49 protein-coding genes and 2 pseudogenes (1 of these 51 running past the window's edge) are annotated in these 57,671 nt (G+C 56.9%); 28 read left to right on the top strand and 23 right to left on the bottom strand.

Translation table 11 applies throughout. The features are described from left to right. The 3 genes from B3729_RS24535 to B3729_RS24525 all read left to right on the top strand — a co-directional run. A protein-coding gene (locus B3729_RS24535; RefSeq protein WP_286789244.1) for a DMT family transporter crosses the window boundary here: on the top strand, positions 1-848 show its 3' portion. The gene continues 106 nt to the left of window position 1, outside the view; the window shows 848 of its 954 coding nt (coding positions 107-954); its start codon lies beyond the left edge, outside the window; it ends in the stop codon at positions 846-848. Between the two features lie 322 nt (positions 849-1,170). Continuing rightward, positions 1,171-1,308: a hypothetical protein gene (locus tag B3729_RS24530; RefSeq protein WP_286789243.1), complete on the top strand. Its 138-nt coding sequence runs from the start codon at positions 1,171-1,173 to the stop codon at positions 1,306-1,308. Between the two features lie 127 nt (positions 1,309-1,435). Then, entirely contained in the window at positions 1,436-1,891 is a 456-nt protein-coding gene (locus tag B3729_RS24525) for an Lrp/AsnC family transcriptional regulator (protein WP_026003906.1), read from the top strand. Between the two features lie 23 nt (positions 1,892-1,914). Here B3729_RS24525 and B3729_RS24520 read toward each other — a convergent pair whose 3' ends face one another. Next, the gene (locus B3729_RS24520; RefSeq protein ID WP_286789242.1) at positions 1,915-2,988 is read right to left on the bottom strand and encodes a saccharopine dehydrogenase family protein; all 1,074 of its coding nucleotides are present in this window, start codon (positions 2,986-2,988) and stop codon (positions 1,915-1,917) included. A gap of 263 nt (positions 2,989-3,251) precedes the next feature. Here B3729_RS24520 and B3729_RS24515 point away from each other — a divergent pair, with 263 nt between their 5' ends. Next, positions 3,252-4,415, top strand: a complete 1,164-nt coding sequence (locus tag B3729_RS24515; protein WP_312124541.1) for an acyl-CoA dehydrogenase family protein — start codon at positions 3,252-3,254, stop codon at positions 4,413-4,415. A gap of 9 nt (positions 4,416-4,424) precedes the next feature. Then, positions 4,425-7,280, top strand: a complete 2,856-nt coding sequence (locus tag B3729_RS24510) for a response regulator (protein WP_286789240.1) — start codon at positions 4,425-4,427, stop codon at positions 7,278-7,280. Positions 7,281-7,358: 78 nt separating this feature from the next. Here the strand turns inward: B3729_RS24510 and B3729_RS24505 are convergent. Continuing rightward, positions 7,359-7,820, bottom strand: a pseudogene (locus B3729_RS24505) (histidine phosphatase family protein). A gap of 333 nt (positions 7,821-8,153) precedes the next feature. On the opposite strand from B3729_RS24505, the gene B3729_RS24500 reads away from it, so the two are divergent. Next, positions 8,154-8,423 (top strand): hypothetical protein, encoded by a 270-nt coding sequence (locus B3729_RS24500; RefSeq protein WP_010796046.1) that lies wholly within the window; start codon positions 8,154-8,156, stop codon positions 8,421-8,423. Positions 8,424-8,469: 46 nt separating this feature from the next. Here B3729_RS24500 and B3729_RS24495 read toward each other — a convergent pair whose 3' ends face one another. Next, a complete protein-coding gene (locus tag B3729_RS24495; protein ID WP_286789239.1) occupies positions 8,470-9,780 on the bottom strand; it encodes a PQQ-dependent sugar dehydrogenase in 1,311 nt (436 codons plus the stop codon). 82 nt (positions 9,781-9,862) lie between these two features. After that, complete coding sequence (locus tag B3729_RS24490) at positions 9,863-12,037, bottom strand: malate synthase G (RefSeq protein ID WP_286789238.1); 2,175 nt, start codon at positions 12,035-12,037, stop codon at positions 9,863-9,865. A 184-nt stretch (positions 12,038-12,221) separates the two neighbouring features. Here B3729_RS24490 and B3729_RS24485 point away from each other — a divergent pair, with 184 nt between their 5' ends. Continuing rightward, complete coding sequence (locus B3729_RS24485; RefSeq protein ID WP_286789237.1) at positions 12,222-12,773, top strand: glycine cleavage system protein R; 552 nt, start codon at positions 12,222-12,224, stop codon at positions 12,771-12,773. Here B3729_RS24485 and rarD read toward each other — a convergent pair. Continuing rightward, complete coding sequence (rarD, locus tag B3729_RS24480; protein ID WP_010796042.1) at positions 12,746-13,648, bottom strand: EamA family transporter RarD; 903 nt, start codon at positions 13,646-13,648, stop codon at positions 12,746-12,748. The genes B3729_RS24485 and rarD overlap by 28 nt on opposite strands. A 259-nt stretch (positions 13,649-13,907) precedes the next feature. Here rarD and B3729_RS24475 point away from each other — a divergent pair, with 259 nt between their 5' ends. Then, positions 13,908-15,935 (top strand): methyl-accepting chemotaxis protein, encoded by a 2,028-nt coding sequence (locus B3729_RS24475; protein ID WP_286789236.1) that lies wholly within the window; start codon positions 13,908-13,910, stop codon positions 15,933-15,935. Positions 15,936-15,985: 50 nt separating this feature from the next. Here B3729_RS24475 and B3729_RS24470 read toward each other — a convergent pair whose 3' ends face one another. The 8 genes from B3729_RS24470 to B3729_RS24435 form a co-directional block, all read right to left on the bottom strand. Beyond that, complete coding sequence (locus tag B3729_RS24470; RefSeq protein WP_122041437.1) at positions 15,986-16,960, bottom strand: serine/threonine protein kinase; 975 nt, start codon at positions 16,958-16,960, stop codon at positions 15,986-15,988. Positions 16,961-17,168: 208 nt separating this feature from the next. Further along, positions 17,169-19,064, bottom strand: a complete 1,896-nt coding sequence (locus B3729_RS24465) for a PhoX family protein (protein WP_286789235.1) — start codon at positions 19,062-19,064, stop codon at positions 17,169-17,171. Between the two features lie 138 nt (positions 19,065-19,202). After that, entirely contained in the window at positions 19,203-21,155 is a 1,953-nt protein-coding gene (locus tag B3729_RS24460; protein ID WP_286789234.1) for a PhoX family protein, read from the bottom strand. 262 nt (positions 21,156-21,417) lie between these two features. Then, positions 21,418-22,119: a molybdate ABC transporter permease subunit gene (modB, locus tag B3729_RS24455; RefSeq protein WP_122041440.1), complete on the bottom strand. Its 702-nt coding sequence runs from the start codon at positions 22,117-22,119 to the stop codon at positions 21,418-21,420. Beyond that, positions 22,106-22,855: a molybdate ABC transporter substrate-binding protein gene (gene modA, locus B3729_RS24450; protein ID WP_286789233.1), complete on the bottom strand. Its 750-nt coding sequence runs from the start codon at positions 22,853-22,855 to the stop codon at positions 22,106-22,108. The genes modB and modA overlap by 14 nt, the downstream gene beginning before the upstream one ends. Before the next feature lie 14 nt (positions 22,856-22,869). Continuing rightward, complete coding sequence (locus tag B3729_RS24445; RefSeq protein ID WP_286789232.1) at positions 22,870-23,592, bottom strand: TOBE domain-containing protein; 723 nt, start codon at positions 23,590-23,592, stop codon at positions 22,870-22,872. 103 nt (positions 23,593-23,695) lie between these two features. After that, complete coding sequence (locus tag B3729_RS24440) at positions 23,696-24,433, bottom strand: ComF family protein (RefSeq protein ID WP_286789231.1); 738 nt, start codon at positions 24,431-24,433, stop codon at positions 23,696-23,698. A gap of 63 nt (positions 24,434-24,496) precedes the next feature. Further along, positions 24,497-24,790 carry a hypothetical protein gene (locus B3729_RS24435; RefSeq protein WP_010796033.1) on the bottom strand — a complete coding sequence of 98 codons (294 nt, stop codon included), beginning with the start codon at positions 24,788-24,790 and terminating at the stop codon, positions 24,497-24,499. 276 nt (positions 24,791-25,066) lie between these two features. On the opposite strand from B3729_RS24435, the gene bioB reads away from it, so the two are divergent. The 8 genes from bioB to B3729_RS24395 all read left to right on the top strand — a co-directional run bounded on the left by bioB (position 25,067) and on the right by B3729_RS24395 (position 33,063). Further along, complete coding sequence (bioB, locus tag B3729_RS24430; RefSeq protein WP_010796032.1) at positions 25,067-26,116, top strand: biotin synthase BioB; 1,050 nt, start codon at positions 25,067-25,069, stop codon at positions 26,114-26,116. 2 nt (positions 26,117-26,118) lie between these two features. Then, the gene (gene bioF, locus B3729_RS24425; protein ID WP_286789230.1) at positions 26,119-27,294 is read left to right on the top strand and encodes an 8-amino-7-oxononanoate synthase; all 1,176 of its coding nucleotides are present in this window, start codon (positions 26,119-26,121) and stop codon (positions 27,292-27,294) included. Then, positions 27,287-28,012 carry an alpha/beta fold hydrolase gene (locus tag B3729_RS24420; RefSeq protein WP_010796030.1) on the top strand — a complete coding sequence of 242 codons (726 nt, stop codon included), beginning with the start codon at positions 27,287-27,289 and terminating at the stop codon, positions 28,010-28,012. Before bioF ends, B3729_RS24420 begins: the two co-directional genes overlap by 8 nt. Next, positions 28,005-28,820, top strand: a complete 816-nt coding sequence (gene bioC / locus B3729_RS24415; RefSeq protein WP_286789229.1) for a malonyl-ACP O-methyltransferase BioC — start codon at positions 28,005-28,007, stop codon at positions 28,818-28,820. Before B3729_RS24420 ends, bioC begins: the two co-directional genes overlap by 8 nt. A 4-nt stretch (positions 28,821-28,824) precedes the next feature. Then, positions 28,825-29,505 (top strand): dethiobiotin synthase, encoded by a 681-nt coding sequence (gene bioD, locus B3729_RS24410; RefSeq protein ID WP_286789228.1) that lies wholly within the window; start codon positions 28,825-28,827, stop codon positions 29,503-29,505. Positions 29,506-29,873: 368 nt separating this feature from the next. Further along, positions 29,874-30,641, top strand: coding sequence for a hypothetical protein (locus B3729_RS24405; protein WP_286789227.1), 768 nt, complete (start codon positions 29,874-29,876; stop codon positions 30,639-30,641). 125 nt (positions 30,642-30,766) lie between these two features. Then, positions 30,767-31,051: a hypothetical protein gene (locus B3729_RS24400; protein WP_010796026.1), complete on the top strand. Its 285-nt coding sequence runs from the start codon at positions 30,767-30,769 to the stop codon at positions 31,049-31,051. Between the two features lie 206 nt (positions 31,052-31,257). Continuing rightward, positions 31,258-33,063 carry a phenylacyl-CoA dehydrogenase gene (locus tag B3729_RS24395; protein ID WP_286789226.1) on the top strand — a complete coding sequence of 602 codons (1,806 nt, stop codon included), beginning with the start codon at positions 31,258-31,260 and terminating at the stop codon, positions 33,061-33,063. An 81-nt stretch (positions 33,064-33,144) separates the two neighbouring features. Here the strand turns inward: B3729_RS24395 and B3729_RS24390 are convergent, their stop codons facing one another. Genes B3729_RS24390 through B3729_RS24375 form a run of 4 tightly spaced genes read right to left on the bottom strand, consistent with a single transcriptional unit; the run spans position 33,145 to position 37,949 of the window. Beyond that, positions 33,145-34,044: an HlyD family secretion protein gene (locus B3729_RS24390; RefSeq protein WP_286789225.1), complete on the bottom strand. Its 900-nt coding sequence runs from the start codon at positions 34,042-34,044 to the stop codon at positions 33,145-33,147. Between the two features lie 12 nt (positions 34,045-34,056). After that, the gene (locus B3729_RS24385; protein ID WP_010796023.1) at positions 34,057-34,257 is read right to left on the bottom strand and encodes a DUF1656 domain-containing protein; all 201 of its coding nucleotides are present in this window, start codon (positions 34,255-34,257) and stop codon (positions 34,057-34,059) included. Next, positions 34,247-36,439, bottom strand: a complete 2,193-nt coding sequence (locus B3729_RS24380) for an FUSC family protein (RefSeq protein WP_286789224.1) — start codon at positions 36,437-36,439, stop codon at positions 34,247-34,249. Before B3729_RS24380 ends, B3729_RS24385 begins: the two co-directional genes overlap by 11 nt. Before the next feature lie 7 nt (positions 36,440-36,446). Continuing rightward, entirely contained in the window at positions 36,447-37,949 is a 1,503-nt protein-coding gene (locus B3729_RS24375) for an efflux transporter outer membrane subunit (protein ID WP_286789223.1), read from the bottom strand. A 169-nt stretch (positions 37,950-38,118) separates the two neighbouring features. Between B3729_RS24375 and B3729_RS24370 the strand changes: the two genes are divergently transcribed. The 3 genes and pseudogenes from B3729_RS24370 to B3729_RS24360 all read left to right on the top strand — a co-directional run bounded on the left by B3729_RS24370 (position 38,119) and on the right by B3729_RS24360 (position 40,453). Further along, positions 38,119-39,093 carry a LysR family transcriptional regulator gene (locus tag B3729_RS24370; protein WP_010796020.1) on the top strand — a complete coding sequence of 325 codons (975 nt, stop codon included), beginning with the start codon at positions 38,119-38,121 and terminating at the stop codon, positions 39,091-39,093. Positions 39,094-39,244: 151 nt separating this feature from the next. Beyond that, a pseudogene (locus B3729_RS24365) lies at positions 39,245-40,117 on the top strand (DMT family transporter); the annotation flags it as partial. A 36-nt stretch (positions 40,118-40,153) separates the two neighbouring features. Further along, positions 40,154-40,453 carry a DUF2218 domain-containing protein gene (locus tag B3729_RS24360; RefSeq protein ID WP_232235460.1) on the top strand — a complete coding sequence of 100 codons (300 nt, stop codon included), beginning with the start codon at positions 40,154-40,156 and terminating at the stop codon, positions 40,451-40,453. Positions 40,454-40,623: 170 nt separating this feature from the next. On the opposite strand, the gene ubiA is transcribed toward B3729_RS24360, so the two are convergent. From ubiA to B3729_RS24345, 3 genes are read right to left on the bottom strand one after another with little or no spacing between them, the layout of a single operon-like run. Then, positions 40,624-41,568: a 4-hydroxybenzoate octaprenyltransferase gene (gene ubiA, locus B3729_RS24355; protein WP_019366668.1), complete on the bottom strand. Its 945-nt coding sequence runs from the start codon at positions 41,566-41,568 to the stop codon at positions 40,624-40,626. A 57-nt stretch (positions 41,569-41,625) separates the two neighbouring features. After that, positions 41,626-42,168 (bottom strand): chorismate--pyruvate lyase family protein, encoded by a 543-nt coding sequence (locus tag B3729_RS24350; RefSeq protein ID WP_150348555.1) that lies wholly within the window; start codon positions 42,166-42,168, stop codon positions 41,626-41,628. A 45-nt stretch (positions 42,169-42,213) separates the two neighbouring features. Beyond that, positions 42,214-43,167 carry a LysR family transcriptional regulator gene (locus B3729_RS24345; RefSeq protein ID WP_019366666.1) on the bottom strand — a complete coding sequence of 318 codons (954 nt, stop codon included), beginning with the start codon at positions 43,165-43,167 and terminating at the stop codon, positions 42,214-42,216. 233 nt (positions 43,168-43,400) lie between these two features. Between B3729_RS24345 and B3729_RS24340 the strand changes: the two genes are divergently transcribed. From B3729_RS24340 to aldA, 9 genes are all read left to right on the top strand, one after another. Next, positions 43,401-44,324 (top strand): amidohydrolase family protein, encoded by a 924-nt coding sequence (locus B3729_RS24340; protein ID WP_286789222.1) that lies wholly within the window; start codon positions 43,401-43,403, stop codon positions 44,322-44,324. 266 nt (positions 44,325-44,590) lie between these two features. After that, positions 44,591-45,931, top strand: a complete 1,341-nt coding sequence (locus B3729_RS24335) for an MFS transporter (protein WP_286789221.1) — start codon at positions 44,591-44,593, stop codon at positions 45,929-45,931. Beyond that, positions 45,912-47,096 (top strand): L-rhamnonate dehydratase, encoded by a 1,185-nt coding sequence (gene rhmD / locus B3729_RS24330; RefSeq protein WP_019366663.1) that lies wholly within the window; start codon positions 45,912-45,914, stop codon positions 47,094-47,096. Before B3729_RS24335 ends, rhmD begins: the two co-directional genes overlap by 20 nt. Positions 47,097-47,147: 51 nt before the next feature. Then, complete coding sequence (rhaM, locus tag B3729_RS24325; protein WP_286789220.1) at positions 47,148-47,474, top strand: L-rhamnose mutarotase; 327 nt, start codon at positions 47,148-47,150, stop codon at positions 47,472-47,474. After that, positions 47,474-48,532, top strand: a complete 1,059-nt coding sequence (gene rhaT, locus B3729_RS24320) for an L-rhamnose/proton symporter RhaT (protein ID WP_286789219.1) — start codon at positions 47,474-47,476, stop codon at positions 48,530-48,532. Before rhaM ends, rhaT begins: the two co-directional genes overlap by 1 nt. 42 nt (positions 48,533-48,574) lie before the next feature. Continuing rightward, positions 48,575-49,345 (top strand): SDR family NAD(P)-dependent oxidoreductase, encoded by a 771-nt coding sequence (locus tag B3729_RS24315; RefSeq protein WP_286789218.1) that lies wholly within the window; start codon positions 48,575-48,577, stop codon positions 49,343-49,345. Between the two features lie 59 nt (positions 49,346-49,404). Beyond that, the gene (locus tag B3729_RS24310; RefSeq protein WP_286789217.1) at positions 49,405-50,787 is read left to right on the top strand and encodes an MFS transporter; all 1,383 of its coding nucleotides are present in this window, start codon (positions 49,405-49,407) and stop codon (positions 50,785-50,787) included. Positions 50,788-50,818: 31 nt separating this feature from the next. Then, entirely contained in the window at positions 50,819-51,619 is an 801-nt protein-coding gene (locus tag B3729_RS24305; RefSeq protein ID WP_286789216.1) for an HpcH/HpaI aldolase family protein, read from the top strand. Between the two features lie 17 nt (positions 51,620-51,636). After that, on the top strand, positions 51,637-53,064 hold the full coding sequence (gene aldA / locus B3729_RS24300; protein WP_286789215.1) for an aldehyde dehydrogenase: 1,428 nt from the start codon (positions 51,637-51,639) through the stop codon (positions 53,062-53,064). Positions 53,065-53,401: 337 nt separating this feature from the next. On the opposite strand, the gene B3729_RS24295 is transcribed toward aldA, so the two are convergent. From B3729_RS24295 to B3729_RS24285, 3 genes are all read right to left on the bottom strand, one after another. Beyond that, the gene (locus B3729_RS24295) at positions 53,402-54,178 is read right to left on the bottom strand and encodes a PoNe immunity protein domain-containing protein (RefSeq protein WP_286789214.1); all 777 of its coding nucleotides are present in this window, start codon (positions 54,176-54,178) and stop codon (positions 53,402-53,404) included. Positions 54,179-54,644: 466 nt separating this feature from the next. Next, on the bottom strand, positions 54,645-56,786 hold the full coding sequence (locus B3729_RS24290) for a lipase family protein (RefSeq protein WP_286789213.1): 2,142 nt from the start codon (positions 56,784-56,786) through the stop codon (positions 54,645-54,647). A 4-nt stretch (positions 56,787-56,790) separates the two neighbouring features. Next, on the bottom strand, positions 56,791-57,618 hold the full coding sequence (locus tag B3729_RS24285; protein ID WP_286789212.1) for a hypothetical protein: 828 nt from the start codon (positions 57,616-57,618) through the stop codon (positions 56,791-56,793). Between the last annotated feature and the right edge of the window lie 53 nt (positions 57,619-57,671).

Genomic DNA, 57,671 nt, shown 5'->3' with positions numbered 1-57,671 from the left:
ATCTGTCGGCTGGGGTGCCGCCGCTGGCATCTGCCGGCCTGCGCTTTCTGCTGGCCAGCCTCACCCTGGTGCTTGTGCTGGCAGTCACCCGACGCCTGTTTGTCAGGCTCAGCGTGAAACAGGTGATTCATCTTTTCTGGCTCGGGTTCTTTGGCATCTTCACGTACAACCTGTGTTTTTTTTACGGGTTGCACCTGATCAGCGCCTCACAGGCCTCACTGATTGTGGCACTGAATCCAGCCATGATTGCGTTGACGACCTTCTTTGTTGATCGCGAGCGGCTGGGGCTGGTCAAAACCGGTGGCATTGCGGCCTGCATCCTGGGCGCCGCAACGGTCATCGTCAGCAAAGACGCCTCGGTGCTTGAAGCCGCAGGCGGTAGCTGGTTGGGTAATCTTGTGATCTTTGGCTGTGTGGTCAGCTGGGTGATCTACAGCGTGTTTTCGCGGCCTCTGGTTCGCGAGATCGGCCCGCTGCATACCGTGACCTTCTCGGTGTTGTGCGGGACGGTACTGCTGCTATGTGTGTCGATCGGCACGGGTGATCTGAACTGGGGCGTTGTTGCCAGCCTGACCAAGGCTCAGTGCTTCAGCCTGGCTTATCTGGGCGTGATTGGCTCGGCGTTGGCGTATATCTGGTACTACGACGGCATCAAGCGGATCGGGGCTACCCAGTCGGGTGTCTTCATCGCCCTGAATCCGGTGTCCGCTGTCCTGATGGGCGTGGTGATTCTGGGCGAGCAGCTCACACCGCTGATGGTGGTAGGCGGAGGTTTGGTTCTGCTGGGTATCTATTACTGCAACAAGCCCACCAAGGTCATTTCTCTCGGCGTAAGCCGTACCGCGTGATCCGGCGCGCTTAACGAGCGCAGGTAGAGAGCTCCACCTCTGACCTGCGCTCAGTCCGGACGTTGGGTAGCCAAGGAAGGCTGCCATTTTTTAAATGCATAGCTGCATGTATCTGGTGCGGTGTTGCCTACCCCTGGCGCATGTCTGCATCCCTCCTTTACGGTATTTTTCACCTTTCTGGCACCAGCCTTGTTCGTGCCCCTGCGTGGTAAGTCGACTAGGACGTGCCTGAGGTCATGGGCATCCCGGTCATTGTCGCCAAGAGCTAAGAGGATGACTAAGCCGTTTGCACCCGAAGCCGTTTTAATCATTGGCGGTCCCTGTGGGGACTGAGCTGGTTGTCTTGCCGGTGCTCTGGCGGCAGCGCGGCGCTGGTAGCGGCGGCTCGCGTAGTGATGTGGTTCTACCTGGCACCGGCCTGGGCATCTGGGTGATCGTCTATTGCTGGGCGAGCCGCTGACAACCATTCGGTGGCCGGGTCGCGAAGAGGCGCAGAGTATAAGACCGGGGTTAAGCGGAGCCGGGCATTGACGCTGGCTGCAGAGCCTCCTAGGCTCCGCTTTTCCGAACCCTGGCGCGTGTTCTTCATGTATCCGAAAGTCGATGCTACCGATTGGCAACTGATCCGTCTGCTTCAGGCCAACGCCCGCGAGTCTACGGCCACGCTGGCCCGCAAGCTCAATCTGGCGAGGACGACAGTGGTTTCACGGCTGGCCCGGCTAGAGCGCGAGGGTGTAATCGCAGGCTATGGCGTACGTCTGGGTGCTTCGGTGGAGGCGGGCGCAGTCAGGGCTTATTGCAGTATTAGCGTGTTGCCAAGAAGCGCAGCGCAGGTGATCAAGGCTCTGGCGTCGATGCCGGAAGTAGAAGAGGTATCAGCAGTAAGCGGTGCGTTCGATTATCTTGCGTTCATCTGCTGCGAGCGGCATGAGCAGCTCGATGAATTGCTTGATCGAATCGGCGCCATCGATGGGGTCAAGCAAACCCAGACATCGATCATCCTGACCCGCAAGATTGACCGCCGCAGTGAGCCGTCCCGGTAGCTGACGGCTCACGACGCGTAGCCTTATGCCGGTTCGCCGTAAACGCGGCCGAACCGGTTGTTCAGAAAGACGTTCAGATCAATCTCTTCCTGGCGGATAAAGCCTGACTGCGGCAGTTTCTTCTCACGGAAAAGATCCAGTGCGGTACAGATACCGGCCGCTGTGGTGATCTGAATGGCACTGGTCAGCTTGCCTCGCTGTTCGGCCGCAAAGATCTTGCGGCTGAACACCTCCTGCACCAGCTTGCCATCACGCAGGCCGTTTACGGTCACGAAGACCAGTACCACGTCCTGCATCGTCGTGGGCACCGAGTCGCGCATGATGCGTTTCAGCGTTTCCTGATCACCTGCCAGACGCAGCTCTTCGAGCAGGAACTTCATCAGGTCACGATGCCCTGGATAGCGGACGGTTTTGTAATCCAGGGTTTCGACGCGACCACTCCAGGTTTCACATAAGGTGCCCAGGCCGCCCGAGGTGTTGAAGGCCTCGTATTCCACGCCGTCCAGCGAGAAATGCTCCAAGCCTTCCAGTGGCTGCACAAGATTCAGCGTGCCATGACGAACCGCCTCACAGGAGTGGCAGTATTCGTTGATCAGCCCGTCCACGCTCCAGGTCAGGTTGTACTTGAGTGAGTTGGTGGGAAACTCGGGCAATGCACCTACGCGCATCTTCACCTCGCGCACGCTGTCGAAGCGCGACGCCAGGGTATGCGCTGCAATGCCGATAAAGCCAGGAGCCAGGCCACACTGCGGCATGAAGGCCGTGGATGAGTCCTCTGCCAGATCACGGATCGTCTTGGTAGCATGGACGTCTTCGGTCAGGTCAAAATAATGGGTGCCTGTGGCCTTGGCGGCACGGGCTACCGGAATGGCCATGTGGTAGGGCAGGGCGTTGAGTACCGCGTCGCTGCCTTCAAGTACCTGCTCCAGGTCATTGCCGTCCGGACTCACTTCCCGTGTCTCGATGCCCAGCGCGGCCAGCCGCGCCAGAGCGTTGGGATCACGGTCAGCCACAATCACCCGGTAATCCCCGGAGTCCTGCAGCAGTTGACTGATGGTGTAGCCGATATGGCCAGCTCCGAGAAGCGTGATGTTCATGACCATTCCTTGTTGTTGTGTGGAGATGGCATCAGCTTAGGGAGGCGCGCTGTTAGTCATAAGGCGCAAAGCGTCTTTTATGAAGGGGCTTTTTCGTCGTTTCGACGAAATGGATAACGAAGCGTCTGTTTTCAAGCATAAGAGGGGTCAGGGTGGCCACTGGGGCACTATCTCATCACTTATTACTCAGTATGAAGTAGTGATCGCTGAGGCTTGAATTCAGGCATGATGGCTACTTGTCTCTTTTAAAGGTGATACAAGCGATGGATTATCATTTGTCGTCTAAGCTCACCGCCCTGAAATCAACCGTTGAAGAGGTTGTTGATCAGGCTATTGCTCCGCTTGCGAGTCAGGTGGACCAGAATTGCTTATGGCCTGCTCATTCGATAGAGGCCTTGTCCGAAGCAGGCCTCATGGGCCTCCAGGTTCCTGTGGCCCAGGGTGGCCACGGTCAGGGGCTCCTGGCCTTAAGCGTGATTACCGAAACCATTGGTAAGGCGTGTCCTTCTTCTGCGCTTTGTTTTGGTATGCACTGTGTCGGGACCGCTGTCATTGCGGCCAAAGCCACTTCATATCAGAAAGAGCATTATCTGGAGGCGATTGCTGCCGGTCGTCACCTCACAACCTTAGCGCTTTCTGAAAGTGGCTCAGGCGCTCATTTTTATCTGCCTGCAACTCAGATCGCCACGGTTGGCGATGAGTTTGTTGTGAATGGCATTAAGCAGTTTGTCACCAATGGTGGTCATGCTGATTCGTACGTAGTTTCTACAGTGGCAAGCGAGGAAGATAACGAGGAAGGCGATTTCAGCTGTTTGATTGTGGACAGCACTGCGCAAGGCCTGGAGTGGCAGGAGCCCTGGAACGGTTTTGGAATGCGTGGCAATTCTTCTCGAGCGTTAGGGTTGAACAACGTGCGTGTGCCTGCCAAAAATCTTCTGGGTGAGCCAGGTGATCAGGTGTGGTACGTCTTCGAAGTGGTTGCCCCGTTTTTTCTGATGGCCATGGCGGGTACCTATCTGGGTATCGCTCAATCCGCATTGGATGCTACCGGTGAGCATTTGCGTACGCGCAGTTATGCGCATTCGGGTGAAACGCTGCGGGATATCGAAACCTTGCAGACCCGTTATGGCAGCATGTGGATCGCTTTGGAAAAGACCCGATCACTGGTTCGCGAGGCGGCCCGATTAGGCGATCTGGGAGACCCGAATGCCCTGCCTTTCATCCTGGCCTGCAAGGCGGATGCAGGTGATACCGCTGTTATGCTGGCTAACGAAGCGATGACCATCTGCGGCGGCGCGGCTTATCGGGAGAACAGCCGAGTGTCTCAGATGCTCCGTGACGCCCGCGCCAGCCATGTCATGTCACCCACGACGGATCTTTTGAAATTATGGACGGGCAGAAGTCTGCTCGGTCTTCCCTTGCTTTGAGTACCTGTTGTGATATTTCAGACCGCTGTCATCATTGCGCCAGACGAACCCCGTGCTGGTAATGAGTTGTCCATGCTTGGCGCGGCGCTCCAATCGCAGGCATTAGACGTTCGTTACTGCCTGGATACAGACGTTTCAAACGGGCTTATCGCAAGCGATGAGCCCGCTGTTGTCATTCTCATGCCGTCGCTCGTTAAACCGGCTGCAGTGGCCAAGGCAGTGAGAGCTGTCTGGTCTCAGTGCGAGCTGATTTTTGTTCGTGCACCTGAACAAGGTGATGCGTTTAGGAAAAACCTGGGGCTGGCACCCATGCTGGGATCACACTGGTCCATTGCCGAGCTGGTTCCAGGGACGCTTGCCCTTCAGGCCGCCCAGGCCGCCAGTCGAGCGCGGCGTCGAATCAAGCTGCGTACTACTCTGGATCAGGCCAATGTCAGCTTAAGTGCTACGCGATCCGTAGACGATCATGAGTATCGTCGCCTGCGAGCTGCTGATTATTACCTGGCTAATTTCATCAATGCGGCGCAGGAAGCCATCATCGGTGTCGATGTGCGGCTGGATGTACTGTATTGGAGCGCAGGTGCTGAAGAGCTGTTTGGTCTGAGTGCCGACGAGACGGTAGGCCGTAATATCCGAGCTCTGCCATTTTGGGCACCCGTATTGGACGAGTCAGTTGAGCAGGTGATGGCGGGCAAAAAGATGCATGTGATCGAGTATCACTGCATGGTATGTGATGCCGAAGTCGTTCTTGAGGTGATGCTTTCAGGTGTTCGTGATGAATCAGGTACGCTGATTGGCGTATCAGTAACCATTCGCGATGTTTCGGCACTGGTCGCTGAGCGACTGGCCCATGAGGAATTTGGACGCGTCATCCGGCAGGAACGGCAGCATTTACAACAGCTGTTCGAACAGGCGCCGGGGTTTGTAATAGTCACCCAAGGCCCGCAGCATCTGGTTGAACTGGCTAACCGGGCTTTTTATCAACTGGTTGGTCATCGCGATATCATCGGCAAACCCGCTTCGGAGGCATTTCCTCGACTCAAGGATCAAGCCCTCTTGGAGTGGCTGGATCGGGTGTATTCCACCAAGCGGCCCCACACGGGGCGTAGCATGGCGGTCTATGTGCAACGTGTGCCGGATGCACCGGCAGAAACACGTTACATCGATTTTGTTTTCCAGCCGGTCATTGCTGAGAATGGGCTGGTAAGCGGCATCTTCTTCCAAGGACATGACGTTACGGCTCAAAAGCTCGCCCAGGAGGAATTGCAACGTTCCCGGGAAAACCTGCAGATGCTGGTAGAGGAGCGTACCCGGGAACTGGAGCGGAGCCAGCTGGCGCTGCATCAATCCCAGAAGCTTGAGGCGATCGGCAAGCTGACCGGCGGCGTTGCCCATGACTTCAATAACGTCCTTCAGATTATCGAAGGCAATCTTGAGCTATTAAGACCCGCATTAGGAAACAGTAGCAGCGGCATGGCCAAGCTGGATGCAGCCGTAGCGGCCGTTAGTCGTGGCGCAAAACTATCCTCGCAGCTATTGGCCTTCGCACGTCGACAGCCACTAAAGCCTGTTCCGACCAATCTGAGCCGCTTGCTGCACAGCATGGACGACCTGCTTCGCCGCGCCCTGGGAGAGAGCGTTCAGATTGAGACAATCATTGCGGGCGGTTTGTGGACGACCATGGTCGACCCTAATCAGCTGGAAAATGTCATTCTCAATCTAGCCATTAATGCCCGTGACGCCATGCAAGGCGATGGCAGGCTTACTCTCGAACTCAGTAATGCCATGCTGGATGACCATTACGCCCAGTCACAGGCTGACGTTGCGCCAGGGCAGTACGTCATGCTGGCGGTATCCGATACGGGATCAGGCATGTCGCCTGATGTGATGGAGCATGCCTTCGAGCCTTTCTTCACGACCAAACCTGAGGGCCAGGGAACCGGACTGGGCTTGAGTATGGCGTATGGCTTTGCCAAGCAGAGTGGTGGTCATATCCGCATTTACAGCGAGCTGGGCAGTGGCACGACAATCAAGCTATACCTGCCCCGGACTCATGAGATCGAGATTGCTTCGCCTGCAGCGGTTGGCGGCACGGTTATCGGCGGCGATGAAACGATTCTGGTGGTTGAGGACGATCTGGCTGTTCAAGCCACGGTCATCGACCTGCTAAGCGGGCTTGGCTACAAGGTACTACGCGCCAATGATGCACAAAGTGCGCTCAGCATCTTGCAGAGCGGGCTGCATATCGATCTGCTGTTTACCGATGTTGTAATGCCAGGTCCTCTGCGCAGCCCTGAGCTTGCACGTCAGGCCAAGCAGTTGTTGCCTGACATTGCCGTGCTGTTTACGTCAGGCTACACCCAGAACGCCATCGTTCACGGAGGGCGGCTTGATCCCGGTGTCGAGCTGTTGAGCAAACCCTATCGGCTGCATGATCTGGCACGCAAGATTAGACAGCTACTGGCCAGCCATAAGCCGGTACGGATAGATGATAACGTTCTGGTGCCTGCGCCTATCGAAAAAGCTGTCGGTACACAGCAGGTTTTGATACTGGACGACCAGACCGACCTGCTTTCCATGACCTGTGAGATGGTCGAAATGCTGGGATACACCGCCAAAGGTTGTGAAACTGCTGAAAAAGCACTTGAGGTCTTGGGACGATTGAGGTTTGACATCCTGCTGGCAGACGTCAACTTGCCGGGTATGTCTGGAATCGATCTTGCGTATGAAGCTGTACGCCAGCAACCTGGGCTGCGAGTCATTTTCATGTCAGGGGAAGGGACTGTATCCGCAAACATACAATCAATGTCATTGCCTAAACCCTTCAACCTGCAGCAATTAGAGGAGGCATTAGGGGCTTCCTGATAAGTACAAGCCGCTCTTGGGGTTCATGCAAGGCTGCTTTCGCCTGTAGCGCTTTATGCAAAAGGGCAGCAGTGAACACTAATCCTGCGAGGCCCTGGCAGGCAGCATATAGGACGAGGCGCTCCAATATTTATTCCCATGGCGCGTCTCGCTCTTCCAGCCGTGAGCGAGTAATTACCTGGCAGTAAGGCGGTTCATGATGCCATGACCCAGCAACAGTACCATCCCTTCTTCAGCCAGCGAGATGAGTCGCTGAGCAGCTCGCTGGGCCCGCTCGCGTGCTTTTGAAAACGACTCGACGCCACGTGAATAACCGCAGAGCCAAAGCATTCGAAAAACAAACGCTCACGTAAGCGGAGAAAGCCTGGGGCCAGGCCAGTGCAGGAAAGGAAGCTCCGCTTCGCTAAATAGCGTATCGGTTTGAAAGGGTTTCAACCCTAGCCTGTCGAGTGAAGTCAGTGCCCTGGGCATTGTGCTGCTGATGATATATTTCGCCTGAGCTGTCAGCTCACGCGTTGTTGGCGGAGCAGGATCATCCATGACCTCGGACAGGTTGTAATCACTGATCTAACGGTGCATATCAGAGGGCGAGACTTTGCCTGGACATGGTTTCAATGTTGGCTGTCCATGTCGCATAAGTATGATCTTCATCCCTGTCTTCCTGAAACTGTAGCCAGACTCTATTGATGAGCAAGCGATTAGCGCTTGAGTGACAACGCAGAGGATAGTGGGCGCCTTTGGAGTGCGCTCCGTTTCATGTTTCAGCTACGTGACGGTAAAGCCTGTTCAGACGTGCCGACCATAGCACAAGGGACAGGTTTGGAAGACGTTATGCTGGCTCGTGAAATCGACGCCTAGCATAAGGAATTGCCCATGAAATGCCCGCATTGCTCCGCCTCCATCAGTTTCTTCTCACCTGCAATCTTGGGGCCTGCCAAGCCCGGCGGTGCTCGGTATTGCAAGGCATGCCGTAACGCCTTCAAGATCACCAGAGGCTTCGGCCCAGGGCTTCTGATTGCCTTGGCGGTTGCTGTGGCAGGCTTTTTCCTGTTGCGCCCTATTCCTACAATAGGGCCTGTCCTATGGGGCGTGGTGACAACCGCTGCGGTTTTTATAGCCATTGCCCGTTTAGAAAAGCATTAAGGCAAGTGCCTGGGCTGCTTAGAGCAGCCCAAGCACGGTGGCCTACTTACTTGGCCGCGGTTACTCGCCAGATGACGTTACCCACATCATCCGCAACCAGCAGATCACCCTGCTTGTCATTGATGACCCCAACCGGACGGCCCTGAGCTTCTTCCTTCTGGTTCAGGAAGCCGGTCAGTACATCCTGGGGTGCGCCGTTGGGCTTACCGTCCTGGAAGGGGATGAAGACCACCTTGTAGCCGCTCTTGGGTTTGCGGTTCCAGGAGCCGTGCTGGCCGATGAACATCCCATAACGGTACTGCTCCGGCAAAGCATCGCCCTTGGAGAAGGTCAGGCCCAGCGAGGCGGTGTGGGTGCCAAGGGCATAGTCAGGCACGATGGCTTTGGCGACCAGGTCCGGGCGCTGCGGTTTGATGCGCTCGTCCACATGCTGGCCGTAATAACTGTAGGGCCAGCCATAGAAACCGCCGTCCTGAACCGAGGTGGCATAGTCAGGTACGAGGTCACTGCCAATCTCGTCACGCTCGTTTACTGTTGTCCAGAGCTTGCCGGTTTGCGGCTCCCAATCCATACCATTGGGATTACGCAGACCTGTGCCGTACAGCCGCATTTTGCTGGTGGCGCGGTCCAGCTCCCAGATGGCCGCACGGCCTTCCTCGATGTCCATGCCGTTCTCACCGACGTTGCTGTTGGAGCCAACCGTGATGTACAGCTTGCTGCCATCCCGGCTTGCAATCACGTTTTTGGTCCAGTGATGGTTAATGCCGGCAGGCAGGTCGACCACCTTGGTGCCTTTGTCCTGGATAGTCGTATCGCCTTCCTTATAAGGGAAGCGCACCAGTGCATCGGCATTAGCCACGTAGAAGTCATTGCCGACCAGGGTCATGCCAAAGGGCGAGTGCAGGCCCTCCAGAAAGGTCGTTCGGGTTTCGGCCACGCCATCGTGGTCAGCATCGCGCAGCAGGGTGATGCGGTTAGCGCTGGGCACGCCGGCTCCGGCCTTGCTCATCATCATGCCCTGGACCTGCTTGCGGATATTGAAGCCCGCCGGCTCTTGTGTGGGCTTGTTCGATTCGGCGACCAGAACGTCACCGTTTGGCAATACATAGATCCAGCGGGGATGATCAAGGCCGGTGGCAAAGGCGTTGACTTGAAGACCCTGGGCAGCAGCGGGTTTACCGCCTTCCGGCCAGCCGGTGGCGGGCGCTACGTTGACCAGAGGGATAAGGCTGGTCTTGGGCTCGGGAAGTTGCGGCTTGGGGCCATAGGCGGCATCTGGGCCAAGCTTGGACGGCTCGCCACATCCGGCCAGGGCAATAGCAAGCGCTGAAGCGTACAGGGGACGAAGATTGGTCATGGGTAACGCCTTTTATATAGTTGGTGATGCGTTCCATAGGTCCCGTCAGCCGCTACTGCAAAGGCGTATCAGCGAGACCTGTTCATTGCCTCCGCGCCTTGGCCTCACGACGTCTACGATGGAGGATCGGCTCGGTATAGCCGCTGGGCTGCTTCGCTCCCTCCAGAACGAGGTCCAAGGCAGCCCGAAAAGCGATATTGCTATCGAAATCAGGCTCCATGGCGCGGTAATGGGGATCGCCTGCATTTTGCTGATCCACCACTAGAGCCATGCGACGGAAAGCTTCGATCGTTTGTTCCCTATTAATCACACCATGATGTAACCAATTCGCAAGCAATTGGCTCGAAATACGCAGTGTGGCACGGTCTTCCATGAGTCCCACATCATCGAGGTCCGGCACCTTGGAGCAGCCGATCCCCTGATCAATCCACCGCACCACATAGCCCAGGATGCTCTGGACATTACTGTCCAGCTCTTCCTGGATCTCTTCGGCGTTGAGTTCGGCGACATCAACCAGCGGAATGCTCAATAGATCCTCTCGTGCGGCCGGCGCACGCTTGGCCAACTCGACCTGCCGTGCCGCCACATCGACCTGATGGTAGTGGATGGCGTGAAGCGTAGCGGCCGTAGGCGAGGGTACCCAAGCCGTACTGGCCCCGCTCTGGGGGTGGGCGATTTTTTGTTCGAGCATGGCGGCCATCATGTCCGGCATGGCCCACATGCCCTTGCCAATCTGCGCACGGCCACGCAGACCGCAGGCCAGCCCGACGTCCACATTGTTGTCCTCGTAAGCTCTGAACCAGGTGGCACGCTTCATGAGAGCCTTGCGGATAAGAGGGCCGGCCTCCATCGAGGTATGGATCTCATCGCCGGTGCGATCAAGAAAGCCGGTGTTGATAAACACGATCCGTTCCTTCACCGCAGAAATACAGGCCTTGAGGTTGACGCTGGTCCGCCGCTCCTCGTCCATGATACCGATCTTGAGCGTATGGCGCGGTAGGCCAAGGAGATCCTCGACCTGCCCGAACAGCGCGCCGGTAAAGGCTACCTCTTCCGGGCCGTGCAGCTTGGGCTTGACGATATACACCGAGCCCGTGCGCGAGTTGGGGCGCGGCGTGTTGCCGTTCAGGTTGTGCAGGGCGCACAGGCTGGTAAAGACGGCGTCCAGTATGCCTTCGGGAACCTCGTTGCCGTCGCGGTCCAGGATGGCGTCTGTCGTCATCAAAAGGCCGACATTGCGGACAAACAGCAGTGAACGGCCCGGCAGGACTAACTCGCTGCCGTCAGCAGCGATGTAGGGCCGATCCGGGTTCATGATCCGGGTAAAGGCCTTGTCGTTCTTGGTGATGTCTTGGGAGAGGTCACCTTTCATCAAGCCCAGCCAGTTGCGGTAGACCTGTACCTTGTCTTCGGCGTCTACCGCTGCGACAGAGTCTTCGCAGTCCATGATGGTCGTCAGGGCCGATTCGAGCAGAATATCGCTCACGCCTGCCGCATCGGCGTGGCCGATCGGGTTGTTGCGGTCAATCTGGATTTCGATATGCAGCCCATGGTGCCTGAGCAGAATGGCCTCCGGCTGCGAAGCCTGCCCGCGATAGCCGACAAAGGCGTCCGGCTCGGCCAAGCAAACGTAGCGACTGTCGCCAATCTCGGCCATGAGTTCGCCACGCTGGACACTGTAGCCTCTGACATTGCCATGGGAGTATTCGGCAAGCGGCACGGCTTCGTCGAGAAAGCCCCGGGCATAGGCCACAACCTTTTCGCCCCGGAGCGGGTTATAGCTATCGCAGATTTCAACCGTGCTGTCTTCAGGGATCGCGTCACTGCCATAGAGCGCATCGTATAGCGAACCCCAGCGTGCGTTGGCGGCATTGAGCGCAAAGCGGGCATTCGTGACCGGCACGACCAGTTGCGGCCCGGCGAGCTGGGCAATTTCCGGGTCGACATTAGCTGTCGTGACGCTGACCTCGTCCGGCTCGGGGAGCAGGTAGCCGATCTCTTCAAGAAAGGTGCGGTAGGCGTGTGCATCGTGTGGCTGTCCGGCATGCGCCAGATGCCATTGATCGATACGGGCCTGGAGCTGGCTGCGGGTTTCCAGAAGCGCTCGATTCCGCGGGGCGAACTCATCCAGCAGCCTTTCCAGACCATGCCAGAAATGGTCCATATCGATGCCTGTGCCTGGAATCGCCTGAGTCTTCACAAACTCATGAAGCACGGCGGCTATCTGCAGGCCGCCGATGGTTTTTCTTCTACTCATTGTTCGCCTCGCTTGGCTGCACGACGCGCCGACATTCGGTGGCTATCTGGCCATGTGACTAGGCCTCGCTGGAAAAGTGTCTGCCACAGGCAAAACGATGGCAGGTCCGTTCATGAAAAGTGGGTCGGCAAGGTTGGCTGGCTGTTCTACGCTGGAAAGATGATCAACCAAAAGGAGCGCTATCGTGGATGTTCTGGTCCTTACCATCATTGCCCCGGATCAGCCGGGTCTGGTCGAGCAGCTGGCCGACTGTGTTGCCGAGCGGGGCGGCAATTGGCTGGAAAGCCGCATGTCACGCATGGCAGGTCAGTTCGCCGGAATCCTGAGCGTCAGTGTCGCGCCGGAACAGCGCGACGCCCTGGTTGCCCAGCTGAAAGGGTTGGATGTGAGGGGCATGCGTGTGCTGGTAGCGGAAAGCCGGGTAGAGCAGGCACCCAAGCCTCAGCTCATCCAGCTGGATCTGCTGGGCAATGACCGTCCCGGGATCGTTCGGGACATTACCCGTCAACTCACCCGGTTAGGCGTTAATGTCGAGCGGCTCAGTACCGATGTGCGGGCGGCGCCGATGAGCAGCGAACAGTTGTTCCACACCACGGCGCTGCTGGCCCTGCCGCCCGCCCTTGAGCTGGATACGCTCCGCCAGAGTCTGGAGACCCTGGCGGACGATTTGATGGTCGAACTGGTTGTCTACCGCGACAACCACGACGGTCAGGTGCGGGCAGCAGGCGCTGCGTAACGGCGCAGGGAGCGCCAGGCGTCAAAGCTGAACACGGCAAGGCCTGCCCAGATACACAGGAAGGCGGCCATCCGCTCCATAGGGAAGGGCTCGTGGAACAGGAAGACTGCCTGTATCAGTACCAGCGTAGGGGCCAGGTACTGCAGGAAGCCCAATGTCGAATAGGGCAGTTTGCGCGCCGCTGCGTTGAAGCAGAGCAGGGGAACCAGCGTAACGGGGCCGGACAGGATCAGTACGATGGCCATCGGTGATTGCCAGAGTGCCGGTTCCAGGCTGACCTGCTGGGTCAACAGGGGGAGTGCAATCGCAGCCAGCGGGACCAACAGCCAGGTTTCGACCACCATGCCTGGTAGGGCAGCCACCTGGGTGCCCTTGCGCACCAGTCCGTAGAAAGCAAAGCTGAAGGCCAGCACCAGGGATACCCAGGGCAGCTGGCCAAGCGTCCAGATCTGCTGGGCAACGCCTAGGGCAGCCATTCCCACGGCCAGCCACTGCAGGGGCCTTAACCGTTCGCCCAGCACCACCATGCCCAACAGCACATTGATGAGCGGGTTGATGTAATACCCAAGGCTGGCTTCGATTACATGGTTACTGTTGACCGCCCAGATGTAGGTCAGCCAGTTGCCGCCCACCAGCAGGCCACTCAGCCACAACCGGGCAATGCGGGAGGGATTGGCACGCAAATCGCGCCACCAGCCCTGATGTTTCCAGATCAGAAGCAGCAAGACCCCGATCAGGGCCGACCAGAAGATACGCTGGATCAGGATCTCGACGGGAGGAATGTTGGCAAGCAGTTTGAAGTACAGCGGGAATAGTCCCCAGAGCGCATAGGCGGTAAGGCCTAGTACGTAACCCTGGCGCGGGGATGTGGACATAACACATATCTACTTTTTATGGAGAAACCTTGAATCATAACTGGTGTTCAGGAAAAAGCTTGCAACACTCCATAGGCCTTATACGTAATTGCTATGACAAATGGCCTTCAGTTACTCCAGGGCAGGTCGAAATCCTGTTCAGCTTCTAAATACTTATTGCTGCAGGGATGGCAAACCAAACACAGACGACTGTTTCCCTCGGCGCTAGGTTTGGGCTTGTCCATCTGGCCAACTACTGTTGTATCAGGTAGCCCTTACGATGAATCTATTCTCCCGTTTCAAGCCCGCTAGCGCCCAGTCTGGAGGTGTTCTCAGCGTGCTCAGCTCTTCTGGGAAGATCCAGCAGGATCTGAGAGCACTTCGCTTTGAGCCGACCTACATCGCTGGGTTCGTATCTCCCCATGTTGATCTGGACCGTATAGCTCGTGCAGTGGCGGAGCGTTTTCCGCAGGCTGCCATCACCTTGTGTACAACGTCCGGTGAGCTGTGCAGCCAGAATAATCAGCTTTATTGCGCCACTGGCAATCAGTGGGATCGTGTGGTTCTGCAGCTGTTTGATGCCAGCATCATCGCCTCGGCCGAAACCGTTTATGTGCCGTTGGAAAGCCAGGACATCCGTGCCCGAGGGCCACGTATGTCCATGCAACAGCGAATCGCCAAGCTGATCGAGTCGATTAAGCGGCTGCGTGTCAACACGACTATCGACCATCGCGATACCTTGGCTTACGTCACGTTTGACGGCCTGTCGGCATCCGAATCGTTCTTCATGGAAGCCCTTTACGAGTCGGGCCGTTTTCCCTGCCTGTTCGTAGGCGGCTCTGCTGGTGGCAAGACCGACTTTGTGAAGACTTTGATCCATGACGGCAAGCGCAGCTACGAAAACCACGTACAGATCGTATTTCTGAAATGCGCCCGTAATGCCCGCTTCGGTGTGTTCAAAAGCCAGAACTTCGAGCCGACATCAGTTAGCCTGAGCGTGCTCACTGCGTCGCTGGAAGAGCGTTACATCAGTCAGGTGATCGACTCCAAGGGCAATATCCGCTCGATGGTGGCCGCCCTGTGCGAATCGCTGAACTGCGAGCCCAAGGACCTGGAAAAGCGTCTGGCCAATTACTCGTTTGCTATCCGTGTGGGTGAGGAGCTGTTTGTTCGCTCCATTGCCCAGATCGATTATGACAAGGAGCGTATCCACCTTTTCTGTGACGTGGCGCCGGGCGAAGAGCTGGTGATGGTCAAGCGTACGCCTATTCTTGAGGCCACCCGTAAAGACCTTCAACGTTTCCTGCAAGGCAAGTCCGGCAAACCGGTAGGAGGGCTACTCAACGACTGCATTCTGCGTCGCTTGAACAATGGCAACGACCTGAGCCGCATGAACGAAGCGTTTGATGATATTCCTGTGGTGGGCTTTTCTACCTTTGGCGAGATTCTGGGGCTTAACCTGAACCAGACGCTGACGGCGGTATTTTTCTTCCGTACACCGGAAGGGGCGCCGTTCCGTGATGAATACATCGATAACTTCACGGCGCATTATGGCGAGTTCAAGGCCTTTTTCCTGCGTCGGCAGATCAAGAAGCTGGCGGGCTTGAGCCAGGTTGTGGTCAAGCAGATCGATGAGTTCAAGCGCAAGAACTTTGCCAGCTACATCGACAGCAACGGCCTGGATGACCACATCAAACCGGTTTTCCGTGGTCTTGAAGACTTGGGTGCAGTGTTGCATCAGGCGGATCAGAACCAGGAGCAAATTGCTCAGCAGTTAAATCATTATGCCGGTGAATTGCACGTATCGATGGATGATCTTAGCTCAACCATCAATCAGCAGGGCAGTGTGATCGATCAGGCGGGTGGCACCGTCAAGAGTCTGTCCAGTCAGGCTGAAAGTGTGGTGCGCAGTGCTAATGATTTGGCGCAGTCGAGCCTGAAGATCCAGTCCATTGTGCAGATGATTCAGCAGATCGCCGGGCAGACCAACCTGCTGGCACTCAATGCTGCCATCGAAGCTGCTCGTGCGGGTGAGCAAGGGCGTGGGTTTGCTGTAGTAGCAGACGAGGTACGTAAGCTGGCGGAAAAGACCCAGCAGAACGCTGGCGAAATCGGCACGGATATCGACAAGCTGGCTGAGGAAATCCGACAGGTTGCACAGCAGATCGAAGTACAGTCTCAGGATGTAAATGCCCTGACTGAACTGTTGGGTGCGCTGGAAGGCTCCAGCAGCGCAACAGCAAGCACTTCACGGCGGACCAAGGACGTCGCCGATACGCTGATCGGCTTGACCCGTAACGGTCATTGAGCCTGAACACCTGGGCCGCCCGGTTTGTGGCGGCCCTGGTGTCTTTAGGGTCAGAACAGCCGCAGCGGTTCTTCATCAAGCGCTGACAGTTGCTCGCGCAACATCAGAACCTGGTCGCCCCAATAGCGCTCGGTCCCGAAAAAGGAAAAGCTCTTCGGGAAGGCCGGATCATCCCAGCGGCGGGCCAGCCAGGCGCTGTATTGCAACAGACGCAGGGAGCGCAGCCCCTCGATCAACGCCAGTTCACGGGGTGCAAAGTCATGGAACTCCTGATACCCGTCCATCAACTCCGAAAGCTGCGACAGGCGTTCTTGCCGATCCCCGGCCAGCATCATCCACAGGTCCTGTACCGCCGGTGCCATACGGCAGTCGTCGAGATCCACCATGTGGAAGGTCTCGTCGCGGTAGAGCAGGTTGCCGGGATGGCAGTCTCCATGGACGCGGATATTCGTGTATTTAACCGAATTAAATAACGTATCCAGTTTCTTGATCAGGTCACGTGCCACGGATTCATACGCAGGCAGCAAACTCTTGGGGATGAAACCGCCGCTCAGCAGCGTATCCAGCGATGCATGGCCAAAGCTCTGTACATCAAGCGTCTCGCGGTGCTCGAACGGGCGACTGGCGCCAATGGCATGCAGGCGACCCAGGAGCTGACCCAGGCGGTACAGCTGCTCAAGGTTGCCAGGCTCGGGCGCCCGGCCGCCGCGGCGGGGAAACAGGGCAAAGCGAAAGCCGGCGTGCTCGAACAGGGTTTCACCGTCACGCGACAGGGGCGCCACGACAGGTACTTCATGCTCCACCAGCTCAAAAGAGAAGGTGTGCTCCTCGCGAATCGCGGCATCCGTCCAACGCTGTGGGCGGTAGAACTTGGCAATCAGGGGCTGTTCGTCTTCGATGCCAACTTGATAAACCCGGTTTTCATAACTGTTAAGCGCCAAGATACGCGCATCGCTGAGATAGCCGAGGCTTTCCACGGCGTCGATCACCACGTCAGGGCTGAGTGTATCGAACGGGTGTGACATGGATATCCTCCTACAACGCATCTGGAAGCGGCCATATGCCGGTTCTGAATCGGAATGCTAGCAGGTTGGATGCCTGGGCGTGACGAAGGTGCAATGCCGCGCGCGCTGGAACGCCTGACGGTGCAGAGAAAAAAGACCCTGGTACAGCGAGCGTCGTGCTACGCGGATACTGCCTCAAGGGCCGTACCCGCGTATTAGAGCCTTGTCATCAGGCGCCGATCACGCCACCGTCATCACGAGTGATGACCATGACGGAGGAACGTGGCCGACCGTCGGGCAGGTGTTCCGGAAAGGTAGAGCCGCCTTCTTCGCCAGGGTGCTGGATATTGACGAACAGGCTGCGCTGATCCGGTGAGAAGGTAATGCCGGTGACCTCGCAACCGATCGGTCCCACCATGAAGCGGCGGATCTCGCCGGTATTCGGGTCGGCGCACAGCATCTGGTTATTGCCCATGCCAGCGAAATCACCCTTGTTGCTGTAATCCCCGTCGGTCAGGATCCACAGGCGACCGGCATCATCAAACCCGAGGCCGTCGGGACTGTTGAACATATTGTGGGCGTTGATGTTGTGCGAGCCGCCGTTGGCAGTCTCCTTGTGCACCTCAGGATTGCCGGCAATGACAAACAGGTCCCAGTCAAAGGCCATGGCAGCGGCATCATTGCCGTGCTCGCTCCAGCGCAGGATCTGACCATAGATGTTGTTGGCGCGAGGGTTTGGCCCGCCTACGGGCTGGCCTTCGCTGCCGCGTTTGCTGTTGTTGGTCAACGTGCAATACACCTGGCCATCCTTGGGACTGACGGCAATCCACTCGGGGCGGTCCATGCGCGTCGCACCTACCTGGGTTCCGGCCAGGCGGGCATGAATGAGCACTTCGGCCTGATTGTTGAAGCCGTTCTCGGTGGTCAAGCCGTTCTTGCCATGGGTCAGCTCGATCCACTGGCCACGTCCCTTGGGATGATCGGGATTGCCGTCACCGTCATCAAATTTCGCCACGTACAGCGTGCCGTGGTCCAGCAGCTCGCGGTTGGCCTTGGGGTTGGCGGCATCATAGCGATCGCGGCTGATGAACTTGTAGATGAATTCGCCACGTTCGTCGTCGCCCATGTACACCACGACATGGTTGTCCGCAGTCAGGGCCAGCGCAGCGTTCTCATGTTTGAAACGGCCCAGCGCGGTGCGCTTGACGGGTTCTGACTTGGGATCGAACGGATCGATCTCGACTACCCAGCCGTGCCGGTTCAGCTCGTTGGGGTTCTTGGCCATGTCAAAGCGCGGATTGTATTTGTGCCAGTCGTTGCCCTTGCTCTCGACCGTCACGCCATAGCGTTTCTGGGCAGCGTCGAATTTGATTGTTGCATCAGTACTGCCAAAGCAATCCGTAAAATTCTCTTCGCAGGTCAGGTAAGTGCCCCAGGGCGTCTTGCCGTTCGCACAGTTCTGGAAGGTGCCCAGTACATGCGTGCCGCTTGAATCGGCTTCGGTCTTGAGCAGGTCATGTCCAGCCGCCGGGCCGCTGAATCGAATCGGCGCGTTGCCGTGAATACGACGGTTAAACTCGGAATCACGTGCAAAATGCCATTGTCCGTCAACACGGCGCACCTCGATAACCGAGACCCCCTCAGCGGCCAGGGCCTTGTGCACGTCCTCGGTCGATTGAGGCACCTTGCCTTGGGCCAGCAGGTAGCGATAGTTGGTGTATTCGTTATTGATGGCCATGAGCGCCCGGTCGGGATCGTTCGGGAACGGGAAAAAGCTCATGCCGTCGTTGTTGTCGCCAAACTGGCGTTCCTGGGCTTCTGCTGTGCCGGTGCCGTCATGCTTGAAAGCCGGTACATCTGAAAACAGTGGTTCACCCCAGCTGATAAGTACCGACGCCCTATAACCCGGCGGGACGATTACGGTATCGGCTGTGGAAATCGGAATGCTCTCAAAGCCCAGCAGGGCACTGCCGGTGGCTTGCGACACGCTTTGTGCCAGTACACTCCGCGGAATGAGCTGGCCGCCAAGAAATAGGGCAGCACCGCACAGAGCACCAGCCCCAATGAAGCGGCGACGGGTCAGGCCGGCCAGACGTTCCAGATCGGTAGGGGTATCGGGATGCATAACAGACTCCTTGTATGCGATGGCGCGACGCTAGCGCGCTTGTATGACGAAATCATGTCAATGCATGTGCCAGTGATCATCAATCAACAGGCATAAAAAAACCGGCAGGGTTAGCTGCCGGTTTTATGCAGGGAGATGTTATTCCCCAATGATCCCGCCGTCCTTACGAGTAATGGCAATGACGGTGGAGCGAGGACGCCCGTTAGGCAGATAGTCCGGGAAGCCGCCGGTGGGATGTTGGAAGCCGACAAACATCGTTCGATAGTCCGGCGCAAAGGACAGGCCTGTGACTTCACACCCAGTCGGCCCTACCAGGAAACGGCGGATCTCACCGGTGTTCGGGTCGGCGCACAGCATCTGGTTGTTACCCATGCCGGCATAATCACCTTCGTTGCTGTCTTCACCATCGGTCTGAATCCACAAACGACCGGCTTCGTCAAAGCCCAAGCCGTCGGGGCTGTTGAACATATTGTCGGCGTTGATGTTTTCCGAACCATCGTATGGATCTTCCGGATGCACAACCGGGTTGCCCGCCACGATGAACAGGTCCCAGTCAAAGGTCAGTGCGGCCGGGTTTGGCTCTTCCCAACGCAGGATCTGGCCGTAGATGTTATTGGCGCGCGGGTTCGGACCGTTGACCGGCATGTCGGCGCTGCCACGCTTGCTGTTGTTGGTCAGGGTGCAGAAGACCTGTCCGTTGATGGGGCTCACCGCGATCCATTCCGGGCGGTCCATACGGGTAGCGCCAACTTGCGAGCCTGCCAGACGAGCATGGATCAGGATTTCGGCCTGGCTGTTAAAGCCGTTGGCCTTGGTCAACCCGTTCTTGCCATAGGTCAGCTCGATCCACTGGCCGCGGCCTCTGGGATGATTCACATCACCGTCGCCATCATCGAACTTGGCGACGTACAGCGTACCGTGATCGAGGATGTCACGGTTCGCCAGAGGCGTGTTTGGGTTGTAACGACGGTCGCTGACAAACTTGTAGATGAACTCGCCACGCTCGTCATCGCCCATGTACACCACGACACGGCCATCCTGGGTCGTGGTTACGGCAGCGTTTTCATGCTTGAAGCGGCCCAGCGCGGTACGCTTGACCGGTGTGGAGTCCGGGTTGAACGGGTCGATCTCCACGATCCAGCCAAAGTGGTTGGCTTCATTCGGATGCTTGGCGAGATCGAAGCGCTCGTTATAGGGGTACCAGTTGTTATCACTATTGGCCGACAAGCCGTAACGCTTCTGCGCGGCGTTGAGCTTGATGCTCTTGTCGGTGCTGCCAAAGCAGCCATTGAAGTTTTCTTCACACGTCAGGTAAGTGCCCCATGGCGTCTGCCCGCTGGAGCAGTTCTGGAAGGTGCCACGGGCACGTTTGCCGCTCAGCTCGATGGAGGTGCGCAGCAGGTCATGGCCGGCAGCCGGCCCCTTGATATCCATCATCACGTTGCCATGCACGCGACGGTTGTAACGGGAGTCGCGCTTGAAGACCCAACGGCCCGCGCGACGGCGAACTTCGATCACCGAGACGCCTTCTGCAGCCAGCGCCTTGCGTACATCGTCCGGGGAGGACGGTTGACGGCCATCGGAGAACAGATACTCGTAGTTGGTGTATTCGTTGTTAATGGCGATCAGGGCGCGATCAGGGTCAATCCGGCCGAACTTGTTGTAGAACGGGAAGAAGCACATGCCATCGTTGTTATCCCCGAACTGCAGCTCCTGGTCTTCGGAGGTGTTCGTACCGTCATGCTTGAAGTCCGGTACGTTGGAAAACAGCGGCTCGCCCCAGCTGATCAGCGTACGGAACTCATAGCCGGGCGGCAGAATGACCTGGTCAGCCGTTGAAGCGGGCACGTTCTTGAAGCCCAACAGCGGACGTGAAGGACGTCCAGCGCTGCCCCAGCGAGCCGCTTCGGATACCGGACCCGCCAGTGCGTTGTTAGACAGCAGGTTGCCGCCCAGGAAGAAGGCCGCGCCACATAGCGCACCGGCACCAATAAAGCTGCGGCGCTTCAGATTGACGATGCGTTCCAGATCAGTAGGGGTATCGTCATCAAGCAGATCACTATTCAGGTGTTGTTCGTTTTGCAGGCTCATCAAGGCGCTCCTCACAGGATGTGGCAGGCGCAAAACCCCAGGCGAGAGCGAGTACAACGAACCCCGCAGACCTTGTTTTGAAATAATCAGGCTGCCGGCTCACGTCGCGTCGTCGAAACAGGTTTCGTGGCTGGTTTGGACGGTCGTGGCGAAGGTAGTGAGGCATTGTGACGGCGGTGTTGCAGGTTACATTTGGTAACAAATGCTGCCCTGTCGGTTCGGGAACGTTTCGTGTCAGAAGCGATTCGGCCGCCAGCCGCGATTAGCGGCGGCTGGTGACGCGCAGGGCCGAATAAGACCGTGTATCGCCATTGCCGTAGACGAACAGCAGGATCAGGAACGACAGCACCAGAAGAAAGCCGGCCAGCCGGTGGGCCTCGGCATAGTGAAGGGCTTCCACGTGCTGGAAGATAGCAATGGAAACCACCTGGGTCTGCCCCGGAATACTACCGCCCAGCATGAGCACCACGCCAAACTCGCCCAGGGTATGGGCGAATGCAAGGCTTGCAGCCACCAGCAGGCCGCGCTTGAGCAAGGGCAGGGTAACGCGAAAGAAGCGCTCGATACGGCCGCATCCCAACGTTGCTGCGGCCTCGAACAGGCGTGGATTCAGCTCGCGGAAGGCAACCGTAAGAGGCTGCACCACGAAGGGGATCGAGTAGATCATGGACCCCATGACCAGGCCCGCAAAGCTGAAGGGCAGCGGGTGACCGAACACTGTTTCCCAGGCGCTGCCCAGCATCGAGTCTGGCGCAAACACCACCAGCAGGTAAAAGCCCAGCACGGTGGGTGGGAGCACCAGGGGGAGTGCGATCACGGCATCCAGGATCTGGCGCAGGCGGGTCTGCTTACGCACTCGCCAAGCCGCCAGCGGCAGACCGATCAGCAGAAGCAGGGCCGTGGATAGCACGGCCAGCTTGAGCGTCAGCGCCAGGGCCTGCCAGTCTCCTTCACTGAGCAGCACAGCCCGTCTCGCCTGGAAGAGAATAACCTGCCTGGTGCAACGTCTCTTTCTGGTTATCGAAGAACGCCACGAAGCGCTTGGCGGGGTCGAGTTGCTTGCCTTCCGCCAGGATAACGCGCTTTTGCGTCAGAGGATCGTACAGCGTGGCATCGACAATCGTGTATTGCGCGGGCGGCACATTCCCCGCTTTGACCTGACTGAGAGCTACAAAGCCAGCGGGTGAATTGCCGGTTTTGACGAAGTTGTAGGTTTGTCCAATGTCCTGTCCATACGCCAGGCGCGGCTTGACGGTTTCCAATACACCGCTGCGGTCCAGCGCCTGCAGGGCTGCGGCGCCATAAGGTGCCGTATCGGGATTCGCCAGCACTACACGCTTGAATGGCAGATTGTGAATATCGGGCTTGCCGCTGGTTTGCCAGAGCGCCAGCTGACCACACGCATAAGTCCGGCTTTCGGTGCCCTTGCTGGCGTCTGCCAGTTTGTCCGGGCGGATCGCGTCTGCCGAGTAGAACAGGTCGAACGGTGCGCCACGCTGAATCTGCTCAAAAAATGCACCACTGGAGCCGCCAGCCAGCTCCACCTTGGCGCCGGTCTGCTTTTCGTAGTCGTTGGCGATGGTCTGCATGACAGGCAGCAGATTGGCCGCCACAGCAATGCGCAGGTGATCAGCTGCTTGAGCGGTGGCGCCGGTAAAGAGCGTGGCAAGCGCCGCGGCAGCCAAAAGCCGTTTGTTCATCAAGGATTCCTTCTTCACAGGGGCGCCCCCAGCAAGACCTGGTCGGGTTCAAAGCAGGCGAACACGGTCTGACCGGGAGCAGGAGACAACTCGGCTTCTGCTGGCAGCAGCACGCAGAGCGTTTGCCCATTGGGCAGGCTCAGGCGAATGTCGGCAGGTCCGGAGGAGGCGGGGGTAACGGTGTCGACCCGGCCTTCAAGTGCGTTGGCCGCATCCACAGGAGCGTGTTCATGGAGGCTTAGCCACGATGCTTTGATCAGCACGGTAACGCTGCGACCCGGTGCAAGGCCCAATCGCTCGGTGCTTTCACGGGTAATTTGTGCCAGCACCTGAAGGCCACCGGGCAGCCGGATCGTGATCAGATCGCTGTGCCCTTTGGGTTCTACAGCAACAACCTCCCCATGCAGCTGATTCCGCGCACTGGTTTGCAGCATCAACCGTTCCAGTCGCTCCAGGTCCTCGACATGCTCGGCACTTTCGATCACTTTTTCGCGAAGCGCTTCAAGGCGGTGATACAAGGCCAGCAACCGTGCGCCTTCTTGGGTCAGGCGTGCGCCGCCTCCGCCTTTGCCACCGACACTGCGCTCGACGAGGGGTTGGCCGGCAAGGTTGTTGAGTTCATCGATGGCATCCCAGGCGGCCTTGTAGCTCAGCCCTGCAGCCTTGGCAGCCTTTGTAATGGAGCCCTGGGCGGCGACCTGCTCCAGCAGTGCAAACCGCTGGGGACGACGGGTCATGTGATGAGTCAGGTGACTGAGCATAGGTCGGAGTATACAAAGGTATATAACGATAGATCAGTGTACGAGCCGGCCCGTTCCCATGGCAAGGTGGAAAGAGCGTTTAGTCGCCAGGCCTAGGCGTGCGAGCCAAGCAGTACACATCGACACGCAGGGCGCCTGCACGCTTGAGCAGGCTAGCGAGGGCCTCGGCAGTTGCACCGGTGGTCAGGACGTCATCGATGAGCGCTATCGAGCGACCGCGTACGGCCTTGGCAGTGGTGAGGGCAAAGGCGTTGCGCAGGTTCTTGTGACGCTGGGCGGCATCCAGGCCTTGTTGCGCCGGGGTTTCCAGCACTCGTTGAATGACATCGTCTGCTACAGACAGCGTGAGAGACTTTCCTAGCCAGCGCGCCAGCATGGCAGCCTGATTGTAGCCACGCTCGCGTTGGCGCTTCTGCGCCATCGGGACAGGAAGCAGAAGGTCAGGCCGAGGCAATCCCTCGTCAAAGGCATGCATCAAATGGCGAGCCTGCAGATCCGCCATCAGTCGCCCCAGCGGCCACTGCTTTTGATGCTTGAACCGATTGATGGCGCTACCAATGGGAAATCCGTAACGCCAGAGCGCTACGACATGATCAAAAGACGGAGGCCTTTTCAGGCACGCCCCGCAGATCAGCCCCTCGTCAGGCAGCGGAATCGCACAATGAAGGCAATGCCCCATGAGCAGCCAGGGCAGGTCAGTCTCGCAGCCAAGGCATAGCGGCAGGCTGGACTCTACACCTGAGCCGCAGAACCCGCAGTTCGTGTGAGGTTTAAGCCAGACAGGACGGTAAGCAAGCAGGGTAGTCAGGCGATTCATAGGCATCCTTGCCGGTATCGATCAATTGGGATCAGGCACGCCGCTCCCTGGCGTGCAAGAGGCTCAGCGAATCAGCCAGCTCATGACCATCAGGCCCAATACCAGCCAGATGATGCCGCCAATGATGGAGCGGCGCATAAAAGCACGAACCGCGGCATAGAGCAGAATCAGTCCGACGATCAGTACCACGAAGCTGATGTAGGAGTCATCCATGCCGATGGCGCGAGCCATGCCTTGCAGGAAGTCATGGACGGCATCGCCAATGCCATTGAGTACGGTGCTGAACAGATCGATGATGAAGCGGATGACCTGACCAAGGGCTTGGCCAAGCCAGTCGAAGAACCCTTCTGTACGCATGTTTCTTTCCTTGTCCTCATGTTGTCGCTTGGAACCTGTAAATGCCGTTGGGTTCGTTACCAGCGATGGGTTCAATCAAGCGAGCGATCCTGCTCACAGTTTCATACTCTGCCGTAGTCTCTCTCTTATTGAAGGAGTCAGTCATCAAAAAACCTTAAATAAATAAGGCTATTGATTGTTTTTTGATCAGATGTAAACCTTCGTATCGAATAAAGTTGACGGCAATTATTCGTGTGCTGCCTGAGCAGCCGTCTCTTTATACCGAAGGATTGAGCCATGAGCGCTACCGCTACGCGTCACGACTGGACCCTTGCCGATGTCCGCGCCCTGTTTGAACTGCCGTTCAATGACCTGCTGTTCCAGGCACAGACGGTTCACCGTCAGCATTTCGACCCCAACCGCGTTCAGGTCTCGACGTTACTTTCCATCAAGACCGGTGCTTGCCCTGAGGACTGTAAATATTGCCCGCAGTCCGGCCATTACAACACGGGTCTTGAAAAAGAAAAGCTGATGGAAGTGGAGAAGGTGCTCAAGGCGGCTGCCGAGGCCAAGGCTATCGGGTCGACCCGCTTCTGCATGGGCGCGGCGTGGAAGCATCCGTCCGCCAAGGACATGCCCTACGTACTGCAGATGGTCAAAGGCGTAAAGGCCCTGGGCCTGGAAACCTGCATGACATTGGGCAAGCTCGACCGCGAGCAGACCCAGGCCCTGGCTGAAGCTGGGCTGGACTACTACAACCACAACCTGGACACCTCGCCGGAATACTACGGCAACATCATCACGACGCGTACCTATGCAGACCGTCTGGAAACGCTGTCCTATGTGCGTGATGCGGGCATGAAGATCTGCTCCGGTGGCATTCTGGGCATGGGTGAATCCGTGGATGACCGTGCCGGCCTGCTAATCCAACTGGCTAATCTGCCAGAGCACCCAGAATCCGTACCGATCAATATGCTGGTCAAGGTGAAGGGCACCCCGCTGGAGCAGGAGAAGGACGTCGATCCGTTCGACTTCATCCGTACCCTTGCTGTTGCCCGGATCATGATGCCCAAGTCCCATGTGCGCCTGTCTGCTGGTCGTGAGCAGATGAACGAGCAGATGCAATCCCTGGCCTTCTTTGCCGGTGCGAACTCCATCTTCTACGGCGAGAAACTGCTGACGACCACTAACCCGCAGGCTGAGAAGGACATGCTCCTGTTCAAGCGTCTGGGCATCAAGCCGGAAGAGCGCGAAGAGCACGATGATGAAGTGCATCAGGCCGCGATTGAGCAGGCCCTGATTGAGCAGAAGAACTCTGCACTGTTCTACGACGCTGCTTCTGCCTGATTATGCCGTTCGACCTGGCCAGACGCCTCGCTGAGCGCCGCGAGCAAGCCCTGTACCGTCAGCGACCATTGCTGGAAGGCCCGCAAGGACCTGAAGTAGTGGTCGACGGCCAGCCGCTCCTGGCGTTCTGCAACAACGACTACCTTGGCCTCGCCAATCATCCGGACGTCATCGCGGCACTGCAAAAGGGTGCCGAGCGTTGGGGCGTAGGCGGGGGCGCTTCGCATCTGGTGATCGGCCATAGCGGCCCCCATCATGCCTTGGAAGAGGCGCTGGCTGAGTTTACCGGGCGCCCTCGGGCACTGCTGTTCTCCACGGGCTACATGGCCAACCTTGCGGCCGTGACAGCCCTGGTTGGCCGAGGCGATACGGTCCTTGAGGACCGGCTCAACCATGCCTCTCTGCTGGATGCAGGACTGCTGTCCGGCGCGCGCTTCTCCCGCTATCTGCATAACGATGCGGCAAGCTTGGCCAGCCGGCTCGACAAGGCTGAAGGTAATACGCTGGTCGTAACGGACGGTGTATTCAGCATGGACGGCAATGTGGCCGACCTGCCAGCCCTGGTTAAAGTGACACATAACCGGGGCGCCTGGCTGATGGTCGATGACGCCCATGGCTTTGGCCCGTTGGGCAGGCAGGGAGGCGGCGTAGCCGAGTATTTCGGACTGGGCATGGATGAGGTTCCGGTACTGGTCGGTACGCTGGGCAAGGCTTTTGGTACTGCAGGCGCCTTTGTAGCAGGCAGCGATGAGCTGATCGAAACCTTGATCCAGTTCGCACGTCCTTACATTTATACCACCAGCCAGCCGCCAGCAGTGGCCTGCGCCACCTTGAAGGCACTAGAGCTGCTCCAGGCAGAGTCCTGGCGGCGCGAGCATTTGAATGCACTGATCCAGCGATTCCGCTCTGGGGCGCAGGTTATCGGCCTTTCGCTGATGGACAGCTTTACCCCGATCCAACCGATCCTGGTTGGCAGTAGCGAGCAGGCATTGGCTTTTTCGGCTGCCCTGAAACGCCATGGAATTCTCGTCACGGCGATCCGTCCCCCTACGGTTCCGAACAATAGTGCCCGGTTGCGGGTTACTCTGTCGGCCGCACACAGCGAGCAGCACGTCGATCGTCTGCTCGCCGCACTTGCCGAAGCTTGGTCGGAATTGAAAGGAACGGAACATGCGTGACACTTTAGTGCTGCTGCCCGGGTGGGGTCTGGGCACGGCCCCCTTGGAGCCGCTGCGTGATGAGCTCCTCGAAATAGCACCATATCTGGATGTACTGATCGAACCCTTGCCTGACATGGCCGATGCCAGTGGCTGGTTCGATGATATTGACGCCCGGCTGCCGGATAACGTCTGGCTGGGTGGCTGGTCATTGGGTGGCATGATCGCCAGTGAGCTTACCCGGCGGCGGGGCGACCGTACCCTGGGGTTGATCACTATGGCCAGCAATCCCTGCTTTGTTGCCCGTCATGGTTGGCAAAGCGCAATGTCACGCAGTGTCTTCACCGATTTTTACGAGGCTTGCACGCTCGATGCGGAGCTGACGCTCAAACGCTTTACCCATCTGGTCAGCCAGGGGGCTCGGGACCGCAAGACGCTTGCGCGCCTGCTGCAGGTGGCTTTGCCGGAGACGTCCGGTGAAGTTGCAGTGGCCGGGCTTGAGCTGCTGGCGCAACTGGACACACGCGAGGCGCTTCAGGCGTATAGCGGTCCGCAACTTCACCTATTTGCGTCAAACGATGCACTGGTACCGGTATCGGCTGCGCAAGCCTTGATGGATGAGATACCCGACATCGAAGTTCATGTCTTCGAGCCGGCCAGCCATGGCCTGCCGCTGGAGCGTCCGGACGAAATTGCCGCAGCGATTGAACGTTTCATTTATGAGGGCCGTGATGGCTGATGCTTTACCTGTAACCACGCAGGAGGGCGCCTCCTTGCCGGATAAAAGGCAAGTGGCGGCTTCGTTCTCCCGGGCGGCGGCCAGCTATGACAGCGTTGCCAGCCTGCAACGTGATGTCGGCGAAGCGCTTCTGGCGCGTATGCCCGAGCAGGCTGTAGAGCGCTGGGTCGACCTGGGCTGCGGTACAGGCTACTTCACCCGGGCGCTAGCGGCCCGTTATCCCGACGCGCAAGGTATCGCCGTTGACCTGGCAGAAGGCATGCTGCGCCATGCACGTCCACTCGGCGGGGCCGAGCACTTTGTGGCGGGTGATGCCGAACGGCTGCCGCTCAAGGACCAGGCGCGCGATCTGCTGTTTACCAGCCTTGCCATTCAATGGTGTGGCGACCTTTCGGCGGTATTATCCGAGGCCCAGCGTATCCTGCGGCCCGGTGGGCTGTTTGCATTCACCAGCCTGTGTACCGGTACACTGCAGGAGTTGCGGGACAGCTGGCAGGCAGTGGATGGTTTCGTTCACGTTAACCGTTTCCGCCAGTTTGAAGACTATCAGCGGGCCTGTGCGGCTAGTGAATTCAAGCAGAGGGTGCTGGACGTCGAAACACGCGTTCTGCATTTTCCGGATGTCCGCAGCCTGACCCATGAACTCAAGGCGCTCGGCGCCCATAACGTGAACCCTGGCCGCGCTACTGGCTTGACCGGACGAGCCCGCCTGAATGCCCTGGCGCAAGCGTATGAGCGCTTCCGCCAGCCCCAAGGTCTCCCGGCCTGCTATCGCGTGGTTTACGGCATTTTCCAGAAAGAATCCTGATCTTATGTCTGCTTACTTCATTACCGGCACCGATACCGAAATCGGCAAGACCACCATTGCTTCCGGCCTGCTGCATGTAGCCCGCCTTGCGGGGCTTTCCACGGCAGCGGTCAAACCTGTGGCTTCTGGTTGCGAGATGACGCCCGAGGGGCTGCGTAACAGCGACGCGTTGTCGCTCTGGGGCGAGTGTTCGTTGCCGTTGAGTTACGCCGAGGTCAATCCGCTGGCCTTTGCGCCTGCTATTGCTCCACATCTGGCGGCCCGTGAGGTAGGAGCATCCTTGACAGTCGATGCCTTGGTCGCGCCTATTCAGGCCATGCGGGCCAAACAGGCCGACTTCATGCTGGTCGAAGGCGCAGGTGGCTGGCGCGTGCCGCTGGAAGGGCAGGCGAATCTGTCCGATGTGGCCAGAGCTGTTGGCTTGCCTGTTATCCTGGTGGTGGGTGTACGGTTGGGCTGCATCAACCACGCGGTGCTGACTGCTGAAGCCATTGCGCAGGATGGGCTCAACTTGGACGGCTGGGTTGCCAATATTGTCGATCCGCAGACATCACGCCTAGAGGATAACCTCGCCACGCTTCATGAGCGCCTGCCTGCACCTTGCCTGGGCACTGTTCCTTATCTGGCTGAAGCCACGCCGGCGGCCGTTGCGGATTATCTGGATTTAAGCCAATTGGCGCGTTAATGCGCCTTTGGTATCTGACTGCTCGTGATAAGGCACTTTAATATCAGAATAGACGTTATTTATTACAAAGTTTTTCAGCGATTACTTTAATTTTGCGCAGCTTTTTCCGGCTTCGCATATAGTCCATTTGCCTCGATTGATCTCTTTCCCGCCTCATCTAAAAGAGATGTTCTCGTCGCGGTTATGAGTGCTTTCCGTTTATTCGCTATGCCTGTCAATCACTTCTTAATGATTGATTGCGGCATGGCGCGTGACTGTATGCCTTTAATCTTTATTGCTATACGACTTACCGATAGTTACTCATGGTGTTCAGACGTTGGTGATAGTTCCAGTTTTATAACAGTATCAAGAATGGAAAAGGATTTTGTATGCCTGTCTTCAAGCGTATTGATGCTCAAGACGTTTCTCGGCTGGTGCTCGACATCGAGAGGCAAGGTTATGCCGTCATTGAACACTTTCTTTCAACGGAACAACTTGAAAGTGCACGTGACTATGTTCTGCGGGAAACTCACAAACATAACTCCGAATATTTTGCGCTACATGGCATAAAGTCTGTAACCGGCAGTCTTTTCGAGGCGCTGAGCACCTCGGTGAGGTTCAGGAAAATGCTGGCGGATGTTCAGGAAGCCGGTCTGGGCAGGCGGGTACCGGAAGAGGAAGAGATCTTTCCGGCCGTGCGTTGCCTGCAAGGTAAAACCGGTCTTAAAGAGTCCAACTATTTTCATTATGACGCCACGGCATTAACGGCACTCGTGCCTGTTTTCATCCCAAATGATACTGACCAGTGTGGCGATTTTATTATGTTTCCCAATGCCCGCCGTATTAGGAGCAGTGTGGCCATCAATATTGTCGAGAAAGTACTTATTCAAAATCCATTAAGTCAGAAGTTCATAGCGTTATTGATCAAGTACAACCTGCTCAAGCCCATCAAAATAAAACTTGTTCCTGGCAATCTTTATATCTTCTGGGGATATAGAAGCATACATGCCAATGAGCCTTGTGATCCTAATACACTGCGCGCAACGGTCTTGCTGCATTATGGTGACCCACACAGTCACCAATGGATGTCCAGGCTTTTCCTCGGCGCCAACCAGAGGCGGGCGCGCAAGATTAACAAGAAGGCATTGCCTGGCTGATACCGTTCCCTGGTTATTCGAACTGACGCTAAGCGAAGCGGCAAGCATGACGTTTTAATCATAGGGTTCGATGCCGGAATCTGCTTCAATGGCCAAACGCCTCAAGCAGTTAAAGGGAGCGGCTTATGAATATTTCCGGAAACAGTTTCACTTACGGGGTGGCGGCCTATCAGGCGGGCCAGTCCCGTGTCGATCAGGCCGGTGCAGCCATTGCGGCCAGCAGCCTGCCGAATGATGCGCAGACACGTGTCGACCAGGTTCGCAGCGTCGATGGAGCTTCTCAGAATCAGGCAGATAAGGCCGCACAGCTGGTCGAGTTGCAAGCGGGTAAGCGCGAGGCCCTGGCGGGCTCTCGAGTTATCCAGGCAGCCAGTGCAACATTGGGAAGCCTTATCGATACCTACGCCTGACCTCTGTTCCCTCCAGGGGGAGAAGGTGTAATACAAGCGCCGCGGGTGGATAACCACTCGCGGCGTTTTTGCATCCAGGTGTCGCCTGTGGTCAGACACGCTTGACAGGCTCTAGAGGAAAACATAAGTTTCAAACAACTGTTTAACGCCGGTCAGGAGATCCCTGCGGCGCCTTCCCATAAAAATGCATTCCAGAGGTAACAGTCATGCCTGACTACAAGGCTCCCTTGCGTGATATCCGCTTTGTCCGTGACGAACTGCTGGGTTATGACGCGCATTACCAGAGCTTGCCCGGCTGCCAGGATGCTACCCCGGATATGGTTGCCGCCATTCTTGAGGAAGGCGCCAAATTCTGCGAGCAGGTCCTGTCGCCGCTGAACCGTGTCGGTGACAAGGAAGGCTGCGTATGGAGCGAGTCGGGCGTGAAGACGCCGACAGGCTTCAAGCAGGCCTATCAGCAATTTGTAGAAGGTGGCTGGCCAAGTCTGCCGCATGATCCTGCTCATGGCGGCCAGGGTCTGCCTGAGTCGCTGGGTATTGCCTTGTCGGAAATGATCGGCCAGGCCAACTGGTCCTGGGGCATGTATCCAGGCCTTTCCCATGGCGCGATGAACACCATTGAAAGCCATGGTACCGACGAGCAGAAGCACACCTACCTGACCAAACTGGTTTCCGGCGAATGGACAGGCACCATGTGCCTGACCGAGCCTCATTGCGGCTCCGACCTGGGCATGCTGCGTACCCGTGCTGAGCCGCAGGCTGACGGTAGCTACGCGATCAGCGGAACCAAGATATTTATCTCTGCCGGTGAACATGACCTGACCGACAACATCGTGCATATCGTGTTGGCCCGCCTACCTGACGCACCGGCGGGTACCAAGGGTATCTCACTGTTCATCGTACCCAAGTTCCTGCCCAATGCCGAAGGTGGCATAGGCGAGCGCAACGGTGTGACCTGCGGCTCCATCGAGCACAAGATGGGCATCCACGGTAATGCCACTTGCGTGATGAACTTTGATAGTGCCAAAGGCTTCCTGATCGGCCCGCCCAACAAAGGCCTGAACTGCATGTTCACCTTTATGAACACGGCGCGTGTTGGGACGGCACTGCAAGGTCTGGCCCATGCGGAGATCGCATTCCAGGGTGGTATCCGTTATGCCCGTGAACGCTTGCAAATGCGTTCCCTGACCGGGCCAAAGGCGCCTGAAAAGGCTGCTGACCCTATCATTGTTCACCCAGACGTCCGCCGCATGCTGCTGACGATGAAGGCCTTCGCTGAAGGCAACCGTGCCATGATCTACTTTGCTGCCAAGCTGGTAGATGTGACCCGTTACAGCCAGGATGAGGAAGAGCGAAAGAAAGCCGATGCGCTGTTGGCCTTCATCACGCCGATTGCCAAGGCCTTCATGACTGAGGTGGGCTTCGAAGCCGCTAGCCATGGCATGCAGATCTATGGCGGTCACGGCTACATTTCCGAATGGGGCATGGAGCAGAACCTGCGTGATAGCCGTATTGCCATGATGTACGAAGGTACTACCGGTATTCAGGCCATTGACCTGTTAGGCCGTAAGGTACTGATGACTCAGGGTGAGTCGCTCAAGGGCTTTACCAAGATCGTTCACAAGTTCTGCCAAGCGCAGGAAGGCAATGCTGATCTCAAGGAGTTCATCGAGCCACTGGCCAAGCTGAACAAGGAATGGGGCGAAATCACACTGAAGGTCGGCATGGCTGCCATGAAGGACCGTGAGGAAGTAGGCGCTGCCGCAGTGGACTACCTGATGTACTCTGGCTATGCCTGCCTGGCCTATTTCTGGGCCGACATGGCACGCGTAGCCGCAGAGAAGCTGGCCGCAGGCACTGACGAGACAGCCTTTTACAAGGCCAAGCTGCAAACGGCGCGTTTCTACTATCAGCGCATTCTGCCGCGCACCCGCATGCACGTCGAAGCAATGCTGGCAGGGGCTGGCAGCCTGATGGACGTAGCAGAAGAGGACTTTGCGCTGGGCTATTGATTCGCCAGAGCTGAAACTTAAAAGGGCTGCGCCTCTCGGTGCAGCCCTTTTTTATTGGTCGATCGGTAAGGCAGGCCGGGATCAGTCGGCAAAGCCCAGCCAATTGTGGTGGTCATGACCTGTACCGTCGTCGAGCACGACCGTACAGGTGGTACCAGCAGACAGCTCCATGCCTTCCGGCACTTCATCGATGGCAATGCGCACCGGAATTCGCTGCGCCAGGCGAACCCAGTTGAATACCGGGTTCACATCGGCGATCAGCTCGCGGCTCTGCGGGTTGTCCCGATCATAGATACCCCGGGCAATGCTCTCTACATGACCCTTAAGCACCATGCCGCTCATCATGCGCATCTCGGCGGGTGCGCCGATCTTCACGTGGGGCAGTTTAGTTTCTTCAAAGTAGCCATAAACCCAGTAGGAATTCTTGTCGATGATCGCAAGCTTGGGTGCACCGGCCGAAGCATAATCGCCACGGTAGACCAGGAGGTTGGTGACATAACCATCCACTGGCGCCACCACGCGGGTGCGGGACAGGTTCAGGCGGGCCGCCTCAAGCTGAGCCTGGGCCTGCTTGTAATCTGCCTCGGCCGACGCGGCAATGCTGCTGGCGTCTTCACGGCTCTCCTTGGAAACGACCAGGCTGTCGATATCGGCGCGGCGCTTGGCGTTTTGCAGGCGCATGTCCAGCGTTGCCTTGCGCGAAGCGACCAGGGCTTCGGCCTGATGCACGGCAATCTCGTAATGCGACGGATCGATCTGCAGGAGCAGGTCGCCTTTTTTGACCAGCTGGTTGTCATGCACCGGCACGTTGACCACAAGGCCCGACACATCCGGTGCGATGTTGATGACATCGGCGCGCACGCGTCCGTCCCGCGTCCACGGATCGTTCATATAATGCACCCAGAGCAGCCGGCCTATCACCAGTGCGGCTACCACGACGATCAGGGTCGCCAATACGCTAAAAAGGTTCTTCAAGGTCATGGAACAAGGCTCTCAACGATAGACGGTCAGCGCCATGACGCCATAGATGCAGGCGAACAGGCTCAGGCGGAACAGGGAGGGGTGCCAGGTAAAGCGATACAGCCCAATGCTGGCGAACAGGCGATCAACGACCCACATCACCAGCAGGCCAACAATGAACAGCACGGTAACGGTGGGCAGGTACACACCGTGGAAAGCAATCTCACGAGGCATGGGCGATTCCTGTGACGGGCTCGCTCGGCGCAGCGTATTGCGCCAGCGGCGCGTGCGGGTCGAGCAGGGAGGTTCGAATGAAATGCAGGAAGCTCTGGATGCGACGCAGCGGCGACTCATCGAAATGCTGGCTATAGGGCTCACGCTGCGCTTCAACGCAGGCAATGGCCTGGTCCACCGCGGTGAGCGCACGTTGCAGATTGGTCTGGCTTGGCTTCAGGAACAGGCGGGCCAGCGCGCGGCCCATGGCGCGGATCGACTGACGCCAAGGGGACGCTTCGGCAAATCGAGGCTCGGCCGGTAGGCGCTCCTGCTCCTGACGCAGCTCAATGATGGCCTGACCGACTTCCTGGACCGTAAAGGTCCAGCCCAACAGCGCCTTCTGCACCTGCGGACGGCCATTGGCCAAACCGTAGGCCTGATTGAGCAGGTCGCGCGTGGCGCTTTCGAACCGGCTCGAAAGCCCTGGCAGCGGGTCACTCGTTACACGAACGACCTGACGGCGCAGGTCACGCTCCAGGCGTCGCCAGAGCCAAGCGCTGTTGGGTGGGAGCAGGATCGAGGAAATCGCGGCTGTGGTCGCCATGGACAGCAGTACGGCGATACCGTTGTTGATGAAGTTTGACGGGTCATACACCGGTGGATTGTCGGGAATCGAGGTAAAGCAGAAAAACACCATGCTACCCAGCCCGTAACCCATGTAACCCGGACGCAGGGCCACAAAGCTGCCCAGCATGAAGACGGGTGCCAGGGCGAACATGAGCATCCAGTATCCATCCAGTTGGGTGAAGACGAAGAAGTTCATGAAAAAGCCCACGGTAACGCCGAAAAATGCACCGATGGCCATCTGTTGGGCGGTCTTGTGGGGCATCGGACTGGACGAGGCGAGGGCGGCCACGGCAGCCGCGTTGGAGGCGAACATGCCGCCATAGGGCCAGGCTGTCATGATCCAGAACAGGCTGAGCAGCAGCACCATGAGGGCAGTTCGTACGCCTGCCACGGTTGATGCCATGGCATTGGCCTTGGCCACGAAGCGTGCCTTCCATTGCTCGCGTACATGGTGCGGAGCGGCCAGGGACGCGTGGGTCTGGACGTAGTTGTGCAGATCGTCCACCAAACGGAAGAGCAGCTCGGCAGCCGTCTCGAAGTCCAGCCGATCTTCTTCGGAGGGCGCGTTGGCAAGTAGCGAAGCACGGGCTTCCCGAATGCGTACGCGGGTATGGTCGCTCAAGGCCGAGAGACGTTCAGCGACTGCTGCCGCGTCCGGTGGTGTCAGCGGCTGACCACGCACGCTATCCAGGAGCTCCAGAAATGCAGCCTGCGCCATGTCGAATGCCGACAGTACAACGTCAGCCTGACGCTGGCGCAACCGTAGAAGCAGTCGACTCAAGGCATGCAGACGGGTCGTCATGGTCATGAACTCACTGTTCAGCCGCGAGAGACGACCGCTGCGCATGCGCATGTGCGGATCTTCAAAGGCTGTGGCGCTGCGCATGTTTTCAAGCCCGACGGCCTCGGCGGCATAGCGCACTCCACCGCTCTCCACGACATGCCGCTCCAGCTTGCCACGCAGCACATCGGCTACGTAGCCTGCAAAGGTGCCAAAGCGGTTGTATAAGGCGTTGCGCATGGCTGCGCCTGTGGTCTGCGGAAAAAGGGCTGCCGAGACGATACCGCTGCAGATAATGGCCAACGAAATCGCCAGCACCCGCATAACCGCTGACATAAAAGCACCTTCAGGGCTCATGACAGCGGGAATACCGATCAGCGCTGCGGTATAGCCTGCCAGCACACAGCCGTAGCTGCGCATATCGCGATAGCGCATGGCGCCGGCCGTGCACAGGCCAATCCAGACTGACATGCAGATCAGGAAGGGCACCCGCTCCTGGGCAAACAGGGCAACCAGCGCCAGCATGGCGATCAGGCCTGCTACCGTGCCCAGCAACCGATAGACGCTTTTGGCAAATACCTGGCCGCTCTGCGGCTGCATCACGATGAAAACGGTGATGACCGCCGAGGATGGGTGCGGCAACTGGAGGCGCATGGCAAGCCAGAGGGTCAGGCCGGCTGCGATCAGTACCTTGAACAGGTAGATCCACATGACACCGTCGCTTCTCGCCCAGGCGTTAAGCGCCTGGCGAAACGCGCTGGTGGTGGGGGTGGAAGTCGTTTCTGCTTTCATGAGGGCCTTAGGGCTTTTTGGCAATATCGACACGTGCCGGTTTCAGGTCCTTTTCGTCCGGGCCGTCTTCAGGCGCGATGGCACCGCCACCCAGAGCGATAATCAAGCCGGCCTGGGCGCTCAGACGCATGGCCTGGACCTGTTGCTCCACCCGCTGCTGGGCAAACAGACGGGTCTGGGCGTCCAGTACATGCAGGTAATCGGTCAGGCCGCGCTCGAAGGCCTTGCGGGCAATGTCGTAGGTGCGCTGCGCCGCTTCCACGGACTCACGGGCCATGTCGGCCTGCTTGTTGGCCGAGTCGAGACGAATCAGGTTATCGGAGATGTCCTTCAGCGCTTCGATAATGGTCTGGTTGTAATGTGCAACCGCAGCGTCGTAGCCTGCCGATGCGATACCAAGCTGCGAGCGGCGCTCACCGCCATCGAAGATGGGCAGCGAGATAGCCGGTCCAAAGGAGTAACCCGTCTTTTTGGCCGTGAACAATTCCTTGAAGGTGCCCATGGTCATCGACTGACCAATGCTCGCCATCAGATCAATGTTGGGGTAGAAGTCGGCGCGGGCTACATCGACACCCTTGGCGTTCATGGCAACCTGCCAACGGCTGGCAACCACGTCGGGACGATGACCCACCAGCTCCAGTGGCAAGCGGGAGGGCAGGGTTGGCATGGCGCCCAGTTGCAGCTGCGGACGTGTCAGCGAGGCGGCGTCGCCAGGGCCTTTGCCGGCCAATGCGGCCAACTGATTACGCGAAAGCGCAATGGCTTCGTCCAGGGCTTCGATCTGTCGATGCGTTTCCGGCAGCAATGCTTCGGCCTGGCTGACCTCGAACTGGGTGCCGATACCGCCTTCCAGCTGACGCTTCGCCAGTTTGGCGATCTGCTCCTGCTGATCTAGGGTCGCTTGGGCTACATCACGTTGCGCATATTGCAATGATAACTGGATATAGGCTCGCACGATGTTGGTCGTCAGCTCGAGCACCGCAACACGTTCTTCGGCAGCTGCCTGGTGGGCACGATCCAGGGCACGCTCGCTGTCATCATGCTCGCGTCCCCAGAAGTCGAGCTTATAGCTGAGCCCCAGGGAGGCGGTGTTGTTCCAGGTGGTACGGTCGGCCAACTCGCCCGGGCCATAGAAGTTATCCGTAGGCCAGGTGTAACGGCGCAGGTCAACGCTGCCGTTTACGTGGGGCGCCTCGGCGGATTCCACCAGTCCGGCCATTGCCTTGGCCGAGCGTACCCGTGCCGCTGCGGCTGCCAGTGACGGATTGCTGGTTAGGGCTTCAGCGATCCACCGGTCCAGCTGGGGGTCACGGTAGGCGCGCCACCACTGGCTGGCCGGCCATTGGGCGTCCAGCTTGGCCGCACGGATGGCATCGTCCGTAGCCAGGGTGTCGGCATTGACACGTTGAGCCTCCGGCGCGATACCGTGGGTGCTGATACAGCCGGAGATTGTTGAAGTCAGAACAAAAAAGCTTATGCCAAGCAGCGAATTCTTACAGGGGAATGACACAGAAGGCGTCCAGATATTCGAGGGGAGAGTCGCTCAAACCTACGTGAATTCTAGGAAACCCCTTGTCTTGAGATAAGCCGGCTGGTTTGTGAATGTTTATCTCACATTTTGTAATAATGGCCCTCTTGCGTTCATGGCAAAATTTATTTGCTAACTAATGAGGGGCATCATGGACACATTGCACAATATGCGCGTTTTCGCCTGTGTTGCCGAAAGCGGCAGCTTTACCAGCGCGGCGCAAGTGCTGAGCACCACCACCGCGCATGTTTCCCGGGCCGTGGCGAGCCTGGAAGCGCATCTGCGTACCCGCCTGCTCCATCGAACCACCCGCCGGATCGCCCTGACCGAGGCGGGGCAGCGCTACCTGCTGCGTTGCGAGCAGATCCTGGCCTATGTTGAAGAGGCCGAAGCCGAAGCCAGCGATGCTCATGCGCGGCCGGCCGGCAAGCTGCGTATCCATTCCATGACCGGGATCGGTCAGCATTACATGATCAAGGCGATTGCGGGCTATCGTCAGCAGTTTCCTGAGGTCAACTTTGACCTCACCATGGCTAACCGGATGCCAGACCTGCTCGATGAAGGCTACGATGTGGCGATTGTGGTCGCGACGGAGCTGCCGGATTCCGGCTTTGTTTCCCAGAACATCGGCCATACCTACAGCATCCTGTGTGCGTCGCCTGCCTATGTCGAAGCACGAGGCCTGCCTCGCAGCCCATCGGATCTGCCAAGTCATGACTGTATGAGACTGGTGAGTCCGGTCGTGCCGCTGGAAAAATGGGTTTTCGACGGACCCAACGGTCAGGAGATGGTCACCATCGGCACAACCTCGTTCCAGGTCAATGTAGGCGATGCCATGACTGAAGCGATTCAGGCGGGCCTGGGCATTGGAATCCTGCCAATTTACTCCGCCATCGAAGGGTTGCGTGACGGCTCGCTGGTTCGTGTCCTGCCGCAGTATCAACTGCAACAATTGAACGTGTACGCCTTGTATCCGTCCCGCCAGTACCTGGACGCCAAGATCAAGACGTTCGTGGCGTTCTTGCGTGAGCGACTGCCCGGCGTTCTGGAAGCCGAAGAGCACGAGCTGCGTGAGTTTAGCCTGCGCAATGCCTGTGGCGGCGCCCGTCAGGTGCAGCCGGCCTGATTCCCTTAGGCCCTGGTTATGCTTGCCCAGGGCTGTTTCTGCTTTTCTTTCCCGGCTCATCTGTTCAATACTGGGCTTACCCATGCGGGCCAGGCCTTTATGCGATCAAGTGCTTAGCCTGCTAATCAGTAGTGCTCGATCAGGACAATAAATGAGCCCTCAGTCGTCTTCCGGCCTTGCCGAGCAACCGCTCAAGGGCATCGGGCTGATTTGTCTCGCGATACTCTTGTTTGCCAGCCATGACACGATGTCCAAATATCTGTCGGGTTTCTACCCGATCGTGATGGTCGTCTGGGCACGTTACGTTTCCCATACGGTGTTGATGCTGGGCGTCTTCGGGCCTCGCATGGGGATGGGAGTGATCCGCACACGGCGGCCCGGACTGCAGATCGCCAGGGCGTTGTGCCTGATCGGGACCAGCCTGTTCTTTACGGCCGGGCTGCGTTATCTACCACTGGCAGAAGCCACGGCGGTCAACTTCCTCGCTCCGCTGATCGTAACGGCTCTGTCGGTGCCCCTGCTGAAAGAGCGGGTGACCCGGCCGCAGTGGATCGCTGTGGTGACCGGCTTTGTTGGTGTTCTGATCATCATTCGCCCCGGTAGCTCGCTGTTTACGCCAGCTGTTCTGCTACCGCTGGGGTCCGCAGTGATGTTTGGTATCTACCAGATCCTGACCCGCATTCTTTCCTCGACTGACAGCCCCACCACCAGCAATTTCATCGCCGGACTGGTGAACAGCTTGATCATGACATCACTGTTGCCCTTCTTCTGGGAGCCGCCGAGCTGGACGCATGCCATTTTGATGATAGGGTTAGGCGCATGTGGAATGGGCGGACACTTGTTGCTGACCCAGGCATTCCGCTATGCGCCGCCCGCGTTGCTCGCACCCTTCAGCTACGGGCAGATTATCTGTGCAGGGTTGATGGGATTCATTTTCTTCGGTCATGTACCTGACGAGGGCGCCCTGGTCGGTATGACAATCATCAGCCTCAGCGGGCTGGCTGTCGCCTGGCAACAGCGGCGTGCACGCAAACCCACCACCGTATCAAGGAGACCGACTATGGCATCGTCTGAGTCCCGTATCGCCACGGCCAATCCAGGCCGCTACATCACACGGTTATGCAAGCACTGGGGGCATAAATTCCAGGTGGAATTCGATGACGGAAAGGGCTTTATTCAGTTCCCGGCGGGAACCTGTCACCTTGAGGCGCAAGGCGACGTGCTATTGGCAAAGATCGAGTTTCCTGCTGAAGAGCTGGAGCGGATGGAAGGGGTGGTCGCTGATCATTTGCAGCGGATGGGAAGCGGTGAAACACTGCAGATTGATTGGGTCAGGGTCTCATCAAGCCCGACTGAGTGATCGCCTGTGCCAGGGAGGCGGCAAGCGAGTCATTCGTGAAAGCCGCCGTAAAGTCACCAGAACCGCTTGTTCCGGTATCCAACAGGCGCTGCGCCTTGGCTTCACGTTCTCTGTAAGTGTGCAGAGAACGTGAAGCGCCGAAGGCATGGGAAAAAGCTGAAGCCGCCTGATCAGCGCACCAAATAATCCACCACAATCCCTATCCAGATTGCCAGGCCTGCCCAGTGATTATGCAAAAAAGCCTTGAAGCATTTCATGGGGTCCCGGTCCCGTGTACTCAGAAATTCCCAGACAAAACACCCTAGCGCCACCACAAGGCCCAGATAGAACCACGCGCCCATGTGAAAGCGCGCACCGGCAAGGAGCAGGCAGAGCAAGGTAAGGCCCTGCAGCGTCGCGATGATGATGCGGTCTGCGTCGCCAAACAGGATGGCAGTGGATTTCACGCCGATCTTCAGATCGTCTTCCCGATCCGCCATGGCGTAATAGGTGTCGTATCCCACCGTCCAGATCACGTTGGCGATGAATAATAGCCAGGCCTCAGGCGGAAGCGAGCCGGTTTCGGCGGTAAAGGCCATCGGCATTCCCCAGGAGAAGGCTGCGCCCAGTACCACCTGTGGGTAATAGGTGTAGCGCTTCATGAAGGGATACAGCGCAGCGATACCCAGGGCGCCAAAGGACATCCAGATGGTGATGGCGTTGGTAAACAGCACCAGCACGAAGCTGAGCCCAACCAGCACGGCAAAGGCAATCAGAGCTTCCTTGGTTGTTATCCTGCCGGTCGCCAGCGGGCGCGCCTTAGTACGACTGACATGACCGTCGAAGTTTCGATCGGCAAAGTCGTTGATTACACACCCCGCCGAGCGCATCAGGGCGACACCCAGCACGAAAATGATGACGTTCTTCACGCTCGGGCGGCCTTCGCCCGCAATCCACAAGGCCCAGAGTGTTGGCCAGAGCAACAGGTAGATGCCGATAGGCTTGTCCAGTCGCGTCAGTTGGACGAAGTCTTTGATGCGGCTGCTAGGCCGGGTGGTCCCGATGATTTTCTGCGGGGCGGCGGTAGCGAGCGAGGCAGCTGGCTGTGGCTTTTTACGGGAGCGGTTCTTTTTCATTGCGGCGCCGTATCGGAATGAACGAAAGCCCGAGCCGTTTTACGGCGGGCTGGCCGATTATAGCCTCTGATCTTTCAGGAACTGCCAGAACGCCGGCAGAAACACCTCGGCAACCAATACGCCAAGGCCGTCACGGCGAAAGACCGAACGCCGAGCCCAGAGCGGCTTCTGATCCTGCACTTCTTCCTGTGGAAGCCAGCCAGCAGGGTAACGCGTGGCCTCCAGCGGGCCGCGGTTAAACGCGTTATCGCTGAACAGCAGAGCGCCTAGTGGGCGTTGGCCCAGTTGAGCCAGCTCAAACCCTGAGGCCTCGAGCGCCTCGCGCGTTGCCACGCTGCGGGCAAACACCCAGCGGGTCTGCGTACCTAACAGGAAAACCTCGCGTACCCAGCCGAGCGTCTCCGACGGCGCGTCCAGGGCCTTGCATTCATCTGCCCTTAGCGGCTGCCATCCTTCAGTAATGACGTCCACCGCAAAGCGGTTACCGCTGAGCTGCGTCAGGCGCTGGGTCAAGGAGCCTTCATCTTCAAACAGCCACTTGCGGGGAGCGTCTCCGTCGAGCTGCGCAGCGTTTTGCCAGAAGGGTATGCGTGGGGTCATATCAAGTGATCTATCCGTTAGAGGCCCATAGCTTAACAGTCAGGCTTATGGCCTGAGTCCGAGATCATTGGCGCGTCGGCGCAAGAGTTGCAGAAAGGTTTCCAGCTCTTGGCTCAGGGGCTCGTTCTTGCGCAGCAGCACGCCATAGGGCGCCATCTCTTCCTCGATTTCGAGTGGAAGCGGCACGACGAGCCCGGTCCGCAGATAGTCGGAGACCACCGTTTCGGACAGCACCAGAATCGCCTCGGTCATCTGCACCAGCTGCAGCATGGCAAAGACCGAACTGCATTCAATCACGTCTCGCGGTGAGGGCAGTGAAAGCCGCTCGAAGGCGCGCTCCAGTGCCATGCGGGCCGGACTGGAGGACGGCTGTAAGATCCAGGGCCATTGGCTGACCAGCTCGCTCAGGTCGATCCGGTCGCGCCCCGCCAAGGGATGATCGGCCCGTACGGCTACGACCAGATGTTCGTTGCCCAGCGGCTCGAACTGGTAACGGCTCCGATCGCTTTCGGCGCTTTGCCGGGCGACCGCCAGGTCGATGCTGCCTTGGTCCAGTAATTCAATGAGCTGATCGCTGGTGTCGCCCATGATGCGTAACTTGAGCCGGGGATGCTGACGCTTCATGTCGGCGATGGACTGAACGACCAGATCAGGCGCTGCGCCCATGATGGTGCCGATGGAGAGATACCCATAGCCGCCTTGCTGGCGATCGGTGATGTCTTCGGCGCAGCGGTCGAGCTGCGTCAGGGCGGTGCGGGCAAAGCGCAGGACTTCTTCGCCCAGCGCATTAGGCTTCATGCCTCGCGTCTGGCGCTCAAACAGCTCGCAGCCAAAGGCATCTTCGATTTCCTGCAGCATGCGAGTGGTCGCCGGTTGCGACATGTTCAGGGCCTGCGCGGCGCGATGCAAGTTCTGGCTATTGCCCAACGTGACCAGCATGAGCAGGTGCTTGTAACGCAGCCGATTGAACAGGGCGCGCGCGGATGCGGATACGTTCATTGTTGTTCTTCCTTAGCGAACGATGCCGCCTGGGTATCGGTGTTGACCTAATTATTATTGGTAATCACGCGCCATCACAGCTAAAGAGTGAGCTCCAAGAATAAAAAAGGAATTCGCCATGCACACCTCCTTTCTCTCGCCTGCCGGCTACGTCATCTGTCCGTTGTAGCTACGACGCACACTAACGCTTCGTTATGCGAAGACGACCCTTTCTGATTGGAGGCTTGGCAGCCATGGCGGCACCTGCTCTACAGGCATTCGCACAGGCCCGCGAAACCCTTGCGGTTTACCAGGGACCACGACTTGATGCCCACATTCATCTGTTCGATCCGCACCGCCCGGAGGGCATTCCGTGGCCTGAACCAGGCGATACTATCTATCGCCGCACATTGCCGGACGAATATTTCGCCCAGGCAGCGCCCTTGGGCATTGTGGGTGCGATTGCCGTAGAGGCCAGCCCCTGGCGAAAGGATAACGACTGGCTGCTTGAGGCCGTACGGCACCATACTGGCATGGTGGGCTTTGTCGGCAATCTGGTGCCAAACGATCAGCACTTTGCGGCTGATCTTGACCGGCTGGCAGCCGAGCCCCTATTTCTGGGGATGCGCTACGGCAACCTATGGGATCGTGATCTAACAGAAGACCTTCGAAAGCCTGGCTTTATCGAGGGGTTGCGCCTTCTGGCTCAGAGCGGCAGAGCACTGGACAGTACCAACCCGACGCGATCCCTGATCGCTGCGCTGCTGGAGGTAAGTGATGCTGTCCCAGACCTTCGTATCGTGGCGGATCACTTGCCTAATGCCCAGGTCCCTCCTGCTGAAGAGCGCGCGTACTGGCGAGACCTGGAGACGTTCGCTGCCCGACCAACGGCCTTCATGAAACTCTCCGAAGTGCCGCAGCGCATACAGGGAACAGTGGGGCTGGACGTTGCGTATTACCAGGAGCACCTGGACCGATTGTGGTCGCTATTCGGCGAAGATCGCATCCTGTTTGGCAGTGACTGGCCCAACAGCGATCACCTCGTCTCGCTGGATAAAACCATTGGCCTGACGCAGGCCTACCTGGCTACAAAAACATCGGTAGCTCAGGAGAAAGTGTTTTATCTCAACTCCAGGCAGGCCTATCGCTGGAAGTCACGACAGGCACAGCAATCATGACCGATGCATAAAGGGTATCGGATGTAAGTTTATTTCGATTAGTCAGGCATCGCTTCTGCGCTTAGATTCAAGGCGCTTACAACAAAAACAAGGTGACCGTCATGCTCCGCTTGCCTCATGCCGCCCCGGTATTCAGATGCCCTCACGCCTGTTTCGACCTTTCTTCCTCTGGCGTTAAACGTCATCGAGGGGGACTGCCCACACGCTAGTGTTTGCCGTCTCGTACGTCGCTCCACGCCCCATAACAATTCCAAGAGGAAACTGGCGTGAACACATTGTCTCCGCACATCATCAAGAAGGTCTCCTGGCGGCTTTTGCCGTTTCTCCTGCTCATGTATGTCCTGGCGTTTCTGGACCGCGCCAACGTAGGGTTCGCCAAGGCTGCCTTTCAGGCAGACACTGGCCTTTCGGATGCGGCATTTGCCTTTGGCGCCGGGATCTTCTTTCTCGGTTATGCCTTTCTGGAGGTGCCCAGTAACTTGATCATGCACAAGGTCGGTGCGCGGCTTTGGATGTGCCGAATCATGGTGACATGGGGCCTAATCTCCGCCGCTATGATGTTCGCTCACAACGAGACGACCTTTTACGTGCTGCGGTTCCTGTTGGGCGTGGCCGAGGCCGGATTCTTTCCGGGCGTCATTCTTTACCTCACATACTGGTTTCCCCAAGGTGCCCGCGCCAGGGCCATGGGGTTCTTTTATTTCGGCGCACCGCTGGCATTTATCTTCGGAAGCCCGCTCTCCGGTCTCTTGCTTGAGTTCGACGGGCTGGGCGGGTTGCATGGTTGGCAATGGCTGTTCATGGTGGAAGGACTCCTGGCAACCGTTGTAGGCGTCTGGGCCTACTGGTACCTGGATAATCGTCCGGGTGATGCCAAATGGCTGGCCGTTGAGGAGCGCCGGGCGTTGCAAGAGACGCTTGACCGTGAGGACCGCGAGAAACTCGCCCACGGTAAAAGCCTGCTCAAGGTACTGACTCATCCCGGCGTCCTCTACCTGTGCCTGATCTATTTCCTGATCCAGACCAGCGTTTATGGCGTGGTGTTTTACCTGCCCACGCAGGTGGCGGGGCTACTGGGGCAGAAGGTCGGCTTTATGGTTGGACTGGTGACCTCCGTTCCCTGGGTGTGCGCTCTTGCAGCTGCCTACCTGATTCCGGCCTATTCAGATCGCACCGGTAATCGCCGTGCAACTGCGGCGCTTACCGTCGCTATGGGCGGATTGGGTATTGCTGCCTCGGTAGCGTTCGGCTCGCCGCTGCTGGCGCTGGTCGCTCTGTGTTTTGCCGCCTCGGGCTTCATCGCTGTCCAGCCGATCTTCTGGACATTTCCCTCAGCTTACCTTGCCGGTAGCGCGGCGGCAGGCAGCATTGCCCTGATCAATTCTATCGGCGCGTTGGGCGGATTCATGGCACCCAACCTCAAGCGCTGGGCCGAGACGGCCTTTGACTCCACTGCTGCCGGCCTCTACTTCCTTGCCGGCGCCAGCCTTCTAGCCGGTTTGCTGATTATTGCTGTTCACCGCTTCAGTCCTTCGACGCCCATCAAGCGCGCCGCTACGCCTCTTAATACGCTGCCAGGAGACGCCCATGAGCATGCCCACCATTAAACACGTCCGCGCCTTCACTCTACGGGGCGGCGGTGCGGATTATCACGACCAAGGCGATGGTCATTGGATCGACGATCATATCTCTACGCCCATGGCAAAGTATCCCGAGTACCGGCAGAGCCGCCGCAGCTTTGGTATCAACGTATTGGGGACGCTGGTGGTGGAAGTGGAGGCCAGCGACGGGACGGTAGGCTTTGCTGTTACCACGGGTGGTGAGTTGGGCGCCTTTATCGTCGAAAAGCACTTGGCGCGTTTTATTGAAGGCGCCAAGGTAACGGACATCGAAAAGATCTGGGACCAGATGTTCAACGCCACGCTCTACTACGGGCGCAAGGGCATTGTCCTCAATACCATTTCGGGCGTGGACTTGGCCTTGTGGGACCTGCTCGGCAAGATTCGCCAGGAGCCTGTTCACCAGCTCTTGGGCGGTCCCGTACGGGACGAGCTTCAGTTTTATGCCACTGGCGCACGGCCCGATCTGGCCAAGGAAATGGGCTTTATCGGCGGCAAGCTGGCGCTTCAGCACGGCCCCGCTGAAGGTGAAGAAGGGCTGCGCAAGAACATCGAAACGCTGGCCACCATGCGTGAGCGGGTGGGGGACGACTTCTGGCTGATGTTCGACTGCTGGATGAGCCTTGACCTCAACTACGCCACCCGTCTGGCCAATGCGGCAAGCGAGTTTGGCCTCAAGTGGATCGAAGAGGCGCTGCCACCGGATGACTACTGGGGCTACGCCGCCCTCCGGCAGCAAGTGCCGAGCGGGATGCTGGTCACTACGGGTGAACACGAGGCGACCCGTTGGGGCTTCCGTATGCTCCTGGAGATGGGCTGTTGCGACATTATCCAGCCGGACGTGGGCTGGTGTGGGGGGATTACTGAGCTGATCAAGATCTCGGCGCTGGCTGATGCCCATAATGCGCTGGTCGTGCCCCATGGGTCCTCCGTCTACAGCTACCACTTCGTCATTACCCGCACCAACAGTCCCTTCTCGGAATTCCTGATGATGGCGCCCAAGGCGGACAAGGTGGTGCCGATGTTCAACCCGCAGCTCCTGGACGAGCCGATTCCAATCAATGGCCGCATGAAAGCTTCTGTCCTAGACAAGCCCGGCTTTGGGGTACGGCTAAACCCCGAGTGCCAGCTACATCGACCCTACGATCACTGATAAAGGAGCGCGGCGCGGAGGAACCGCGCCGCCAGACAAGGAACCGCCATAATGCCAACAAAAGCGTTCCGTATGACCTTGCATCCCGGGCAGGCTGAGGAGTACCAGCGCCGGCACGATGAGATCTGGCCTGAGCTGGTCGACGCGCTGCTAGCCGCCGGTGTCGAGGACTACCGCATTTTTCTTGACCCTGAGACGCACGCGCTCTACGCCGTACTGACGCACCGCAGTGAGCACGCCCTGGATGAGTTGCCCCGCTTGCCGGTGATGAAGCGCTGGTGGCATCACATGGCTGAGATCATGGCGACCAATCCGGACGAGTCGCCGGTGAGCGTACCGCTCTTGCCTGTCTTTGTACTGACGGCAGGAGACGCGTGATGGAGGTCATCCTGCTGGGTGTCATCCTGCATTTTATCGGCGGCTTTGCTTCCGGCAGCTTTTACATCCCTTACAAGAAAGTGCAGGGCTGGGCCTGGGAAAGCTACTGGATCATTGGCGGCCTGTTCTCCTGGTTGTTCGTACCACTGGTGGCGGCCGTGCTGACTGTCCCCAACTTCACGCACATCATCGGCGAGGCCGATACGTCCACGTTGCTCTGGACCTATACCTTCGGTGTGCTGTGGGGGATTGGCGGTCTGACGTTTGGCTTGACCATGCGCTACCTGGGCCTTTCGCTGGGCATGTCCATCATTATGGGCCTGATCTCCGCCCTTGGGGCGCTGATGCCTGCAATCTACAAGGACCTGTTTACCGACGAAACCCGAGGCTCCTTTACCGAACTGGTCGCCAGCGCTGGCGGGCATTGGGTGCTGGCGGGCGTTGCCATTTCGCTTGTAGGCATTGCTATCTGTGGGCGGGCCGGTGTGATCAAGGAGCGGGAAGTCTCCGAGGCAACCAAGCAGGCGAGTGTGGCGGAGTTCTCCCTGGCCAAGGGGTGGACCGTTGCCATCATCTCGGGCGTGCTCAGCGCCTGCTTCAGCTATGGCATCTCGGCCGGGCGTCCCCTGGCTGAAGCGGCTGTAGCCCAAGGCACCAATAGCCTGTTCCAGAACAACGTCACCTTCATGCTGATCATGTGGGGCGGGCTGACCACCAATGCCATCTGGTGCTTGCTGCTCAATCGGCGTAACCGCTCGTTCCACAACTACACCGACTCGCAGACGCCGCTCCTGCGCAATTACCTCTTGGCAGCCAGCGCTGGCACGATCTGGTTTCTACAATTTTTCTTCTATGGCATGGGTGAGAGTCGGCTCAACAACGACGCCAGCTCTTGGGTGCTGCACATGTCTTTCATCATTGTCGTGTCGAACCTGTGGGGGCTGTATTTCCGTGAATGGCACGGCACCTCGGCACGTAACAAACGCATCCTGCTGACAGGCATCGTGGTCATCCTGGCTTCGATTGCTATGGTGGGGTATGGCAACTATTTGAAGTAGAGACGACTCGGCCCTGACTTTATCGAACCCAAGGAGACAACCATGCTGCTCGCAGACAAGACCGTCATCATCACCGGCGCCTCCCGTGGGATAGGCCGGGCTATTGCCCTGGAGTGCGCCCGACAGGGCGGCAAGGTCGTCATCGGGCACAGCGGTAGCGATCCCAGCAAACCGCAGGTGGCCTCGTTGATCCAGGAAATCGAGCAGGCCGGTAGCCGTGCGGTCGACGTAGGGGCCGATGCTGCCGATCCGGACACCGGCAGCACGCTCGTCAAGGCGGCAGTGGAGGCGTTTGGCAGTGTGGATGTATTCGTCAACAACGCGGGCATCTGTCCCTTTCACGCTTTTCTCGATATGCCACGCGAGGTCTATTACAAGACCGTAGACACCAATCTTAATGGTGCCTATTTCGCCGTACAGGCAGCGGCCAATCAAATGAAGGAGCAAGGAAGGGGAGGCTCGATCATTGCCGTCAGCTCGATCAGCGCATTGGTGGGCGGCGCGATGCAGACGCACTACACACCCACCAAGGCCGGGCTGCTGTCACTCATGCAGTCCTGTGCCATTGCCCTTGGCCCGTACGGCATACGCTGCAATGCCGTACTGCCGGGCACTATCGAGACCGATATCAACAAGGACGACCTGGCCGATCAGGAAAAACGCGACTACATGATTAAACGGACACCCCTGGGACGCCTGGGAGAGCCGGATGACCTGGCCGGCCCGGTCGTATTCCTCGCATCGGACATGGCCAGGTACGTCACTGGTGCATCCCTACTGGTAGACGGGGGAATGTTCGTGAACTTGCAATAGCGTTTCCGGTTCCGGGTTTATTCGGAACACCGCTCCATTTCGATTCCTGGAGAGCCTTGATGAATAACAACAATATGCAGGCAACAGCGAGTGCAACAACGGGTGTAACAGCGAGTGCAACAACGGGGACTGCGTCTACCTCGCGGGAAACCGTGATCCCGGTCAAGAGTGCCCGGCTCAAGCGTATTCAATGGGTAGCGCTGACACTGCTGGTGCTGGCGGGGTTCGTCAATTACCTGGACCGCAGCACCCTGGCCATCGCTAACCAGACCATCAGCCAGGAGCTGTCTTTCACGCCGACCGAAATGGGGCTTTTGCTCTCCGTCTTTTCCTGGGCGTATGCCGTGGCGCAGTTGCCGATCGGCGGCATTCTCGACCGCTTTGGTGCCCGTCTGACCCTGGGCCTGGGGATCTGCCTCTGGTCGATTGCCCAAGGCATGCTGGGATTACTCAGTAGCCTGAACCACATGATCCTGGCGCGTATCGGTCTGGGCATCGGCGAGGCCCCTCAATTTCCGGCCGGCGCCAAGGTTGTCAGCGAGTGGTTCAACATCAAGGAGCGAGGGCTGCCGTCTGGCATCTTCAACATGGCATCCTCCCTCGGGCCGGCAATTGCCCAACCGATTCTCGCCGCGCTGCTTCTGGGCCTGGGCTGGCGGGCGATGTTCATTGCCATGGGCGTAATGGGTGTGGGCGTGGCAATCGTCTGGTACGCCGTCTATCGCAACCGTGATGAGGTCAGCCTTACCGCGCAGGAACAACACTATCTCGACGAAGGCATGACCAGGGGTGACAGCACGGGCCGTATGACCTTTGCCGAATGGCGCGGACTTTTCAAGCTGCGCGTGACCTGGGGCATCGTGTTTGGCTACGTCGGCATCATCTACATGCTGTCGTTGTACCTGACCTGGCTGCCTGCGTATCTGGAGCGAACCCATCATCTGTCCCTTGCCAGCGCGGGCTGGGTCGCCAGTATTCCATTCCTGGCCGGAGCGGCGGGCGTGATCAGTGGCGGCCTCCTGGTAGACCGTGTAATCCGTGGCGGCGCCAGCGTCAGCCGCAGCCGTAAATGGCCGATCTGCGGCGGCCTGATCGGCGCAGGCTTCTTCACGGTCCTTGGCGCCTATGCCCAGGGCGTCGTCCCGGTCATGGCGTTATTCAGTGCGGCACTGTTCTGCCTGAATGTAGCAGTAGCCGGCACATGGTCCCTCGTCAGCGTGGCTGTACCGTCACGCATGGTGGCCTCCCTCGCCAGCATCCAGAACTTTGGCGGCTATTTCGGCGGTGCCTTTGCTCCAGTCGTGACCGGTATGGTCGTACAGCAGACCGGCTCGTTCACACTCGCCCTGGTCATCGCAGCCCTGATCGCACTGCTCGGCGCTGCGAGCTACTTCTTCGTCGTCAAGCTTCCTGAAAAAGGAGGCCATCTGGCTTCTCACTGATCCCTTAACGTTCAACACAACAGGACTTCTTATGCAGATGCCACACAACGCCTTCAAGGCAGCGCTCAAGCAGGACCAGACCACCTACGGCATCTGGGCCGGCTTTGCTACAGGCTACGCGGCGGAAATCATTGCCAGCCTTGGCTACGACTGGATGCTCATTGACGGTGAGCACGCACCTAATACCGTGCCGACGATTCTGGCCCAGCTCCAGGCGGTCGCACCCTATGCCACTCAGCCCGTGGTAAGGGCCGTAACCGGTGACAGCGTGCTGATCAAGCAGCTACTCGATATCGGCGTCCAGACCCTGATGGTGCCTATGGTGGAAACAGCCGAGCAGGCGCGTGAGCTGGTCCGGGCTATGCGCTATCCACCTCATGGTATTCGTGGGGTTGGCGGTGGGCTGGCCCGTGCAACTCGTTGGGATGGTGTGCCGGATTACCTGGCTACTGCCCATGAGGAGCTCTGCCTGATCGTACAGGTTGAGTCAGCCAAGGGGGTTGAAAACGTCGAAGCGATTGCTGCGGTAGAGGGCGTCGACGCGGTCTTCGTCGGTCCAGCGGACCTGTCCTCTGGGTTGGGCTATCCCGGCAATTCAGGTCATCCCGACGTGCAAGCCAAGATCCGTCATGCCATCGATGCCACCCGTGCGGCGGGCAAAGTCAGCGGCATTCTTGCCCCCCAAGAGGATGACGCTCGCCGCTACCAGAGCTGGGGCTGCCAGTTCATTGCCGTGGGCATTGATATCAGCCTGATGCGTCAGGCAGCCCTGGATAATCTGCGTCGCTACAAGGAAGGCCCGGCCGTCAGCGCGCCTTCGCGAACCTACTAAAACAAGAGGAATCGGCCATGACCCAACCGTATCAGAACTTCATCAATGGCGCATTTCAGCCCAGCAGCGAGCACCTTGGTGTTTTCAACCCGGCCACTGGTGCACGATTGACCGACGTGCCTGCCTCTAATGGCGATGATGTAAACCGTGCCATTGAGGCCGCACGCGCTGCTCAAAAAGCCTGGGCAAAAAAGCCCGCTATAGAGCGCGCTGGGTACTTGCGCAAAATCTCCGCCAAGATCCGTGAACATGCGCCCCGGCTGGCGCGCATCATTATCGAAGAGCAGGGCAAGGTCAGTGGTCTGGCTGAAGTCGAAGTTAACTTCACGGCTGATTACATCGACTACATGGCAGAGTGGGCGCGCCGCATCGAAGGCGAAATCATTACCAGCGACCGGCCTAACGAAAACATCTTTCTGTTCCGTAAGCCCCTGGGGGTGGTCGCCGGCATCCTGCCCTGGAATTTCCCATTCTTCCTTATCGCCCGCAAGATGGCGCCGGCCCTGGTAACCGGCAACACCATCGTCATCAAACCCAGCGAAGAGACGCCGATCAACTGCTTCGAATTTGCCAAACTGGTCGCCGAAACGGACTTGCCTCCTGGCGTGTTCAATGTCGTCAGTGGGGCAGGGGAGGTCGGGGGAACGCTCAGCGCCCATGCCGGAATCGACATGATCAGCTTTACCGGCAGTGTGGCTACGGGTGCCCGCATCATGGCGTCGGCTGCACCCAACCTCACCAAGCTCAACCTTGAACTCGGCGGCAAGGCACCAGCCATCGTGCTGGCCGACGCTGATTTAGATCTCGCCGTCCGCGCCATTCGCGGTTCGCGCATCATCAATACCGGCCAGGTCTGTAACTGTGCCGAGCGCGTATACGTCGAGCGTGGCGTAGCCGATGAATTCATCTCACGTGTCAGTGCTGCCATGAGTGAAACGCGCTACGGAGATCCGCTTGCCGACCCCTCGGTAGAAATGGGCCCGCTAATCAACCAGGCCGGGCTCGATAAGGTTGCCGAACGCGTGCGTACGGCAGTCAGCCAGGGTGCTACGGTCGTCTCTGGTGGCAAGGTCGCAGATATTCCCCGAGGCTTCCACTACGAGCCTACCGTGCTGGCCGGTTGCCGAGAGGATATGGCGATCATGCGTGAGGAAATTTTTGGTCCCGTCCTACCAATCCAGATCGTTGACAGCCTGGACGAAGCAATCGCCCTGGCAAACAACTCCGAATACGGCCTTACCTCATCCGTCTATACCCGCAGCCTGAGCAAAGCCATGCAAGCCTGCCGCGAAATTGATTTTGGCGAAACCTACATCAACCGAGAAAACTTCGAAGCCATGCAAGGCTTCCATGCGGGTGTACGCAAGTCAGGGGTTGGAGGGGCGGATGGAAAGCATGGGTTGTATGAATATACCCATACGCAGGTGGTATATATGGAGTGCTAATAAGATCGCCCACCTAAATGGGTGGGCATCTTTAATTTGAAGAACTTAATTTAATTTGTGTGTTAAAAAATTTTATTTATCAAGAGTTATAAGGTATACCGTGTGTGTCTACATACTTCTTGGATATCTCGGATAGGGGTCTGTATTTACCGCCAGATGTGCCTTCATACAGTCCTGTTTTAGCTACAGCGCTTTTTCTTCGAATAATTTATTAGATCGTTGCATCTGTTTGATACTTTAATAATTAGGCAGAAACCTTGTAATGAGTTTGCCTAGTATTAAATATTAAGAGTCTGGTCAGAAGAGAGTTTCTCCTGTATGAGCCTTTAGTTGTGGTTCATTCAGCTCTTTTTTGGTTCCGAGCATAAGCGACTAGGTCTTTGGGATATACCATGTGGCTGATTTGGCTGTCATCTATGCCATAAAGATAGGCCACAGCGCCGGCTTCGAAAGCCCAGTAACCAAAATATGCACCTTCGGTTGAGGTCATACTAAGATGGGTATCATGCCACGTTGTACGTTTGAATGACGGATACCATTCTTTACAATACTGATTTAGAAGTTTTGAGGCCTCATCTTTAGTTTCGGCATACATTGCATGTATCAAGGTAGTGTAAGGCTTATCATGGTACCATTCATCAATTTCTGCACGATTGGGTAGTACACCTCCTACAAGCTCTTCATAAAGCGTATCTTCAGCTGCATATCCTGGATCAACAATTTTAGTAATACGCTCTAGGAGATCCTTGCGATTAAGTAATACAGCTATTCCGATCAGTTGGAGGCAGTCTTCATAATCTTCAAGTTGGTCAAGACCTAGAGGCGACATCCTGGGTTCATTTTCATAACGCCCGAGAGCTAGTTGATAGTTCTCGTAGGCAGAAATTACTTTTTCGAAAGAGTCTTCGATCTGCTGTATTGGCTGTCCAACTGTATAATCAAGAATCCAGGCCATAAACTCATTTCGAGCTATTAGCATAGTTGCAACTGACTCGGCTTCTTCAGGCGTATCCGCTTGCGGCTTGGTGATTTTTAAGAATTCGACATCTTCTAAGTAATAATTTCTCATATTTCCGTAATATGGTGAGGTCAAGAAAATTTGTCGAGCTTGCATTTGCTACGGCTCCGCAAAGCTTAGTTGGGCTTCCATATCTTTTGGCTAATGCTATTTAGTACGGTCCTGACTCCATTTCATCTATAATTAGATGCGGTATTCATGTGACTTTTAGGAGCGTATTTTTAGTAGCAGACCTCACATGGCGTATTGGTAGGCTGCTCGAATGATCGAGAGGAGCATAAGGATTATGAATCTATCAAATTTTTATTTAAGCTATGAGAGAAGTAAATTTTGATGTAGATGGTTGGTTGTAATTTCGCCTATAGCTAATTTCATGTAAGTATTTAGATGCAAATTATTTTATCGTTTGTCGGTTAGAAATATTTAAATTGCCTGATTTTTGATCTTTAAGTTTTACATTAAGTTGGTGTTTTGATGTTTTTGATGTTAGAGATATGTCTTCTAATAAATTGGCCGCTAACCGCACTTATGAAGCGGTTAGCTTAAGCCTTTTGTAGGTCAACTAGACGTAACTGGGTTTATATGTTCTAGGTATAGAGGCTAGTTGAGGTGTTTTGGACGGTAGGTTTTCATCGTGTTGTTGCCATCGGCTTATTAGGCTTAAAAGCATAGGATTGTTTATTTGAGATCCGTATACATTTTCAAGCGAAATAGGCTTTTGAGCTAGCTCCCTGATACGGCCTAAGGTACGGGGTAAGCGTCTCCTTTCGGCAGCGGCGAAGCTAATAGCCTGTTCGAATTGCTGCCTGCGTAGACTTAAGGAAACTTCTTGGTGTCGGTGTAGGGCGTCATATTTTTGCCAGGCTTGCTTTTCCCATAACTCTAAGTTTTTTTGATAACTATAGATTTCCTTTTCTAACCATTCTTGCTCGCGTTTGGTCAAGCTTTGACCTCCCTGCGCAGCGCTAGCTTTCCAGCGTAACAGCGTTGCATGACAAGCTGGAACATACCCAGCTACAGTAAAGTGTTGTGACATGGAAGCTAGCTGTGCAATGAATAGCGCTCTATCTGGCATGTCATTTTTAATGTTTGCTGCATAATAAGTACATCCGGCTTCTTCAATTCCTGAACATTCCGGTTGCCAAAGTACTGAGGTAGTTTCCCCTTTGCCAATAGGAAGCGGTAGAAAGTGATGAAGTGTCCCGTGATGCTGATAATTGTCACCTTTTAAATTGACAACACCCGCCAAGAATGCCGCGCCGCCTATCCCTGTCGCCCCTGTAATAAGTGCCGCTGCTCCAGGAATAAATATCCGTTGATCTGTATCCATCCATGTTGCAGGGAGACTTGGAATAGGGTCGTTATGGTTAACAAGCCGATGATGGATTAGTTCGGATGCACCTTCGACAAATTTTCTATCGCCAGCGCGAGGTGCGCCATATGTATACAGTAATACATCATAGCCTTGAGTATCACGGCGTAACCATTCGGCTACTAAAAGAGCAATGGCTCCCCCTAGGCTATGGCCGTTTACGACAATCTTTTGTTCAGTATAAAAGTTACGCAAATAGGGTGTTACAAAATTTTTTACAGCAAGAAAAGCCTCGTAAAACCCTCGATGTGCTTGCCCTACACCTTCTTCATAGGGAACTTGCTTCGCATCTATATCGCGTAATAAGTCAGGTGGGTTTTCTTGCGTCCCTCTTATGCTAATAAGGACCATGCGGTCGTCATGAGTAATATATGCTTGAGTGTTAGTTTCTATATCATTTAAGTTGTGAAGTTCCCAAGGTTTTTTTTGTTCGTCTTGCTTTTTGTAATATTCGGGATTGAAAGGGATTACTTCCAGTCTTTTAGAGTAGGGGACTTCTTCTAGAATAAGATGGTAAGGGTTGACGTTTGAAAAGCGGGCGGGCTCTTCATTTAAAGCGCCAGTTTCTATGTGGGCCAATCTGCTGTTCAAAATATAGCCAATAGTCCCAGGGGTTGGGTAAATTGGCGGTGCTTCTTGGCCAGTACTGTATTTTTCTCCGAAATCTGCATAAGACAGAGTGGTAAGTAATGAAAGTTGGTAAGCATCAAGTGCTGAAAAATCTGATGTTAGAGAAAGTAATGGCCGCCAAGCTGTTAAAGCTTTGATTTCCAATATATGATGTTTGTTGGGGGCAAGACCAATGCCAAAATTTTTACTATCATTTTGATTTGAATTAGATGCAAGATCAATCGAGGGGCGTGGTGCTAAAATTTTAGAAGCAGGGGGGAGATGACTATTAACCTCTACTAGATCACGTACCTCTACTCGATAAAATTCAGCATTTTCCTTGGCTGCTAGTTTCAGGTTTGGGCTTAATTGGTTGCTGTTTCGCCTCTGAGTCTGCTCTGCTGTAGCCTGTAATTGTGTGATGGGAAGAGAAAAACTTTGACGATTTATCAAGTCATCGTACCAAACGTCTATATTTCCTTTATACTTTTCATGGAATCTAAGGATGGATGGGCCGCAATAAATAGGTTCAACTTTGGCATATCCTCTCTCGTCAAGAGTTCCTGTGTGTTCGCTGCCTTGGCTATCTATTAAGGAGTAAGATAAGTTCGCATAAGGCTCGCCTTGGCCAAACTCATCAACTAATCTGAAACTAACCCAAGCCTTTTTTAATGGACAATTTTGGTCCGGGCTGGAAATTAATTTTGTAAATGATTCATCCATGTTCTTATTCCGTGCAGTTTGGGTAGGCCGTGCACTCCCGGCCATCCATGCGAAACTTTCTAAATGTAGGCGGGGTTTGGCATTGAGCGTATTTTGATGTTCTAATGCAAGGCTTCCAACCAGACTCTGTTCTTAACCAAGTACCCCGGAAGTAAGGACTTTCTTCTTTAGAGTTTTGGAACTCAACATTAATGGTTTTTCCGTCGAGCTCATCGCGTCTTAGCGAGATACCTACTCCGCCGCGCTTATCATAGTCGTCAGGCACTTGCCAATTTTCGTCAGCTCCATGGCATGTAAGAACTTTGGCGAATACATCATTTTTGCCCATTAGTCGAAATAACCACATACATTTTCCCTTTAAATTCAATTCTTTGCTGTTGGGAAAGTGATCCACGGTTTCAGGCAAACTTGTATAAACGCCTATTCGGCCTCCATCACGGCCAAATTCCCCGTCTTTAGAGCCATATTTAGCAAATACAGTTAGATCCACATTGACTAACTTCATTTCGCACCCGGCTTCGTGATATGCCAGCGGTATCTGATGGATAAAATCTTGGGGTTTATCCTTGTATTCGACTTTATGCTGATCAATATGAGAGCGAGGAACATAACTACCCATCCCTACACTATAGAATGTGCATGTGGCTGGTTCACTCTGTTGGTAGTAGGCGGTAGTTTTGAATGAGTAATCTTCTGGGATTTTCCCTTTTAAATAAAAAAGTGTACTACTGGGGTAACTGGCACCTTTGATTGCGCCTTCCTTTATGGAGTTTCCGACCCAAGAACAAGATGTAAGGATTGATAGAATTAAAAGTAGAATAAAATTTTTCATTTTTCCTGAGGCCTGAAGAAACTCTGGCAGCGATTAAGAGCCGCTAACAAAAC

It is taken from the genome of Pseudomonas sp. UBA3149 (genome assembly GCF_002364655.1).
In the GTDB taxonomy this organism is placed as follows: Bacteria; Pseudomonadota; Gammaproteobacteria; order Pseudomonadales; family Pseudomonadaceae; genus Chryseomonas; species Chryseomonas luteola.
Note: the sequence above shows the minus strand (reverse complement) of the source record. Positions and strands in the feature narration are given on the sequence as shown.

Coding starts and splice junctions, on each gene's coding strand:
- aldA (WP_286789215.1), top strand. CDS start 51,637: ATGACCCAACCGTATCAGAACTTCATCAATGGCGCATTTCAGCCCAGC.
- B3729_RS24345 (WP_019366666.1), bottom strand. CDS start 43,167: ATGAACGTATCCGCATCCGCGCGCGCCCTGTTCAATCGGCTGCGTTAC.
- B3729_RS24495 (WP_286789239.1), bottom strand. CDS start 9,780: ATGACCAATCTTCGTCCCCTGTACGCTTCAGCGCTTGCTATTGCCCTG.
- B3729_RS24310 (WP_286789217.1), top strand. CDS start 49,405: ATGAATAACAACAATATGCAGGCAACAGCGAGTGCAACAACGGGTGTA.
- B3729_RS24395 (WP_286789226.1), top strand. CDS start 31,258: ATGCCTGACTACAAGGCTCCCTTGCGTGATATCCGCTTTGTCCGTGAC.
- B3729_RS24285 (WP_286789212.1), bottom strand. CDS start 57,618: ATGAAAAATTTTATTCTACTTTTAATTCTATCAATCCTTACATCTTGT.
- B3729_RS24380 (WP_286789224.1), bottom strand. CDS start 36,439: ATGAAAGCAGAAACGACTTCCACCCCCACCACCAGCGCGTTTCGCCAG.
- B3729_RS24520 (WP_286789242.1), bottom strand. CDS start 2,988: ATGAACATCACGCTTCTCGGAGCTGGCCATATCGGCTACACCATCAGT.
- ubiA (WP_019366668.1), bottom strand. CDS start 41,568: ATGAAAAAGAACCGCTCCCGTAAAAAGCCACAGCCAGCTGCCTCGCTC.
- B3729_RS24350 (WP_150348555.1), bottom strand. CDS start 42,168: ATGACCCCACGCATACCCTTCTGGCAAAACGCTGCGCAGCTCGACGGA.
- B3729_RS24340 (WP_286789222.1), top strand. CDS start 43,401: ATGGCGGCACCTGCTCTACAGGCATTCGCACAGGCCCGCGAAACCCTT.
- bioC (WP_286789229.1), top strand. CDS start 28,005: ATGGCTGATGCTTTACCTGTAACCACGCAGGAGGGCGCCTCCTTGCCG.
- B3729_RS24315 (WP_286789218.1), top strand. CDS start 48,575: ATGCTGCTCGCAGACAAGACCGTCATCATCACCGGCGCCTCCCGTGGG.
- B3729_RS24440 (WP_286789231.1), bottom strand. CDS start 24,433: ATGAATCGCCTGACTACCCTGCTTGCTTACCGTCCTGTCTGGCTTAAA.
- B3729_RS24445 (WP_286789232.1), bottom strand. CDS start 23,592: ATGACCCGTCGTCCCCAGCGGTTTGCACTGCTGGAGCAGGTCGCCGCC.
- bioB (WP_010796032.1), top strand. CDS start 25,067: ATGAGCGCTACCGCTACGCGTCACGACTGGACCCTTGCCGATGTCCGC.
- B3729_RS24515 (WP_312124541.1), top strand. CDS start 3,252: ATGGATTATCATTTGTCGTCTAAGCTCACCGCCCTGAAATCAACCGTT.
- bioD (WP_286789228.1), top strand. CDS start 28,825: ATGTCTGCTTACTTCATTACCGGCACCGATACCGAAATCGGCAAGACC.
- rhmD (WP_019366663.1), top strand. CDS start 45,912: ATGAGCATGCCCACCATTAAACACGTCCGCGCCTTCACTCTACGGGGC.
- B3729_RS24385 (WP_010796023.1), bottom strand. CDS start 34,257: ATGCCTCGTGAGATTGCTTTCCACGGTGTGTACCTGCCCACCGTTACC.
- B3729_RS24435 (WP_010796033.1), bottom strand. CDS start 24,790: ATGCGTACAGAAGGGTTCTTCGACTGGCTTGGCCAAGCCCTTGGTCAG.
- B3729_RS24390 (WP_286789225.1), bottom strand. CDS start 34,044: ATGACCTTGAAGAACCTTTTTAGCGTATTGGCGACCCTGATCGTCGTG.
- B3729_RS24475 (WP_286789236.1), top strand. CDS start 13,908: ATGAATCTATTCTCCCGTTTCAAGCCCGCTAGCGCCCAGTCTGGAGGT.
- rhaT (WP_286789219.1), top strand. CDS start 47,474: ATGGAGGTCATCCTGCTGGGTGTCATCCTGCATTTTATCGGCGGCTTT.
- B3729_RS24290 (WP_286789213.1), bottom strand. CDS start 56,786: ATGGATGAATCATTTACAAAATTAATTTCCAGCCCGGACCAAAATTGT.
- B3729_RS24470 (WP_122041437.1), bottom strand. CDS start 16,960: ATGTCACACCCGTTCGATACACTCAGCCCTGACGTGGTGATCGACGCC.
- B3729_RS24305 (WP_286789216.1), top strand. CDS start 50,819: ATGCAGATGCCACACAACGCCTTCAAGGCAGCGCTCAAGCAGGACCAG.
- rhaM (WP_286789220.1), top strand. CDS start 47,148: ATGCCAACAAAAGCGTTCCGTATGACCTTGCATCCCGGGCAGGCTGAG.
- B3729_RS24400 (WP_010796026.1), top strand. CDS start 30,767: ATGAATATTTCCGGAAACAGTTTCACTTACGGGGTGGCGGCCTATCAG.
- B3729_RS24295 (WP_286789214.1), bottom strand. CDS start 54,178: ATGCAAGCTCGACAAATTTTCTTGACCTCACCATATTACGGAAATATG.
- B3729_RS24490 (WP_286789238.1), bottom strand. CDS start 12,037: ATGAGTAGAAGAAAAACCATCGGCGGCCTGCAGATAGCCGCCGTGCTT.
- B3729_RS24465 (WP_286789235.1), bottom strand. CDS start 19,064: ATGCATCCCGATACCCCTACCGATCTGGAACGTCTGGCCGGCCTGACC.
- modA (WP_286789233.1), bottom strand. CDS start 22,855: ATGAACAAACGGCTTTTGGCTGCCGCGGCGCTTGCCACGCTCTTTACC.
- B3729_RS24360 (WP_232235460.1), top strand. CDS start 40,154: ATGGCATCGTCTGAGTCCCGTATCGCCACGGCCAATCCAGGCCGCTAC.
- bioF (WP_286789230.1), top strand. CDS start 26,119: ATGCCGTTCGACCTGGCCAGACGCCTCGCTGAGCGCCGCGAGCAAGCC.
- B3729_RS24405 (WP_286789227.1), top strand. CDS start 29,874: ATGCCTGTCTTCAAGCGTATTGATGCTCAAGACGTTTCTCGGCTGGTG.
- B3729_RS24460 (WP_286789234.1), bottom strand. CDS start 21,155: ATGAGCCTGCAAAACGAACAACACCTGAATAGTGATCTGCTTGATGAC.
- B3729_RS24525 (WP_026003906.1), top strand. CDS start 1,436: ATGTATCCGAAAGTCGATGCTACCGATTGGCAACTGATCCGTCTGCTT.
- rarD (WP_010796042.1), bottom strand. CDS start 13,648: ATGTCCACATCCCCGCGCCAGGGTTACGTACTAGGCCTTACCGCCTAT.
- B3729_RS24370 (WP_010796020.1), top strand. CDS start 38,119: ATGGACACATTGCACAATATGCGCGTTTTCGCCTGTGTTGCCGAAAGC.
- B3729_RS24420 (WP_010796030.1), top strand. CDS start 27,287: ATGCGTGACACTTTAGTGCTGCTGCCCGGGTGGGGTCTGGGCACGGCC.
- B3729_RS24500 (WP_010796046.1), top strand. CDS start 8,154: ATGAAATGCCCGCATTGCTCCGCCTCCATCAGTTTCTTCTCACCTGCA.